The sequence below is a fragment of the Corynebacterium sp. LK2510 genome, assembly GCF_040946405.1.
Classification (GTDB): Bacteria; Actinomycetota; Actinomycetes; order Mycobacteriales; family Mycobacteriaceae; genus Corynebacterium.
Genome location: NZ_JAYWLR010000008.1, coordinates 1 through 55726, shown reverse-complemented (window position 1 = coordinate 55726; position 55726 = coordinate 1). Strand labels below are relative to the sequence as shown.

57 protein-coding genes (1 of these 57 cut by a window edge) are annotated in these 55726 nt (G+C 67.1%); 20 read left to right on the top strand and 37 right to left on the bottom strand.

The genetic code is table 11. The annotated features are described in order from the left end of the window. On the top strand, positions 1–699 hold the end of the coding sequence (locus VVR41_RS06100) for a TPM domain-containing protein (protein ID WP_368524015.1). 1320 nt of this gene lie to the left of the window's left edge; the window shows 699 of its 2019 coding nt (coding positions 1321–2019); its start codon lies off the left edge, out of view; it ends in the stop codon at positions 697–699. On the opposite strand, the gene VVR41_RS06095 is transcribed toward VVR41_RS06100, so the two are convergent. From VVR41_RS06095 to VVR41_RS06085, 3 genes are read right to left on the bottom strand one after another with little or no spacing between them, the layout of a single operon-like run. Further along, complete coding sequence (locus VVR41_RS06095) at positions 696–1115, bottom strand: hypothetical protein (protein WP_368524014.1); 420 nt, start codon at positions 1113–1115, stop codon at positions 696–698. The two genes, VVR41_RS06100 and VVR41_RS06095, sit on opposite strands and share 4 nt — an antisense overlap. Before the next feature lie 2 nt (positions 1116–1117). Beyond that, complete coding sequence (locus tag VVR41_RS06090; RefSeq protein WP_368524013.1) at positions 1118–1627, bottom strand: hypothetical protein; 510 nt, start codon at positions 1625–1627, stop codon at positions 1118–1120. Between the two features lie 12 nt (positions 1628–1639). Further along, the gene (locus VVR41_RS06085) at positions 1640–3019 is read right to left on the bottom strand and encodes a glycine--tRNA ligase (RefSeq protein ID WP_368524012.1); all 1380 of its coding nucleotides are present in this window, start codon (positions 3017–3019) and stop codon (positions 1640–1642) included. Positions 3020–3242: 223 nt separating this feature from the next. On the opposite strand from VVR41_RS06085, the gene VVR41_RS06080 reads away from it, so the two are divergent. Both VVR41_RS06080 and VVR41_RS06075 read left to right on the top strand, forming a co-directional pair. Beyond that, the gene (locus tag VVR41_RS06080; protein ID WP_368524011.1) at positions 3243–3677 is read left to right on the top strand and encodes an ArsR/SmtB family transcription factor; all 435 of its coding nucleotides are present in this window, start codon (positions 3243–3245) and stop codon (positions 3675–3677) included. Positions 3678–3743: 66 nt separating this feature from the next. Further along, on the top strand, positions 3744–4205 hold the full coding sequence (locus tag VVR41_RS06075) for a Fur family transcriptional regulator (protein ID WP_321101451.1): 462 nt from the start codon (positions 3744–3746) through the stop codon (positions 4203–4205). 24 nt (positions 4206–4229) lie between these two features. Here the strand turns inward: VVR41_RS06075 and VVR41_RS06070 are convergent, their stop codons facing one another. Genes VVR41_RS06070 through era form a run of 3 tightly spaced genes read right to left on the bottom strand, consistent with a single transcriptional unit; the run spans position 4230 to position 6617 of the window. Then, positions 4230–4961 carry an isoprenyl transferase gene (locus VVR41_RS06070; protein ID WP_368524010.1) on the bottom strand — a complete coding sequence of 244 codons (732 nt, stop codon included), beginning with the start codon at positions 4959–4961 and terminating at the stop codon, positions 4230–4232. Between the two features lie 7 nt (positions 4962–4968). Then, the gene (recO, locus tag VVR41_RS06065) at positions 4969–5688 is read right to left on the bottom strand and encodes a DNA repair protein RecO (protein ID WP_368524009.1); all 720 of its coding nucleotides are present in this window, start codon (positions 5686–5688) and stop codon (positions 4969–4971) included. 8 nt (positions 5689–5696) lie between these two features. Next, complete coding sequence (gene era, locus VVR41_RS06060) at positions 5697–6617, bottom strand: GTPase Era (protein ID WP_368524008.1); 921 nt, start codon at positions 6615–6617, stop codon at positions 5697–5699. 94 nt (positions 6618–6711) lie between these two features. Between era and VVR41_RS06055 the strand changes: the two genes are divergently transcribed. Then, the gene (locus VVR41_RS06055) at positions 6712–8154 is read left to right on the top strand and encodes a DUF222 domain-containing protein (protein WP_368524007.1); all 1443 of its coding nucleotides are present in this window, start codon (positions 6712–6714) and stop codon (positions 8152–8154) included. On the opposite strand, the gene pdxY is transcribed toward VVR41_RS06055, so the two are convergent. The 10 genes from pdxY to VVR41_RS06005 form a co-directional block, all read right to left on the bottom strand. After that, the gene (pdxY, locus tag VVR41_RS06050) at positions 8151–9002 is read right to left on the bottom strand and encodes a pyridoxal kinase PdxY (protein ID WP_368524006.1); all 852 of its coding nucleotides are present in this window, start codon (positions 9000–9002) and stop codon (positions 8151–8153) included. The two genes, VVR41_RS06055 and pdxY, sit on opposite strands and share 4 nt — an antisense overlap. 20 nt (positions 9003–9022) lie before the next feature. After that, positions 9023–10342, bottom strand: a complete 1320-nt coding sequence (locus VVR41_RS06045) for a hemolysin family protein (RefSeq protein ID WP_368524005.1) — start codon at positions 10340–10342, stop codon at positions 9023–9025. Then, entirely contained in the window at positions 10343–10909 is a 567-nt protein-coding gene (ybeY, locus tag VVR41_RS06040; RefSeq protein WP_321101697.1) for an rRNA maturation RNase YbeY, read from the bottom strand. After that, positions 10906–11916 (bottom strand): PhoH family protein, encoded by a 1011-nt coding sequence (locus VVR41_RS06035; protein ID WP_321101699.1) that lies wholly within the window; start codon positions 11914–11916, stop codon positions 10906–10908. The genes ybeY and VVR41_RS06035 overlap by 4 nt, the downstream gene beginning before the upstream one ends. Positions 11917–11927: 11 nt before the next feature. Continuing rightward, positions 11928–12632 (bottom strand): 16S rRNA (uracil(1498)-N(3))-methyltransferase, encoded by a 705-nt coding sequence (locus VVR41_RS06030; protein WP_368524004.1) that lies wholly within the window; start codon positions 12630–12632, stop codon positions 11928–11930. An 18-nt stretch (positions 12633–12650) separates the two neighbouring features. After that, positions 12651–13790 (bottom strand): molecular chaperone DnaJ, encoded by a 1140-nt coding sequence (gene dnaJ / locus VVR41_RS06025; RefSeq protein WP_368524003.1) that lies wholly within the window; start codon positions 13788–13790, stop codon positions 12651–12653. Positions 13791–13864: 74 nt separating this feature from the next. Further along, positions 13865–14893, bottom strand: coding sequence for a heat-inducible transcriptional repressor HrcA (gene hrcA, locus VVR41_RS06020; RefSeq protein ID WP_368524002.1), 1029 nt, complete (start codon positions 14891–14893; stop codon positions 13865–13867). 75 nt (positions 14894–14968) lie between these two features. Next, the gene (hemW, locus tag VVR41_RS06015; protein WP_368524001.1) at positions 14969–16093 is read right to left on the bottom strand and encodes a radical SAM family heme chaperone HemW; all 1125 of its coding nucleotides are present in this window, start codon (positions 16091–16093) and stop codon (positions 14969–14971) included. 35 nt (positions 16094–16128) lie between these two features. Next, positions 16129–16797 (bottom strand): hypothetical protein, encoded by a 669-nt coding sequence (locus tag VVR41_RS06010; protein ID WP_321101708.1) that lies wholly within the window; start codon positions 16795–16797, stop codon positions 16129–16131. 135 nt (positions 16798–16932) lie between these two features. Further along, positions 16933–18771, bottom strand: coding sequence for a long-chain fatty acid--CoA ligase (locus VVR41_RS06005; RefSeq protein ID WP_368524000.1), 1839 nt, complete (start codon positions 18769–18771; stop codon positions 16933–16935). A gap of 91 nt (positions 18772–18862) precedes the next feature. Between VVR41_RS06005 and malQ the strand changes: the two genes are divergently transcribed. Then, the gene (gene malQ, locus VVR41_RS06000; RefSeq protein WP_368523999.1) at positions 18863–21049 is read left to right on the top strand and encodes a 4-alpha-glucanotransferase; all 2187 of its coding nucleotides are present in this window, start codon (positions 18863–18865) and stop codon (positions 21047–21049) included. Positions 21050–21063: 14 nt separating this feature from the next. Here malQ and VVR41_RS05995 read toward each other — a convergent pair whose 3' ends face one another. From VVR41_RS05995 to VVR41_RS05985, 3 genes are read right to left on the bottom strand one after another with little or no spacing between them, the layout of a single operon-like run. After that, a complete protein-coding gene (locus VVR41_RS05995) occupies positions 21064–21204 on the bottom strand; it encodes a hypothetical protein (protein ID WP_321101714.1) in 141 nt (46 codons plus the stop codon). A 22-nt stretch (positions 21205–21226) separates the two neighbouring features. Further along, complete coding sequence (locus VVR41_RS05990) at positions 21227–21367, bottom strand: hypothetical protein (RefSeq protein ID WP_368523998.1); 141 nt, start codon at positions 21365–21367, stop codon at positions 21227–21229. Continuing rightward, complete coding sequence (locus tag VVR41_RS05985) at positions 21368–23344, bottom strand: M3 family metallopeptidase (RefSeq protein WP_368523997.1); 1977 nt, start codon at positions 23342–23344, stop codon at positions 21368–21370. A gap of 65 nt (positions 23345–23409) precedes the next feature. Between VVR41_RS05985 and VVR41_RS05980 the strand changes: the two genes are divergently transcribed. After that, positions 23410–24675 (top strand): carboxylesterase family protein, encoded by a 1266-nt coding sequence (locus VVR41_RS05980; RefSeq protein ID WP_368523996.1) that lies wholly within the window; start codon positions 23410–23412, stop codon positions 24673–24675. Here VVR41_RS05980 and idi read toward each other — a convergent pair whose 3' ends face one another. Together idi and VVR41_RS05970 are read right to left on the bottom strand one after the other, a co-directional pair. Continuing rightward, positions 24676–25233: an isopentenyl-diphosphate Delta-isomerase gene (gene idi / locus VVR41_RS05975; RefSeq protein WP_368523995.1), complete on the bottom strand. Its 558-nt coding sequence runs from the start codon at positions 25231–25233 to the stop codon at positions 24676–24678. Further along, positions 25233–25781, bottom strand: coding sequence for a hypothetical protein (locus VVR41_RS05970; RefSeq protein ID WP_321101725.1), 549 nt, complete (start codon positions 25779–25781; stop codon positions 25233–25235). Before VVR41_RS05970 ends, idi begins: the two co-directional genes overlap by 1 nt. 108 nt (positions 25782–25889) lie before the next feature. Here VVR41_RS05970 and VVR41_RS05965 point away from each other — a divergent pair, with 108 nt between their 5' ends. Together VVR41_RS05965 and VVR41_RS05960 are read left to right on the top strand one after the other, a co-directional pair. Beyond that, complete coding sequence (locus VVR41_RS05965; protein ID WP_368523994.1) at positions 25890–27764, top strand: ABC transporter ATP-binding protein; 1875 nt, start codon at positions 25890–25892, stop codon at positions 27762–27764. Positions 27765–27774: 10 nt separating this feature from the next. Next, positions 27775–28770: an acyl-CoA thioester hydrolase/BAAT C-terminal domain-containing protein gene (locus tag VVR41_RS05960; protein ID WP_368523993.1), complete on the top strand. Its 996-nt coding sequence runs from the start codon at positions 27775–27777 to the stop codon at positions 28768–28770. A 6-nt stretch (positions 28771–28776) separates the two neighbouring features. Here the strand turns inward: VVR41_RS05960 and VVR41_RS05955 are convergent, their stop codons facing one another. Then, a complete protein-coding gene (locus VVR41_RS05955) occupies positions 28777–29184 on the bottom strand; it encodes a hypothetical protein (protein ID WP_368523992.1) in 408 nt (135 codons plus the stop codon). A gap of 334 nt (positions 29185–29518) precedes the next feature. Between VVR41_RS05955 and VVR41_RS05950 the strand changes: the two genes are divergently transcribed. The 9 genes from VVR41_RS05950 (at position 29519) to VVR41_RS05910 (ending at position 40534) form a co-directional block, all read left to right on the top strand. Further along, positions 29519–30646: a MalY/PatB family protein gene (locus VVR41_RS05950; protein WP_368524039.1), complete on the top strand. Its 1128-nt coding sequence runs from the start codon at positions 29519–29521 to the stop codon at positions 30644–30646. A gap of 11 nt (positions 30647–30657) precedes the next feature. Continuing rightward, positions 30658–32367, top strand: coding sequence for a maltose alpha-D-glucosyltransferase (gene treS, locus VVR41_RS05945; RefSeq protein ID WP_368523991.1), 1710 nt, complete (start codon positions 30658–30660; stop codon positions 32365–32367). Further along, entirely contained in the window at positions 32368–33453 is a 1086-nt protein-coding gene (locus VVR41_RS05940; protein WP_368523990.1) for a trehalose synthase, read from the top strand. It begins immediately after the preceding gene. Between the two features lie 93 nt (positions 33454–33546). Next, positions 33547–34950, top strand: a complete 1404-nt coding sequence (gene brnQ / locus VVR41_RS05935) for a branched-chain amino acid transport system II carrier protein (protein WP_321101243.1) — start codon at positions 33547–33549, stop codon at positions 34948–34950. A 19-nt stretch (positions 34951–34969) separates the two neighbouring features. Then, the gene (locus VVR41_RS05930; RefSeq protein WP_368523989.1) at positions 34970–35959 is read left to right on the top strand and encodes an LLM class flavin-dependent oxidoreductase; all 990 of its coding nucleotides are present in this window, start codon (positions 34970–34972) and stop codon (positions 35957–35959) included. A gap of 28 nt (positions 35960–35987) precedes the next feature. Beyond that, entirely contained in the window at positions 35988–37475 is a 1488-nt protein-coding gene (locus VVR41_RS05925) for an ABC transporter substrate-binding protein (protein WP_368523988.1), read from the top strand. Continuing rightward, positions 37472–38413: an ABC transporter permease gene (locus tag VVR41_RS05920; RefSeq protein WP_409338282.1), complete on the top strand. Its 942-nt coding sequence runs from the start codon at positions 37472–37474 to the stop codon at positions 38411–38413. Before VVR41_RS05925 ends, VVR41_RS05920 begins: the two co-directional genes overlap by 4 nt. Then, positions 38410–39192: an ABC transporter permease gene (locus VVR41_RS05915; RefSeq protein ID WP_368523987.1), complete on the top strand. Its 783-nt coding sequence runs from the start codon at positions 38410–38412 to the stop codon at positions 39190–39192. Before VVR41_RS05920 ends, VVR41_RS05915 begins: the two co-directional genes overlap by 4 nt. Next, positions 39179–40534, top strand: a complete 1356-nt coding sequence (locus VVR41_RS05910; protein WP_368523986.1) for an ATP-binding cassette domain-containing protein — start codon at positions 39179–39181, stop codon at positions 40532–40534. Before VVR41_RS05915 ends, VVR41_RS05910 begins: the two co-directional genes overlap by 14 nt. Before the next feature lie 16 nt (positions 40535–40550). Here the strand turns inward: VVR41_RS05910 and VVR41_RS05905 are convergent, their stop codons facing one another. From VVR41_RS05905 to lepA, 3 genes are all read right to left on the bottom strand, one after another. Then, the gene (locus VVR41_RS05905) at positions 40551–40688 is read right to left on the bottom strand and encodes a hypothetical protein (protein WP_321101252.1); all 138 of its coding nucleotides are present in this window, start codon (positions 40686–40688) and stop codon (positions 40551–40553) included. A gap of 36 nt (positions 40689–40724) precedes the next feature. Then, positions 40725–41921, bottom strand: a complete 1197-nt coding sequence (locus tag VVR41_RS05900) for an alpha/beta fold hydrolase (RefSeq protein WP_368523985.1) — start codon at positions 41919–41921, stop codon at positions 40725–40727. A gap of 125 nt (positions 41922–42046) precedes the next feature. Beyond that, positions 42047–43909: a translation elongation factor 4 gene (gene lepA / locus VVR41_RS05895; protein ID WP_368523984.1), complete on the bottom strand. Its 1863-nt coding sequence runs from the start codon at positions 43907–43909 to the stop codon at positions 42047–42049. Positions 43910–44051: 142 nt separating this feature from the next. Between lepA and VVR41_RS05890 the strand changes: the two genes are divergently transcribed. Further along, positions 44052–44597, top strand: coding sequence for a type II toxin-antitoxin system PemK/MazF family toxin (locus VVR41_RS05890; protein WP_368523983.1), 546 nt, complete (start codon positions 44052–44054; stop codon positions 44595–44597). Between the two features lie 196 nt (positions 44598–44793). Then, complete coding sequence (gene rpsT / locus VVR41_RS05885) at positions 44794–45057, top strand: 30S ribosomal protein S20 (protein WP_321101258.1); 264 nt, start codon at positions 44794–44796, stop codon at positions 45055–45057. Between the two features lie 27 nt (positions 45058–45084). Here the strand turns inward: rpsT and VVR41_RS05880 are convergent, their stop codons facing one another. Together VVR41_RS05880 and VVR41_RS05875 are read right to left on the bottom strand one after the other, a co-directional pair. Further along, on the bottom strand, positions 45085–45936 hold the full coding sequence (locus tag VVR41_RS05880; protein ID WP_368523982.1) for a hypothetical protein: 852 nt from the start codon (positions 45934–45936) through the stop codon (positions 45085–45087). Continuing rightward, positions 45937–46302 carry a hypothetical protein gene (locus VVR41_RS05875; RefSeq protein ID WP_368523981.1) on the bottom strand — a complete coding sequence of 122 codons (366 nt, stop codon included), beginning with the start codon at positions 46300–46302 and terminating at the stop codon, positions 45937–45939. It lies immediately after the preceding gene. 39 nt (positions 46303–46341) lie between these two features. Between VVR41_RS05875 and VVR41_RS05870 the strand changes: the two genes are divergently transcribed. Then, positions 46342–46926, top strand: coding sequence for an LURP-one-related/scramblase family protein (locus tag VVR41_RS05870; RefSeq protein ID WP_368523980.1), 585 nt, complete (start codon positions 46342–46344; stop codon positions 46924–46926). 5 nt (positions 46927–46931) lie between these two features. On the opposite strand, the gene VVR41_RS05865 is transcribed toward VVR41_RS05870, so the two are convergent. The 10 genes from VVR41_RS05865 to VVR41_RS05820 all read right to left on the bottom strand — a co-directional run bounded on the left by VVR41_RS05865 (position 46932) and on the right by VVR41_RS05820 (position 55712). Next, the gene (locus tag VVR41_RS05865) at positions 46932–47336 is read right to left on the bottom strand and encodes an ankyrin repeat domain-containing protein (RefSeq protein WP_368523979.1); all 405 of its coding nucleotides are present in this window, start codon (positions 47334–47336) and stop codon (positions 46932–46934) included. Between the two features lie 30 nt (positions 47337–47366). Beyond that, positions 47367–48296 carry a DNA polymerase III subunit delta gene (gene holA / locus VVR41_RS05860; protein ID WP_409338281.1) on the bottom strand — a complete coding sequence of 310 codons (930 nt, stop codon included), beginning with the start codon at positions 48294–48296 and terminating at the stop codon, positions 47367–47369. 10 nt (positions 48297–48306) lie between these two features. Further along, positions 48307–49911: a ComEC/Rec2 family competence protein gene (locus VVR41_RS05855; protein WP_368523977.1), complete on the bottom strand. Its 1605-nt coding sequence runs from the start codon at positions 49909–49911 to the stop codon at positions 48307–48309. A gap of 3 nt (positions 49912–49914) precedes the next feature. Then, a complete protein-coding gene (locus tag VVR41_RS05850) occupies positions 49915–50577 on the bottom strand; it encodes a ComEA family DNA-binding protein (RefSeq protein ID WP_368523976.1) in 663 nt (220 codons plus the stop codon). Between the two features lie 79 nt (positions 50578–50656). Further along, positions 50657–51469: a DegV family protein gene (locus VVR41_RS05845; protein WP_321101274.1), complete on the bottom strand. Its 813-nt coding sequence runs from the start codon at positions 51467–51469 to the stop codon at positions 50657–50659. After that, the gene (locus tag VVR41_RS05840; RefSeq protein WP_368523975.1) at positions 51469–52119 is read right to left on the bottom strand and encodes a histidine phosphatase family protein; all 651 of its coding nucleotides are present in this window, start codon (positions 52117–52119) and stop codon (positions 51469–51471) included. The genes VVR41_RS05845 and VVR41_RS05840 overlap by 1 nt, the downstream gene beginning before the upstream one ends. Before the next feature lie 61 nt (positions 52120–52180). Beyond that, a complete protein-coding gene (gene rsfS, locus VVR41_RS05835) occupies positions 52181–52684 on the bottom strand; it encodes a ribosome silencing factor (RefSeq protein WP_368523974.1) in 504 nt (167 codons plus the stop codon). Positions 52685–52790: 106 nt separating this feature from the next. Next, positions 52791–53423 carry a nicotinate-nucleotide adenylyltransferase gene (gene nadD, locus VVR41_RS05830; RefSeq protein WP_368523973.1) on the bottom strand — a complete coding sequence of 211 codons (633 nt, stop codon included), beginning with the start codon at positions 53421–53423 and terminating at the stop codon, positions 52791–52793. A 37-nt stretch (positions 53424–53460) separates the two neighbouring features. Continuing rightward, on the bottom strand, positions 53461–54771 hold the full coding sequence (locus VVR41_RS05825) for a glutamate-5-semialdehyde dehydrogenase (RefSeq protein ID WP_368523972.1): 1311 nt from the start codon (positions 54769–54771) through the stop codon (positions 53461–53463). Positions 54772–54794: 23 nt separating this feature from the next. Continuing rightward, positions 54795–55712: a D-isomer specific 2-hydroxyacid dehydrogenase family protein gene (locus VVR41_RS05820; RefSeq protein WP_368523971.1), complete on the bottom strand. Its 918-nt coding sequence runs from the start codon at positions 55710–55712 to the stop codon at positions 54795–54797. Positions 55713–55726 lie beyond the last annotated feature (14 nt).

The window sequence follows — 55726 nt, the reverse complement described above, 5'->3', positions numbered from 1 at the left end:
GACAACATCCGCTCCGCCCAGGCCAACCTCCCTGCCCTGGTCCGAGAGATCGAGGATGAGCTGCGCGAGATCGAGCAGCTCAAGGCAGCGCGCACTCAGGGCGCGAACGTCGACGTCGCGGCGCTCGATGCTGTCTCTGCCGAGGCGCGCCGCCGTCTCGATGCCATGGGAGACCGCGCCGAGACCGACCCGCTGTCGCTCTACACCGAGCTGACGGATCTGGATTCGCGCATCGACGCCGAGATCGACCGCGCCCGCGGCGCCGCCACGGACCAGAACCGCCAGCTCCAGGTGCTTGACCAGCAGCTGCGCGCCTCCGCCGCCCAGATCCAAAGCGCCGAGGACCTGATTAACTCCCGCGGCCGCATCATCGGGTCACGTGCCCGCACACTGCTGGCCGACGCCAAACGCCAATTCAACGAGGCACGCAACCGCCGCACCAAGGACACCCGCAACGCGATCGCGTTCGCACGCGAGTCAGCGGAGACGGCCCGCCGCGCCGCCGGCGCTGCCAACGACGACATCAGCCGCTACCGACAGAGCCAGGCCCAGTCCACGGCCGGCAACATCGCCAACGCGGTGATCTGGGGCTCCATCCTCTCCGGGGGCTTCGGGGGAGGCGGCGGTGGCGGCTTCGGTGGCGGCGGTGGCGGCGGCTTCTCCGGCGGAGGCCCGTCTGCCCGCGGCGGGATGTTCTAGCGCCGGATGCGCCGGGTGCGCCGCGTCGGGGTGTCCACGTAGGTCAACCCCCAGGTGATAAAGGCGAGGTCGACGGGGTCGACGCCCTCGCTTACTGCGCTTACTGCGAGGTCGAGGCTGCCGTCGGCGCGGCCGCGGGTGCGCGCAATGACGCGCCCTGCGGCGTCAGTGATCTCGCGGCGCTTTCCGCCAGTGCAGCGCGCGCTGTAGGCGCGGCCGTCGCAATCGGCCAGGTAGCGGGCCACAGTCAAGCCCGCCTTGTGCAGGCGGTACGCGGCACCGTTGGGGGCGACGGCGCGCACGTCGGTGGGATCCTCGGACACCAGGCGCAGCCGCGTCTGCCCCACCACGAGCTCGCCGTTGGCGAAGGCGGCGGTGAAGGGGGCGTCGATAAGCGAGGTGCCCTGCCAGATCATGGCTACTGCATGAAGAAGACGACGACCACGAAGACGGAGAGGAACACGAGGAAGGCGATCAACGCGTTCGAGTTGAGCATCTTCTTCGCCTCGAGGACCTCGCGGGAGATCCAGGCGAGGGCGGCGATGTCGGTAACCGGCAGGGACGTCTCGCCCTCGAACTCGAGGATGGCGCGGCGCACGCCGTTGTGGTCCTGCGTGAACTGGGCAACCTTCTCACCGGCGGCATCGTCGATGATCCAGTTCTTCGCGCCTTCGTTGACCAGCTGGTAACCGCGGCCCTCGACGTTGACGTTGAGGGTCTTGGCGCGCTTCAGGGAATCCTGCGTGCGCACGATCTCCACACCATCGCGGGTCGCGACAGCGCCGGACTCCGGCGAGGTGACAAGTTCCCACACCTCGTCGCCAACGCGGGCGCGCTCGTGGGTAAAGGTCCCGATGATCTCGGGGCCTGCCTCCGCGAGTAGTGCGAGGTTGTTCTTGTCGCTACGGTCCCAGCTGACGTACTTCACGCAGATGCTCCTTTAGGCTCCGAGTAGACGAGCGGCGAGGTAGGCCTCCAGCTCGTCGATCTTGACGCGCTCCTGCTCCATCGTGTCGCGCTCGCGGACAGTCACCGCGTTGTCTTCGAGGGAGTCGAAGTCGTAGGTGACGCAGAACGGGGTACCGATCTCGTCCTGGCGGCGGTAGCGGCGGCCGATGGCACCGGAGGTGTCGTAGTCGATGTTCCAGTGCTTGCGCAGCGTGTCGGCGAGCTCCTCGGCCGGGCCGGAAAGCTCCGGCTTCTTCGACAGCGGCAGCACGGCCACCTTCACCGGGGCGAGGCGGCGATCCAGCTTCAGCACCACGCGGGTGTCGGTGCCGCCCTTGGTGTTGGGGGCTTCTTCCTCGTGGTAGGCGTCGATAAGAAATGCCATCAGCGCGCGGCCGAGGCCGGCGGCCGGCTCGATGCAGAACGGGATCCAACGCTCGTTGGCTTCCTGGTCGAAGTAGGACAGGTCCTCACCGGAGGCCTCCGCGTGGGTGCGCAGGTCGTAGTCGGTGCGGTTGGCAATGCCCTCGAGCTCGCCCCACTTGGAGCCCTGGAAGTTGTAGGCGTACTCGATGTCGACGGTGCGCTTGGAGTAGTGCGACAACTTCTCCTGCGGGTGCTCGTAGAGGCGCAGGTTCTCCGGGTCGATGCCCAGGTCGATGTACCACTGGTAGCGGTTGTCAATCCAGTACTGGTGCCAGGTCTCGTCCTCACCGGGCTTGACGAAGAACTCCATCTCCATCTGCTCAAACTCGCGGGTGCGGAAGATGAAGTTGCCCGGGGTGATCTCGTTGCGGAAGGACTTGCCCATGTTTGCGATGCCGAACGGGGGCTTCATGCGCGCCGAGGTCATCACGTTCTTGAAGTTGACGAAGATGCCCTGCGCGGTCTCCGGGCGCATGTAGTGCAGGCCCTCTTTGTCGTCGACCGGGCCGAGGTAGGTCTTCATCAGGCCCGAGAACTCACGCGGCTCGGTCCACTTGCCCGGCTGGCCGGTCTCCGGGTCGTTGATGTCAGCCAGGCCGTTGACCGGCGGGTGGCCATGCTTCTCCTCGTAGGCCTCAAGGAGGTGGTCAGCGCGGTAGCGCTTGTGGGTGTGCAGCGACTCCACCAGCGGGTCAGTGAAGACATCGACGTGGCCGGAGGCGACCCACACCTGGCGCGGCAGGATGATGGAGGTGTCCACGCCGACGGTGTCGCGGCGCGACTGCACCATGTGCTTCCACCACTGGCGCTTGATGTTCTCCTTCAGCTCCACCCCCAGCGGGCCGTAGTCCCACGCGGAGCGGGTTCCGCCGTAGATCTCTCCTGCGGGATACACCAATCCGCGACGCTTGCAGAGGTTAACGACGGTATCAATGGTGGAGGCCACAACTACTCCTGACTGAGTTACGACTGGGTTACAACAGCAAAAAACGTACCCGCCCAGTGTAGCCGGTCGCCCCTGACGCGTCCGATTACCTCCCAGCCGGTTGTTCAACTCATGTACAATTCTTACACTTGTCAATAATCTGTTGAAACGTCAGCACTTCTGGTTCGCCGCTATGGTGCGTACCACTCAGCTCGCCGACACGTCGTAGGAAGGAGATTCGAGCATGGAGTATCCCGACGTGGATGTGCACCGCGTTGCCCGTATCGCCAAAGCACTCGATTCGCCACTCCGCCTCCGCATCCTGCTTTTGCTCTGCTGCAGAACACACGTCGTCCACGAGCTGGTCTCCTCGCTCGAGAAGTCACAGCCGCTGATCAGTCAGCACCTCCGCGTGCTCAAGCAGGCGCGCCTCGTCTCCGCCTCCCGTCACGGCCGCGAGGTCGAATACTCCATCGCCAACTCCCAGGTCGAAGAAATCCTCACCAACCTGATGAGCCTTGCTGACGACGACTTCTCCGCCGAGCTCGGATACGAAGCTAGCCACGCACCATCCGGAGCCGGCCCTGGCATCACCGCCATCATCGAGCCCCCGCAGCGAAGCCGCCCCGCCCTCGATCCGGGCCTGACCCCCGTCACGCCCAAACCGCACCAGGACTAGGCATTCTCTAGACGCACCGACCGACAGCAAGCGCATCTGGGGTTCTCGCGCCTACACTGGTTAGCCATGTCCGAGAACAAACCCACCCGCCCGAAGCAGCCGAAGCTTGGAGTGCGCAACACACGCCAGCGGGAAGCGATCATCCGGGAGCTTCAGGACGTAGACAAATTCGTCTCGGCCCGGTACATCCACGAAAGGCTCGCAGCCGGACACGACAAGGTCGGCTTGACCACCGTGTACCGCACACTGCAAGCCTTAAACCAGGCAGGCGCCGTCGACGTCCTCCACAAGGCCGACGGTGAGACCCTGTACCGGCACTGCCTGTCCGAGGATCACCACCACCACCTCGTGTGCGCGCAGTGCGGCCGCAGCGAGGAAATTCCTGGCGGGCCCGTGGAAAAGTGGGCCCAGGTGGTGGCACAACGCTTCGGCTACGAGCTCGTCGGGCATGAGGCCGAGGTATATGGCGTGTGCCGGCCGTGCCAGGCGGCCAGGGAGTCGTCCGCGGGTTCTAGTTCTTCGGGTTAGAGTTCTTCGGGTTAGTTTTACGCGCTAGTTCTTCTCGATCGCGCCGCCGAAGCGGCGGTCGCGCTGCGCGTACTCGAGCACGGCATCGAACATGTCCTGCTTGGTGAAGTCTGGAAACAGCTTGTCTTGGTAGACCATCTCGGCGTAGGCGGACTGCCACAGCAGGAAGTTGGAGGTCCGTTTCTCCCCGCTCGGGCGCAGGAAGAGATCCACGTCCGGCATGTCGGCACGGTAGAGCCAGCGGCTGAACGTCTCCTCGGTGATATCGTTCGGGCGGATCTCACCTTTGCGGGCGGCGCTGACAATGTCGCGCACCCCGTCGACGATCTCGGCGCGGCCACCGTAGTTGATGCACATGGCCAGGGTCAGACCCGTGTTGTCCTGGGTGAGCTCCTCGGCCTTTTCCAGCTCGCGCAGCACGCTGCGCCACAGGCGGGGGCGCCGGCCCGCCCACACGATGCGGACGTTCTTCTCGTGCAGCTCCTCGCGCTGGCGGTGGAGCACGTCACGGGAGAAGCCCATGATGAAGCGGACTTCGTCCGCGTTGCGACGCCAGTTCTCCGTGGAGAAGGCGTAAGCCGAAAGCCACTCGACGGTGCCCATCTCGATGCACGCGTCGACGCAGTCCATCAGGACCGCCTCGCCCTTCTTGTGCCCCTCAGTGCGCTTGAGGCCCTGCTGCGCGGCCCAGCGGCCGTTGCCGTCCATCACGAGAGCGATGTGGCGAGGAATGAACTCCGGGCTGATCTCGATCATTTCTCTATTATGCCTGCTCCATAATCTTCAGACTGCGCACGGCCGACTCCACGTGCCACTGCAGGTGCGCGGTGGTAGCGCGGTGCACCCGTTCGGCGTGCTCGGCGGTGGTGGCGCGCCCGTTCTGGATCAGCCACATAGTGTGCAGGACCTCGGGGTCGACGTCCATCGCGCCCGGAGGGCGGCAGGTCGTACACACGGCCCCGCCTAACGACGGACTGAAGGCCGCATGCGGCCCGGGCGCGCCGCAGTTAGCGCACTCGAACAGCGACAGGCCCCACCCGGAATTCTCGGTGGCGCGCAGGATGAACGCGTCGAGGACGAGTGTGGGGTGGTCGTTGCCTTGGAGGCGGGTGAGCGCGTCGGAGGTGGCGTCGAAAAGCACTGCGTCGGCGAGGTCGGAGTAGCTGAGCTTTTCTGCTGTCTCCATGATCGCGCAGGCCGCGGTGTAGCGGTCGTAGTCGTCGATAATGCCCGCGCCGAAGTAGGCGACGGTGTCTGCTTGGGTGATGGTGGCCAGGTTGCGGCCCGGGTAGAGCTGGACGTCGATGTCCACGAACGGCTGGATTCGGGAGCCGAACCGCGACCGCGACTTGCGCACGCCCTTGGCCACCGCGCGCACGAGGCCGTGGGTACGGGTGAGCAGCACGACGACGCGGTCGGCCTCGCCGAAGTCGTAGGTGCGCACGACGAAGGCCCGGTCGCGGAAGCTGGGCTTTCTGGGCATGGCTCGGGCTAGAACCCGAGCCGGCCGAGGTGCTTCGGATCCTGCTGCCAGTTCTTCAGCACCTTGATGCGCAGGTCGAGGAAGACGTTCTGGCCGACGAGCTCGATGATCTGCTGGCGGGCGCGGTGGACAATGCCGCTGAGGCGGCGCCCGCCGGGGCCCTCGATGATGCGCTTCTGCCCGGGGCGCTCGAGGTACATCACAGCGTAGATCTTGACGCGGTCCGGGCGCTCGGGGTCGGGGTGCATCTCGTCGATTTGGACGGCGACGGAGTGCGGGAGTTCGTCGCGAAGCCCGCGAAGGGCTTCCTCGCGGATGAGCTCGGAGATGCGGGTTTCGATGTCCTCGTCGGTGGTGTGGCCCTCGGGGTAGAAGCGCGGGCCCTCGGGCAGGTGGTCGGTGAGCACCCGGGTGAGCACGTCGAGCTGGATCTGCTCGGTGGCGGAGACCGGCACGACCTCGCTGTCGCTGCCGAGCATCTCGTGCAGCTCGATCAGGCGCTCACCCACCTGGTCCTTGGATGCCTTGTCCAGCTTGGTCACGATGCCCACGATCGGGGTGTTCGGCTTCGACTCGCGGATCTTTTCCAGGATGTAGCGGTCGCCCGGGCCGATCTTTTCGTCAGCGGGCACCGTCAGGCCGATCAGGTCGACGTCTTGGAAGGTGTCTTTGACCACGTCGTTGAGGCGCTCGCCGAGCAGGGTGCGCGGGCGGTGCACGCCGGGGGTGTCGACGAGGACCAGCTGCGCGTTCTCCGTGTTGAGGATGCCGCGGATCGGGTGGCGCGTCGTTTCCGGCTGGTCGGCCATGATCGCGATCTTCTCCCCGACCAGCGCGTTCGTCAGTGTCGACTTGCCCGTGTTGGGCCGGCCAACGAAGCTGACGAATCCGCTGCGGAATCCGTCCGGAGTATCGGTGAAGCTGCTCATGACTAGGCAGTTTACTTGGTTCTTCGCCCTGGACACGCTTCGGGCTTGCATGCTCGAAAGTGTGTGCTATAGTGGGATCAGGAAAGGGGGAGAAATGCTCGCATCGCTTATCGACGACATTGAGACCGCACTCGATACCATCAACGCACAGCTCAACGACCCCTCAACTGTGTCTTTCAAGGAATTGCGACGCGATATGGAGCGCCTCGAACGCGTCGCTAACAAGAAAGCTTTCGCGGACGCAGCGTACGCATACATTTGCGAACGCGACGGTGCCGGCTCCGCTGTGGGAGCCAATTACGCCAACACCTATCTTGAGCGTGCCCTGGACATCTCCCCCGCCGAAGCGCAGTCGCGCCTCAGCCGGGGGCGCGATCTTTTCGGCCCCGCTTCCGAGCCCGAACCCGAGCCCTCGCTGGACTTCGACCCGGCCGAGCCAGGCGCAGATGAGTCCCCGCGCGAGGAAACCAAGCGCTCCTCCCAGTCAGTCAGCGCGGAGAAACAGACGATTATTGACCGCGCGCTGCGCAACCTCTCCAAGGAAGCACGCCACTGCCGCACCGCCATCCACCGCGAGGCGATGCGCGAGGCGCTGACCCGCTCCCCGCGTGACCTGCGCGCCTTTGTCACCCGCCTCGTTGACCAGGCCAACGCGAAGCACCGCCCGCGCCGCGACCCGAACGCCGGCTACGCCCAGCGCAACGTGCGCGCCGGCAAAGAGAAATCCGACGGCACGCGCGACGTCACCCTCACCATGACCGCCGGGCACTACGCCCTGTTCAAGGCGCTTCTCGACGCCAACTCGGGCCCCGGCTCCAATTGCCGCGACACAGCCTCCGCCAACGACAAGCGCCTCCCCGGCCAGCGGCGCTACGACCAGTTCTGGAACATCTTGCGCCAGTTCGAGGAGGGCCGGCAATCCGCCAACCGCGGCGCCGCCAGCGTCGTACTTTCCATTACTATGGACGACCTCATCGGCGCCGACTGGAACACGAAATTCTCTACCAACACCGGCGTCGAGCTCGACTGCTTCGAAATCCTGCGCCTCGGCCTCGGCGGCACGTCCGATTTCATCCTCCAGATCGACAGCGTGACAGGTGTCCCGCTCTCGCTCGGGCGGACCCGACTGGCCAGCGTGGAGCAGCGCATCGCACTTCTCGCCCTCCAGGGAGTGTGCGCCTGGGTCGGCTGCGACGCCCCCATGTCGGAAACCGAAGCCCACCACCTGCTGGCCTACATCCAGGGCGGGGCCACCGACATACACAACCTCGCCGGGCTGTGCCGCACCCACCACGCGTGCAACAACGACAACAGGGACGGCGCCGGAAACAAGGGATACCTCGACCGCGACCCCGCCACCGGCAGGTTGGGGGTTGTACCGGCCCACGGCGGCCCGATGGACACCAACGAAACGCTCGGCTTCCACTCCTCCGCGTGGGCGAAACTGCGCGCCCGGGGCCCAGGGCGCCCGGAGAATGCGGCAGCTGGCACCGACCCGCCACTGTTCCCGGCGACGAGACGCCGGCGAACCGCCTAAAGCTTCGTGACCTCGAACTGCATCTTCGGGTGCGCGTAGTGCTCCTGCGCCTCCACCAGCAACAGCTCCTGCGAGTCCGCCTCGTAGGTCATCTCCAGCATGCCGAACACCGACGACGCCGTGCGGGCCAGCGCCTCCGCGGCGTCGCCGGTGCGGATGTAGTGGCCCGTGAACAGCGCCGAGGTCACGTCCCCCGAACCGTTGCGCTTGAACGGCAATCGCGGAGTCTGGACAATCCAGGAACCCTTCTCGTCCGACATCAGCATCTCGATGAAGTTCTCCGTGTCGGCGTCCGGGCGCTCCACCGAGGTCACCAGCACCGTTGCCGGCCCCATCTCCTTGGCCTTCTCCACCGCGCTCAATGTCGACGCCAGATCAGTCGCCTCCACACCGGTGAGGTAGCCGAGCTCGAACTGGTTCGGGCTGATGATGTCCGCGACCGGCACCACGCGATCGCGCAGCAGAGGCGGGATGTTGTCCGAGACGAAGCAGCCTGACTTCTGGTTGCCCATGACCGGGTCGCACGCGTACACAGCTTCCGGGTTCTGGGCCTTCACGCGCGCAACGGCGTCGATGATCACGTCAGCGATGTCGTCGCCACCCTGGTATCCGGACAGGACAGCGTCCACGCGCCCCAGCGCCCCGCGAGCATCGAGACCGTCGATGATCGCGGCGACCTCGCTGGCAGGGATGAGCGGGCCCTTCCAGTCCCCATACCCGGTGTGGTTGGAGAAGTTCACGGTGTAGACCGGCCACACCTCATGCCCGATGCGCTGGAGGGGGAAGACGGCGGCGGAGTTACCCACGTGCCCGTAGGCAACCGCGGACTGAATGGAAAGGATGTTCATAACTTCCCATTGTGCACGCCCTAGTCCCGAGTTTGGTACTCATCCACCACGTCGGGCACCTCGACGAGCACCGAACGCACCTTCACGCGCCCGCGCCGGTCGCGCCCGCCCTCGGCGGTGAAGCGCAGACCGGACGCCTCGACAGTCGAACCGGGCAGGGGCACGCGCCCGAGCTTGTACGACAGAAGGCCGGCGAGCGTGTCGACGGAATCGATGACTTCGTCGTCGAAGGCCAGCTCGTAGCCGATGTCGTCGTAGAGGTAATCGACGAGGTCGTCCAACGGCAGTCGCCCGTGCGCGCGGTAGAGCCGCTCCCCGACCGCCTCGACGGGGGCTTCCTCGTCCTCGTCGTACTCGTCGGTGATCTCACCGACGATCTCCTCGAGGAGGTCCTCCATGGTGAGAAGCCCGGCGACGTTGCCGTATTCGTCGATAAGTATTGCTATGTGGGTGTTAATGCGCTGCATCTCCTGCAGCAGCACGTCGAGGGGCTTGGAGTCGGGGATGAACAGCGGCTCGCGCATCACCTCAACCACGCGGGTCGCCGGGTCGATCAGGTCCCCGGATTCATCGAACATGTCCTTCAGGTACACGATGCCGATGACATCGTCGACGTTTTCCCCGATCACGGGCACGCGGGAGTGCCCCGAACGCACCATAAGCCGGATAGTCTGGCTCGCGATCTTCTCCGCCTCGATCCAGATCATCTCGGGCCGCGGCACCATCACCTGGCGCGAGTACGTCTCGGCCAGGTCGAAGATGTTCTGGATCATGCGGTGCTCGGTCGTCTCCACCACGCCCTGTTCCTGGGCGATGTCGACCATCTCGCGCAACTCCACTTCGGTGGAGTACGGCCCGTCGCGGAAGTCGCGGCCCGGGTGGAAGATGTTGCCCACCCAGATCAGCACGCGGGCGACCGGGCCGAAGATTGTGTTGAACAGCACCAGCCACTGCGCCGCCCGCAGCGAGATCGTGTACGGGTTGCGCCGCCCCGCCGTGCGGGCGAACACACCGATCACGCTGAACTGCGCCGCCGTCACGCCGAGGATCGCGGCCGTGATCCCCCAGACCTCGGACGAGATCAGGTCGGTGAAGAACATCGAGGCGAACACCGCTGCGGTCACGTCCAGGATGGTCACCAGCATGACCAGCACATTGATGTGGCTGGCGCGGTGCTCGACAACGCGCAACAGGGCGTTGGCCCCGGAGACGTCGTCTTTGACCATCGTCTCCACGCGCGCCCGCGAGATCGGGCGCAGGGCAGACTCGATGGAACCCAACAGGCCGGAGAGCAGCAGCGCGACGAGGGCGACTGCGGCGTAAGGAATGGTCAGCTCCACTTAGCGCTGTTCCCTCATCTTTCGGTCCAGTTCCTCACGGTCCGCCGCCGAGGGGAAGGCGTGCGCGCCCGCCGGCTTGGGCTGGTAGGAGGCACCGCGCGCGGAGAGGTCGTCGTACCAGTCGGCGAGGATCTCGTTCTGCAGGGCGAACATCTCGCGCTCGTCCTCGGGCGCGATGTGGTCGTAGCCCAGCAGGTGCAGCACGCCGTGCACGGTAAGCAGTGCCAGCTCGTGGCCCAAGTCGTGGCCGGCCATCTCCGCCTGCTTCCGGTCATAGGCCGGGCAGAGGATGATGTCGCCCAGCACCGCGGCGCCCAGCGGGGACGCGTCGGGGCGCCCGCCGCCGGGGGTGAGCTCGTCCATGGGGAAGCTCATCACATCGGTCGGGCCCTCTAAGTCCATCCAGCGGACGTGGAGGTCGGACATCGTGGGTTCGTCGACAAGCGTGATGGTGGCCTCGGTGTCGGGGTGGACATCCATGGCGGTGAGTGCGAACGAGCAGACGTCGACAAGCATTTCCTCGTTGACGTCCGCCTCCCCGGACTCGTTCAGGACCTCGATGCTCATTCGTAGATGCCCTCCTCGCGCTGCTTCTGCTTGCGCTCGTAGCGCTTCGCGTTCTGCGCGTCGTGTGTGTCGTAGGCGGCGACGATCGCCGAAATGAGGTGGTGGCGCACGACGTCCTCGGCGCGCAGCTCCTCGAAGTGGATCCCGTCGATCTCGCCCAAGATGCGGCGCGCGACGCGCAGGCCGGACACCGTGCCGCTGGGCAGATCGACCTGGGAGATATCGCCTGTGACCACCATCTTCGAGCCGAAGCCCAAGCGGGTCAGGAACATCTTCATCTGGCTGCCGGTGGTGTTCTGGGCCTCGTCGAGGATCACGAAGGCGTCGTTAAGCGTGCGCCCACGCATGTACGCCAGCGGCGCGACCTCGATGATGCCGGCGTCCATGAGCTTCGGAATCATCTCGGGGTCGAGCATGTCGCGCAACGCGTCGTAGAGCGGGCGCAGGTAGGGGTCGATCTTGTCGTTCAGCGTGCCCGGCAGAAAGCCGAGCTTCTCCCCCGCCTCGACGGCCGGGCGGGTGAGAATAATGCGCTTGACCTCTTTGGACTGCAGCGCCTGGACCGCCTTCGCCACCGCGAGGTACGTCTTTCCTGAACCGGCCGGACCGATGCCGAAGGTGATCGTGTTCTCGTCGATCGCGTCGACGTAGCGGCGCTGGCCCGCCGTCTTCGGGCGGATCACCTTGCCGCGGCGCGCGACGATCTCGGCGCCGAGCATCTCCGCGACCGACTCCGGCGCCTCGTTCTCCATAATGCGGGTGGCGTGGACAACCGTGTCGGGGTTGATCGGCACCCCACGCCGCGCCATCGACTCCAGCTCGTCGAGCACGCGGGCAGCGTAGGCGACATCGACCGCCGCGCCACGGATGGTCACGGTCGTGCCACGCGCGTGCACCCCTGCAGCCAGCTGCTGGTTAATGACACGCAGGTTGTCGTCGTTGACGCCGAGCACGGACTGAGCGTAGGCAGGGTCCAGCTCTACCTTGCGGGTCAGCAGTTCTTCCATGTGGCCCAACCCTACCAGCGGGCGGTCAACGCCCCGATGGCGCTCAGCGCCGCGAGCCCCGCCGACGCCGTCCGCAACACCTCGGGGCCGAGGCGCACCGCCGTGCCACCGATCTCCGCGAGCTCATCGTCGCCGATGCCGCCCTCCGGGCCGATAACCAACGCGATGTCGTCGGCGAATTCCACCTCGCGCAGCGTCACCTGCGCCGACTCGTGCAACACGAGCACCTGCTTGCCGGCCAGGGCCGCGGCCAACTGGTTCGTGGTCACCGGCTCCGCCACAGTGGGCACCCAGGCGCGGCGCGACTGCTTCGCCGCCGAGACCGCGGCGTTGCGCCACTTCTCCACCTGCTTGGCCTGTTTGTCCTTCGGCCAGCGCGCCACCGTGCGGTGCGAGATCCACGGGACGATCTCGTCGGCGCCGCCCTGCACGGCCAAGTCGACGGCCAGCTCGGCGCGCTCCGACTTCGGGATCGCCTGGACGATGGTCACGCGCGGCGTGGGCTGGGGCACCGTGGTCACCGCGACCACGTCGCCGACCAGGGTGTCCTTGCCGTGGACGGCGGTGACCTCGACCTCGGCGGCGGTGCCGGAGCCGTCGGTAAGCATGACGCGCTCGCCCGGCGCGATGCGCTTGACCGTCACCGCGTGGCGGCCCTCCGGCCCGTCGAGGCGGCCCGAGGTTGGGTCAGAACACAGGAAATACGGCAGGCTCATGGTTGCTTATCACTTCGCTTATCGACGAAACCTGTCACGCACGCGGGAGAAGAACCCGTCGTCGCGGCCCGTGGACTCCGTCGCCACCTCGGGCGTGCCGGCGTGGGCCTCGCGCAGCTGCTCGAGGAGCTCGCGGTCGGCGCGGCCGAGCTCCGTCGGCACCGCCACCTGCACGTGGGCGACCATGTCGCCGGCGCCCTCGGCACGCAGGCGCGGCATGCCCTCGCCGGCGAGCACGATCTGCTCGTTCGGCTGGGTTCCGGCCGGGACCTCGATGGTGGTCACGCCGCCGGCGAGGTTGTCCACGTTGATGGTGGTGCCCAGCGCGGCGTCGTACATCGGCACCGCCAAGCGCAGGTGCAGGTCGTTTCCGTCGCGCACGAACACGCGGTGCGGCAGGGTCTGGACCTCCACATACAGGTCACCGGCGGGCCCGCCGCCGTGGCCGACCTCACCCTGGCCCGCCATGCGGATGCGCATGCCCGAGGCGATGCCGGCAGGAATGCTCACCGTCAGGTCGCGGCGCGCGCGCACGCGGCCGTCGCCGGCGCACTGGCGGCACGGGTCCTGGATGATCTCGCCGAAACCGTGGCACTTCGGGCAGTCGCGGCTGGTCATGACGTTGCCCAGGATGGACTGCTGCACCTCCTGGACCGAGCCCGACCCCTGGCAGTGGTCGCAGGTGACGGGCTTCGACTTCGATTCCGAACCGGTGCCCTGACAGACGTCGCACAGCACGGCGGTATCGACGGTGACTTCCTTCTTCACACCGCTGAACGCCTCTTCCAGCGTCACGGCGGTGCGCAGCAATGCGTCGTTGCCCGGCTGCACGCGCGAGCGCGGGCCCCGCCCGCCCCCGCCGGTGCCGCCGAAGAAAGCCTCGAAGAAGTCACCGAAGCCGCCGAAGCCACCCGGCCCGCCGGCGCCACCCATGCCGCCGTGCTCCATTGGGTCGCCACCGCGGTCGACGATGCGGCGCTTCGCCGGGTCGAGCAGCACCTCCTGCGCCAGCGAGATCTCAGCGAACTTCTCCGCCGCCTCGCTGGACGGGTTCACGTCCGGGTGGAACTTCCGGGCGAGCTTGCGGTACGCCTTCTTGATCTCCTGCTCGGTGGCCTCGCGGTCGACGCCGAGGATCCCGTAGTAGTCACGAGCCAATGTAGTAATCCGTACCTTTCATGACTGTTCACGCATGTTCACAACTGATCACAACTGATCACAACTGCCAAGTGTTATTCGCCCCGGAGCACGCGACTGATGTAGCGGGCGACCGTGGCAACCTTCTGAATGGTACCGGGGTAGTCCATGTGGGTCGGACCGACCACACCCAGACCGCCGAGCGCCGCGCCGCCGGAGCCGTACGCTGTTGTAACAATCGAGGCTGAAGAAAACTCCTCCTCCTCGTTCTCGCGCCCGATGCGCACCGAGACCTGCTCGAGTTCCTGGGCGCTGGCCAGCAGTTTGAGCACGACCACCTGCTCTTCGAGCGCGCCGATCACACTGTGCAGGTCGCCGACACCGTGGCTCAGGTTGGCCGCGCCCGCGATGATGAGCCGGTCCGAGGGGGTCTCCACGAGCGTGTCGATGAGCACCGCGGTGGCGTGCTCGACGGCCGCAACGATCTCGGGCGCGGCGTTGTCGGCGCGCACCTTGGCCGCGAGGCTGGCCAAAGACGAGGACGCGTCCGCCATGGTCTTGCCCACCAGCACCGCGTTCAGCGTGTCGCGCAGCTGCACCACGCCGTCGGCGCTGATGGGGCCGGCGAGCTCCACGTTGCGCTGGTCCACGCGCCCGGAGTCCGTGATGAGCACGAGCAGCAGCCGCGAGGGAGAAAGAGCGACAACCTCGCAATGCTTGACGCGGGTGACGTCGAGTGTGGGCAGCTGCACCACCGCAGCTTGGTTGGTGACCTTGGCTAGCAGCTGCACGGAGCGGCGCAGGACATCTTCGAGGTCGACGCCGTTTTCGAGGAAGTCGAGGATGGCGTGGCGCTCGCGCGAGGAGAGCGGCTTGACGTCGTGAAGCGCGTCCACGAAGGCCCGGTAGCCCAGCTCCGTCGGGACGCGCCCCGAGCTGGAGTGCGGCTGGGCGATGTAGCCCTCGCGCTCGAGCACGGCCATGTCGTTGCGGATCGTCGCCGAACTCACCGGGATCGCGTGGCGCTCCACCAGTGCCTTCGACCCCACCGGCTCCTGCATCGCGATGTAGTCGGCCACGATCGCCCGCAACACCGCTTGCCTGCGCTCATCGGCCGCGCTCATGGTGCGCCTCCTTCCGAAACTTTGTGGCGTCCGTGTGCTGGACCTGCCTACAACTGGCTGCAATCCTACCCAGCGCTACTCGGCGGCGAGGATGTCGGTGATGATGCCGTCCGCCAGCAACCGGCCGCGGTCAGTCACCGCCACCCGCTCCCCGACTGCCAATAGCCCCGCGGCCGCATGCTTATCGACGACCCCCCGAGCCGCCTCCCCGATCCACGAGCGCGGCACCCCCTCGCGAAGCCTCAGCCCCAGCATGATGCGCTCGAAGTGGCGCGCCTCGGCACTGATGTCCTCGCGCTCCGCGATCGGCAGCTCGCCGGCGCCGAGCATCTCGTTGTAGCGCTCCGGGCGCTTGACGTTGACCAGCCGCTGCCCGCCAACGTCGCCGTGCGCTCCCGGGCCGGCACCCCACCACTGCCCACCGCGCCAGTAGAGCAGGTTGTGGCGGCACTGCCCACCCGGCGCGGCCCAGTTGGACACCTCGTACCAGCCGAAACCTGCCTCGTCGAGGGTGTTCGCGATCAGCTCGTAGCGATCGGCGTAGACGTCCTCCTCCGGGGCGGGCAGCTCCCCGCGGCGGATCTTGCGGGCCATCGCCGTTCCGTCCTCCACGATGAGCGAGTAGGCGGAGACGTGGTCCACGCCCGCGCTGAGCACCGCGTCGAGGGTCGCGCGGACGTCGTCGTCATTCTCGGTGGGCGTGCCGTAAATCATGTCGAGGTTGACGTGGTCGAACCCGGCCGCCCGGGCCTCGCGGGCGGCGGCGACGGCGCGGCCCGGGGTGTGGCGGCGGTCCAGGACGCGCAGCACCGGGGTCGAGGCGGATTGCATGCCGAGGGAGACGCGGTTAAACCCGGCGTCGAGAAGCCCGGCGAAGTACTGCGGGCTCGTGCTCTCGGGGTTGGATTCCGTGGTGACCTCGGCGCCGGGGCGCAGGCCGAAGGTGGCGCGCACCATCTCGAGTACCCGGCCCAGGCCCTCGGCACCGAGTAGTGAGGGCGTGCCTCCACCGACAAAGACGGTGTCGGCGGGGCTGGCCCCGCTCGCCGCGGCCGCCAGCTCGAGCTCGCGCGCCAGCGAGCTCAAGTACGCCTCATATGACGACGTCGTCTCCGCGGGCGTGTAGGTGTTGAAGTCGCAGTACCCGCAGCGCGAGGCGCAGAACGGGACGTGCACGTACACGCCGAAAGTGTCAGACATGGCACTCAATAGTAGGCGTTGCCGCAGCGCGAACCCTAAGCTCCGCGGCGCGAACGCTTCGCGGCTACCTTGGCCACGATCGCGTCGATGCGGGCGCGCTCGACCAGAAACGCCGGCGGGTTCGACCCACGCATCGTGCGGGTGAATGCGGGGTGGTCGACGCAGACGGTCTCGATCCAGCCCTCCACCGCGGCCTCCACAAGCTCGCCGACGCGGGCGTAGAGGTGCGGCAGCGACACCGCGCCCAGCTCGCGGGCGACTAGGTCGGTCTGCTCGAGGGTGAACTCGACGATCTCGGTGAGGTGCTGCACGGCCAGGTCGGTGCGCCCGGTCAGTGCGTCGTGCATGGTGCGCACCGAAAACGGCGCCTGCAGCGGGTAAATGTCCTCGAGGCTGGCGGCGTCGAGGACATCGGGCTCCGGCACGCGCTCCTCCGGGCTGGCGGAGGCGGACAGGACCCCGGCGCGCATGCCGGTGGTCAGGGCCTGGCGCAACCCGATGAGCTCGCCGACGACGCGGCGGGCGTCCTGGCGGGCGTCGTCGACGATCTCGGAGAACTCGGCCAGGCAATCATCGGTGAGCTCGCCGTCGTAGTCGGCGATCGCTTCGGCGATGTGCTCCGTGTACTCCGCAACCTCGTCACCGATGTTGTAGATCTCCTGCGTCAACTCTCGGTGGCGCAACATCGCTGCGGTTTTGCGCACGGCACACCCCCTTTTCACACACTCTGTCCGGAGCCTGGCAATTCGTCCGGGAAACTGGAAAGGATGTTAGGCCACACTGGGCCGCAATCGGCGGCGGCGCGCCGTGATGGCCACGGCGATGGTCCCAGTGATCGCTTAACGACGATAGAGCGCGTCAATGTCCTCAGCGAAGCGGCGGAAAACAACATTGCGCTTGACCTTGAGAGTCGGGGTCATCTCGTCGTCCTGCTCGCTGAGGTCGCGATCTAGAATGCGGAACTTCTTGATCGCCTCGGCGTGGCTCACCGTCGCGTTCGCCACGTTCACCGCGTCCTGAACCTCAGCCTGCAGCAGCGGCGAGGTCACCAGCTCCTTGATTGTGGCGGACTCCGGGATGTTGTGGCGCGCCTTCCAGCGCCGCACCTCGTCGGCGTCAAGGGTGACCAGCAGGCCGACGAAGGGTTTGCCGTCGCCGACGACGAGCGCGTTAGAGATCAACGGGTCCTGGCGGATGATCTCCTCGAGCGGGCCCGGGGAGACATTCTTGCCGCCCGCGGTGACAATGAGGTCCTTCTTGCGCCCGGTGATGCGCACGTACCCGTCCGCGTCGATCTCGCCGAGGTCGCCGGTGTTGAACCAGCCGTCGGCCTTCGCCTCGGCGGTGGCGTCCTCGTTGCCCCAATAGGAGCGGAACACGCCGGGGCCGCGGAACTCGATTTCACCGTCGGCGCTGAGGCGCACCTCGTAGCCCTCGACGGGGCGGCCAACAGTGCCGATGCGCTGCTCGACGCTGTTGTTCACGCACGCCGCGGCGGTCGTCTCGGTCAGCCCGTAGCCCTCGTAGATGGGAATGCCCATGCCGCGGAAGAAGTGGCTGATCTCCGGGCTCATCGCCGAGCCGCCGGTGATGCCGTAGGCAACATCGCCGCCGATGCCGGATTTGATCTTGCTGTAGACCAACCGGTCGAAGACGCGGTGCGCGGCCTTGAGCGCGAACGAGGGCCCCTCCGGGGTGTCGAGGGCGCGCGAGTAAGCAATCGCGGCCTTCTCGGCTGCCAGGAAGATGCGCTTGCCAGCGCCCGACCCGTCCGCCGCCTTGTTGTACGCGGCGTTGCGCACCTTCTCGAACACGCGCGGCACGCCCAGGACCATGGTCGGACGGACACGCTGCAGCTCCACCGCGATCGAGGAGGTGTCGGACCAGTGGGTCTGCGTCGCACCGTGGATGGTCAACGCGGTCGCGACGGCGCGCTGGAGCACGTGCGCCAGCGGCAAGAACGTCACCACGCGGTTGCCGGGGCTGGCCACCTCACCGATCGGGTTGGCCACTAACGCGGTGGTCTGGTGGATCCAGTTGCCGTGGGTCAGCTCCACGCCCTTCGGCCGGCCGGTGGTGCCGGAGGTGTAGACGATCGAGGCGAGGTCGTCGTGGGTAAGTGCGGTAATGCGGGCGTCGATAAGCTCGCGGGCGACATCCGCGCCTGCCTCGACCAGCTGGTCCAGGCCCCCGGCGGTAATTTCGACGATCGTGTGCAGCTTGGAGCTCGAGCCCGCCAGGCGCGGCGTGCCGTCGGGCTGCACCTGGAAGGTCGCCATGTCGCGGGCGTTGTCCGCCGATTCCACGATGGCGATCTCGGCGCCGGTGTCCTCGAGGATCCACTGGATCTGGTGCGGCGAACTCGACGGGTAAATCGGCACGGTGACGGCACCCGCCGCCCAAATGGCGAAGTCGGCGAGCTGCCACTCGTAGCGGGTGTTGCTCAGCAGCACGACGCGATCGCCCACCTTCACACCGCTGGCCACGAGCCCGCGGGCCAGGGCGTGAACCTCGCGGAGGAACTCGCCGGCGGTGACGTCGACCCAGTAGTAGTTCTCCGGCCGCGAGAACAGCACGAGGTCGGGGTGGGTGGTGCATAGGTCGACCAATTCGGAGATGCAGGTCGTGCCCGGCTCGATCTCAAATCGCGCCGGAGTGGTGTAAGTTGCGCTAGTCATGTGCTGCAGGCTACCCGTGCTGCGGCCGCCGCCGCATGGCTTGCTGCGCCCGCTGCGCCGCCGGTGGGCATTTTTGGCACAATGGCGTGTTGTGACGAACGCGGAACTCCTTCGGACCCTGGCCACCTCATACGGATTCGGCCTGAACTACCGGGCCTCGAACGGGGTGCTCACCGAACCACCGCACACTTCCTTTATTGCGCTGCTGAAGGCACTCGGCCTGCCGCTGAGCGAGAACCCCAGCGACGAGGAGCTGCGCTTCTTCATCGACGAGCGCCGCCAGCACTGGGCCACCGCAGCCCTGCCGCCGTGCGTGGTCGCCACCGCGGGTGCCGAGAAGCACTTCAACGTCCACGTCCACGACGGCCACCCGGCTCACGTGTGGATCGAGCTCGAGGACGGCACGCCTCGCGACGCCTACCAGGACGAAAACTGGGCCGAGCCCGTCGCCGTCGACGGCGTGACCTGGGGCGAGGCCACCTTCCACGTGCCCGGCGACCTACCCACCGGATGGCACACCCTCCACCTCGAGTCCGACAATTTTAAGGCCTCGTGTGCGCTGATCGTCGTGCCCGAGACCCTGCGCACGAACCAGCGCTACACCGCCGAGCCCGCCTTCGGCGTCATGGCGCAGCTGTACTCCGTGCGCTCGGACGACTCCTGGGGCATCGGCGACTTTGCTGATCTGGCCCGCCTCGCCGAGGTCGTCGCCGCCGAGGGCGCGGACTACCTGCTGATCAACCCGGTGCATGCGGCCCAGCCCGTCCCGCCGATCGAGGATTCGCCCTACCTGCCCACCACCAGGCGCTTCGTCAACCCCATCTACATCGCCGTCGAGGCCGTGCCCGAGTTCGCGCGGCTCGACCGCCCCACCGCGGCCGAGGTCGCCGAGCTCACCGCCCCGCTGAAGGCGACCAACCGCAGCGCCGAGCCCATCGAGCGCAACCCGATCTATCAGGTCAAACTCGACGTGCTGCGCGAACTGTTCTACCTCGCGGAGGACGACGCCGACCGCCGCGGCGACTTCGAGGCCTTCCTCGCGGACGAAGGCGAGGGCCTGCGCGAGTTCGGCGAGTGGTGCGCCGAAGAAGCTGCCCGGGCCGAGTCGGGCGCAGACACCGAGGCCGGGGCCCACCATGTGACCACCCCCGGCGAAGACGACACCGCGGAGCTTGCCCGCTTCTACATGTGGCTGCAGTTCGTCGCCGACGAGCAGCGCCGCACCGCCCAGGAGCGCGCCGAGGCAGCAGGCATGCGCATCGGCATCGTCACCGACCTCGCCGTGGGCGTGCACCCCGGCGGCGCCGACGCGCACACCCTGAGCGATGTTTTGGTGGCAGGCGCCTCCGTCGGCGCCCCGCCGGACCAGTTTTCCCAGCAGGGCCAGGACTGGTCGCAGCCGCCGTGGAACCCGCAGGCGCTGGCCGAGTCGGGCTACGCGGCGTGGCGCGACCTGCTGCGCACCGTACTGCGCCACTCCGGCGGTATCCGCGTCGACCACATCCTCGGGCTGTTCCGCCTGTTCTGGATCCCGCGCATGGGCCGCCCCGCCGAGGGCGCATACATGACCTACGACCACGAGGCGATGGTGGGCATCCTCGCGCTCGAGGCAGAGCGCGCCGGCGCCGTGGTCGTGGGCGAGGACATGGGCACCTTCGAGCCGTGGGTTCAGGACGTGCTGCGCGACAAGGGCATGCTGGGCACCAGCGTGGTGTGGTTCGAGTCCACTCCCCCGGGAGGCACCCCGCTGCCACAGAACCAGTACCGCCACCTGGCGCTGTCCTCGGTGGGCACCCACGATCTTCCGCCAACCGCCGGCTACCTCAACGGCGCGCACAATGCGCTGCGCGTCGAGCTCGGCCTGGTCGAGGAAAGCCTCGAGCAGCTCAACGCCGCCGACGCCGCCTGGCACGCAGCCGTGCTGGACATGGCACGGGCGTCTGGTGCCTTCGACGGCACCTCGCTCGCGGACACCGACTTCGCGCGCGCGATGGTCATGGATGCCGACGAGCCGGTGGAGTTCACCGCGGACCAGGTCGCCGACCTGCTAGTGGGCCTCAATCGCTTCATCGCCGGCACCCCGTCAGCGCTGACCTGCGTCAACCTCGTCGACATGGTGGGCGACACCCGCATCCAAAACCAGCCGGGAACCAACTCGGAGCAATACTCCAACTGGTGCATCCCGCTTACCGACGCCACCGGCACCGCCGTCACAATCGACGACCTGCCCGGCAACGACTTGTTCGTGCGGGTCGCGCGCGCCTCGCGCAGGAACTGACGAAGCGGCTAGAGCTAGAGCATGCTGGCCAGCCCGGCCACGATGACCAGGGCGAGCATGGCGAACAGGGCCTGAGTGACGCGCGACTGCGGGTACTTGCGGCGCGACTTCGGCAGCTGCTGGTCTTGCCTGCGGAGCTCTTCGGGGTTGGCCATGGTTGCGCAGTCTACCCGAGCTCTACTCGCGCTCGCGGCGCCGGAACACCCGCGCGGCGGCGTCGATGACGCGCAGCAGCAGCAGGCCGGCCACACCCGCCAGCGGCAGCACGACGGCCAGGACGATCGGCAGCTGGATCCACGGGCTGAGAGCAAGCAGCATCTAGGCGCCGCTCCCGGCCAGGCCGCGGCGCACCAGCAGCGGGCGGGTGTCTTTGTCGCGGCCTCGGAAGGCGCGGTAGGCCTCCGCGTAGTCGCTCGCTGCTCCCCTGCTCAAGATGGCGTCGCGGAACGAGGCACCCGTGGCGCGGGTGATGCCTTTTTCCTCGATCAGCGCGTAGCCGTCGGCGTCAAGAGCCTCGGCCCACAGGTAGGAGTAGTACCCGGCGGAGTAGCCGCCGGCGAAGATGTGGTTGAACCAGGTGGAGCGGTAGCGCGGCTCCAGCTCGTCGACGGCGAGGCCGTACTCCTCCAAGGCGGCGCGCTCGAAAGCGGCGATGCCCTCGGCGGTCGGCTCGGGCAGCTGCGCCGGGTCGGTGACGCTGTGCCATGCCAGGTCGATGGCGCAGGCGGCGAGGTATTCGGTCGTCGTAAAGCCCTGCCCGAAGGTGCGCGAGGCGCGCACGGCGGCGAGCAACTCGTCGGGGATGACCTCGCCGGTCTCAACGTGGCGGGCGTAGTTGCGCACGATCTCGGGCGCGAACGCGTAGTTCTCGTTGATCTGGGAGGGGAACTCCACCCAGTCGCGCGGCACGTTGGTGCCGGACAGCGTCGGGTAGCGCACATCGGAGAACAAACCGTGCAGCGCGTGGCCGAACTCGTGGAACAGCGTGGTCACCTCGTCGATCGTCAACAGGGGCGAGCTGATAGACAACACGTTGACCACGACGGGCTGGGTGCCGGTCAGGTGCGCCTGATCGACGAACGAACTCATCCACGCCCCGCCTCGCTTGGAGGGGTGCGCCGCGTAGTCGGTCAAAAGCAGCCCGATGCCCGTGCCGTCGGCCTCGGCGACCTCCCACACGTCGACGTCGTCGCGGTAGCCGGCGAGGTCGTCGCGCTTGGTCACCGTGATGCCGTAGAGCAGGTTGGCTGCGTGGAAGACGCCGTCGCGCAGCACCTGGTTCAGCGGGAAGTACTGGCGCAGCTCGGACTCGTTGAACTTCAGCTCCTCCTCGCGCAGCTTCGCCTCCCACCAGGGCCAGTCCGCGCCGTCGACCTCGCCGCCGGCCAGTTCCCCGGCGAGCTTGCGCTCGGCTTCCGCGTTCGCCGCGGCCGCCGGGGCCAGATCAAGGATGAGCTGGCGGGCGGCCGCTGCGGTGCCGGCGGTCTCCTCTGAAATGACGAAGTCGGCGTGAGTGTCGAAACCGAGCAGCTGCGCAGCCTCCAGGCGCAGGCGCGCAGCTTCGACGACGAGGGCGGGGTTGGAGGTGCGGCCGCGGGCGCGGGAGGCGTCGAAAAGCGCGCGGCGCGCGGGCGGGCGGGCGAGCTGAGCTTGCAGCGCCTGGGTTGTGGGCAGCTCGATGGGGACCTCGTATGCGTCGCCGCTGGCGTAGGCCTCGATCTGCTCGTCGCTGAGTCCCTCGAGCTCGGCGCGGTCGAAGCGGACCGCGAGCGCGCGGGTGTCGGCCTGCAGGTTGCGGCCGAACTGCTCGCTGATCTCGCTGAGCCGCCGGTTGATCTCTTGCAGGCGCGCCTTTCCGGCGGCATCGAGCTCCGCACCGCGACGGACGAAGCGGCGCAGCAACAGCTCATGTAGCCGCGCGGACTCCTCGTCGCCGGGCACCTCGACCGCGCGCAGGCGGCGGTACAGCTCGGCGTTCTGGTAGATCGAGTCCATGTGCGCCGACAACTTCGGCACGATTGCGTCGGCGACCTCGTCGAACTCGGGTGTGGAGTCGGTGCCCTTGAGGTTGAAGAACCACGCGGTCACCCGATCCAGGTCGGCCCCGGAGCGCTCCAGGGCCTCCACCGTGTTCTCCCACGTCGGGGTGTCCTCCGAGAGGATGCGCGTGATCTCCGCGGCGTGGTTGTCCAGCGCGCGCTCGAGGGCGGGCGCGACGTGTTCGAGCTGGATCGCCGCGAAATCCGGCAGGTTGTACGGCTTTGTCGACGGCGTCAGCAGGGGGTTGGCACTCATGGTTGCCTATAGTACGACGCGTACCCCGCACCGAGCGGGCCCGCCGCCGACTAGGGTTTCCGGGTATGAACCACCCGGAAACCACCGAGGTCACCTGCCCCGCAGGCACGGTCGTCGGGTGCGCGACCGAGACCACGCGCAGCTTCCACTCCATCCCCTACTCGCGTATCTCGGCGCTGTTTAACGACGCCGTGCCCGCACCCGCAGCCTCGCTTATCGACGCCACCCTCCCCCGCCCCGACTCCACAGCCCTGTCCATCACCACCCCGGCGCACGCCCGGCCCGGCGCGGATCTGCCCGTGATGGTGTTTATCCACGGGGGTCGCTTCGAGGAAGGCAGCCACGCTGATAGCACAACCGGCGCGGAGGGCTTCGCGCGCCAGGGCGTGATCCAGGTGCGCATCGGTTACCGCCTGCGCCTGGCCGGCCTGCTGCAGTTTCCCGACGACGTCGCATCGCACTTCCGTGCTGCCCACGACTGCCAGCTGGCGCTCGAGTGGGTGCAGCGCAACATTGAGTCTTTCGGGGGCGACCCCACCAACGTCACCCTGGTGGGTCAATCCGCCGGCGCCGCGCTCGTGCTGTGGCTTGCCCGGCGCGATCACTTCCGCGGCGGCTTCCGGCGTGCTCTGGTGATGTCGCCGGCGTTTCCGCGGGTGACGTCGTCGAGGCGCCGCACTGTTTTGCGCGCGGCACTGGGCAAGCCGCTGACCCGCGCGGCGCTTAACAATGCGGCTGCCACCCGGGTCGAGCGCGCCTACCGGCGGTTGCGCACGGCCTACTTCACCGACATGGCACTCGGCCCGGGCCCGCTCGACGCCGCCGAGCTCGCCGAGGTGGACCTGGTTGTCACCTCCACCCGCGAGGAGATGCATCGCTCCGGCAGTCGTATCGACTCCATCGGGCTCGGCGCCGCGTTCGTGCGCACGGTGGGCGCGGCCATGGGGCTGAAGAGGCAGCGCGCCAGCGCGTACCTGAAGGCCGCGCGCCGCGTGGCCCCGGGCCATCTCGCCGGGCAGTTGATCGGCGACAGCCTAATCCGCCGCTGGGTGGATCAGGTGGCCGAGGGTGCGCCGGGGCGCGTCTGGCAGGCCGAGTTCGCCTCCGCCTCCTCTTCCAGTCCTGTTCACCACTGCGACGACCTTGTGCACCTGTTCACAGAGGGCACGGCGCTCAACGCCTGGGTGGTGGATTTCTGCCACGGCCGATTGCCCACGTGGCCTGAGTACCGCAATGATGACCGCTCGGTGGCGCGCATCGCGGCCGACGGGACCGGCTGCGAGATCGTGAAGGATCCGCTGGGATACGTGCGCGAGGCGTTCGGCGCCTAACTACAGCCCCAGCGCGGTGCGCAGGCTTGCGTGGTCGAGCTCGAGCACGAGCCACGGCGAGAACGCGTAGGGCGCGGCCTGCGCGGCGGCCGCGAGGCGCGCCGGGTCGGTCCACTCCCATGTATCTACTTCGGCTGGGCTCGGGGCAAGGACGGCGTCTGCGGCGCTGACGGATAGGCGCGCAACGAAGACGGGGCAGACCTCGTTCTCTACGATGCCGCTGGTGTCTACGGTGCGGTAGCGAAAGTCCGGGACCGCGCACTCGAGCGAGGCGATCAGCTCCGGGTCGAGTCCGATTTCCTGGGCGGCGCGGCGGTACAGCGCCGCCTCGAGTCCCTCGCTGGGGCCCGGGTGCCCGCAAAACGAGTTGGTCCACGCTCCCGGCCACGTCGTTTTGTCCAAGGCGCGCCGCGTCATGAGCAGCTGCCCGTCCGCGCTGAGCAGCCAGCAGGAAAACGCCAGGTGAAGCGGGGTCTCTGTGGTGTGCACCTCGTCCTTGAATGCGGTGCCGATGGGCTCGGCGGCGCTGTTTAACAGGACTACTTCTTCGCGCTCCACTAGTTGTTCAGGTTCCCCTCGAAGGTGACGTTGCCGATGGTGAACTGCGCGTCCCACAGGTTCGACGTCGACACGTCGAAGGGGTACTTCAGGTTCACGGTCGCACCCACGCCCAGGGGCAGATCCAGCCCAACCTGCGTTACACCTGCCTGCTCGCCGCCAAGCGGGGCAGCTGTCTGCCGGTTGTTGCCGCCCGAGGTGTACCTCAAGCTCGGCTGACCGAGAGCGTCAGCAGGCATCGGTACGTCTGAGTCATTCGTCACTGCCACCACGACAACGGTCCCACCGTTAGGCGCCGGCGTCGTTCCTTGCCACACGTAGGACACGTCCATGCCGGGGTCCTTGACCTTCTGACCGGTAATCTCGCTGGTTTGCATGTCGCTGACGTCGTTGACCGCGAACTCTTCTTCCGGCACTGGCGTCGGAGTGGAGACCTCGATGTCCGTGGCCGCCTGGCCCGTGGCATCGGAATCCTCAGACACGCACGCTGCCAAGGCAAGCACGAGGGCGAGCACCGCGGCGGCGGCTTGTGCAGAACGTGAACTCATTAATGGCACTCCCAAATACTGTCGCGGTGGCGTTTATTCGCGCGCGGCTGCGCTGCATTGTGGCTCTACTGTACAACTCGCGCCACGCCCCAAGTAGCATCAGGCGGTATGCAGCATCTGATGCGCGTCCTGCGCAGCGCTTCGGCACTATGGCCGTTCTACCTCGCGGTTGTCGCTATTTCGACCGTCGTTGCGGCGCTCGGGTTAGCCACTCCGTTCATCATCCGGGAGGCGACCGACCTCATCGTCGACACGCTCGGCAGCGACGCCCCAGCGCCCACCCGCACGATCGTCTGGCTCGCCATCGCGCTCTTCGCCGCGGAGGCCTCCGCGGCACTGCTGCGCAACGTCGCTGGCTACCTCGGCGACATCATGGTCGCCCGGATGCGCCGGATCATGTCGACGCGCTACTTTGCCAAGCTCCTCTCCCTGCCGCAGCGCTACTTCGACAATCAAGTCACCGGCACGATCATCGCGCGCCTCGATCGCTCGATCGCGAACGTCACCACGTTCATCCAGTCCTTCAGCAACAATTTCCTGCCGATGCTGCTCCAGGTCGCGGCCATTTTGGCCATCACGGCCTTCTACTACTGGCCGCTGACGGTTCTGCTCGCGCTGCTCTTCCCGCTCTACACCTGGCTCACCGCTCTGACGTCAAAGCGCTGGCAGGTCTTCGAGGCGGAGAAGAACTCCAACATCGACGAGGGCAACGGGCGCTTCGCCGAGGTCGTCGGACAGGTCAAGGTGACCAAGTCCTTCGTCGCCGAGGTTCGCGAGCTAGCCAAGTTCTCCCACCACTACGACGAGACCGTGCGGCTGACCCGCCCGCAGTCGCGGTGGTGGCACTCCATGGACTGCCTGCGCGGCATCGCTATGACCCTGGCGTTTTTGGGCATCTATCTCATCCTGTTTGTGCGCACCCTCAACGGAAACTTCACCATCGGCGAGATGGTCATGCTCCTGCAGATGGTCACCATGGTCCGCCAACCCGTATTCATGATGAGCTGGATCGTCGATGCCGCCCAGCGCGCCGTCGCCGGATCGCGCGACTACTTCAAGGTCATGGACGAGGAATCGGAGCCGACCGCCAACCGGCAGATCCTGGCCGCGGCCACCTCCGAGGGCGCTCCAGATCTCACCCCGCAGCGCCATGAGTCGCTGCCCGTGCGCGAGCCCGTCGTCGCGTTCAAGAACGTGACGTTTTCCTACAACGAGGGCGAGCCTGTCATCCGCGACGTGACGTTCACCGCCCGCGAGGGTGAGAAGATCGCGCTCGTCGGTGAGTCAGGTGGCGGCAAGTCGACGATCGTCAACCTGCTGCTCGGCCTCTACCCCATTGAGCAGGGCCAGCTTTCGGTGTGCGGCCGCGACATCGCGGAGATCGGTGTGGAGGAACTGCGGGTGTCGACAGGCGTCGTGTTCCAAGAACCCGCGCTGTTTTCGGGTTCAGTGTTCGAAAACATCGCCTACGGCAAGCCGGATGCGACCCTGGAGGAGGTCGTCGAGGTGGCGAAGCGGGCCAACGCGCATGATTTCATTCTCGCGTTCACAGACGGCTACGACACCATCATCGGCGAGCGCGGCCTGCGCCTGTCCGGCGGCCAGAAGCAGCGCGTCGCCGTGGCCCGCGCGATGCTCAAGGACGCGCCGATCCTCATCCTCGACGAGGCGACTTCGGCCCTGGACACGAAGAGCGAACGCGCTGTCCAGGCGGGCCTCGACGAGCTGATGAAGAACCGTACAACGCTCATGATCGCCCACCGCTTATCGACGATCGCCGGGGTCGACACCATCATTACCCTGCGCAATGGTGCGATCGACGAGATCGGCTCGCCCGCTGAGCTCGCCGCCTCCGGCGGAATCTACTCCGAGCTGTTGCAGCTGACGGCGTCTTCGAGCGCATCCGATCGGGCACGGCTGAAGGAGTTCGGGTTCAAGGTAGATGGAGACGACCAGGAAGACGACATCGACGAGGACGATTAGACTTGGACACATGAAGACGTCGCGCTGGTGGTTGAAAGCACTCGCAGCGGTCGTTGCGTTTGTCCTCGTTGCGATCCTCGTCGTTGTGGGCGTGCGGTTGTTCACGCACCGGTACTACGCCATTCCGCAGGCAGAGCCCTCCGCCGAGGCCCTGCTGTCCCGGCCCGGGGTCAGCCGCGTTGAGGGCGACTACCTGCGCGGCTACAGCCTTGCCGCCCGGGGTGACGCGCGGCCGGGCACCGTGGTTGTCTTCGGCGGGTCCGAGGGCTCGGCAAACCCGCGGCAAGCGTTTGAACTGCAGGAGGCGGGCTATAACGTCCTCGCGCTGTACTTCTTCGGGCAGGACGGGCAACAGGATCTTCTGTCGGAGGTGCCCCTCGATTTCTTCTCCGAAGTGCTCGACCGCCTCGACCGTGAGCAAGCCTCCGGTCCGCTGACGGTGATCGGCTCCTCCAAGGGCGCGGAGCTGGCGGCCAATCTCGCAATCCGCTACCCCGAAATCGACAACGTCGTGCTCTACGCGCCTGCCCATTACACCTACGCCGGCTTGGACTTCTCCCGCGACGCGAGCAGCTTCACTTGGCACGGGGAGCCGGTGCCCTTCGCGTCGCTGCGCGTCAGCCACGACAACTTGATGCGCGATCTCGGACGGATGATCATCGGCTTGCCTATGTCCTTCCGGAGCTCGTACGAAGCCGCCGCGGCGGCCGCCGAGCAGGACGCGCAGATCGACATTGCCGCCTTCGACGGCAACGGTCTCGCCTTCGCCGGAGGTCAGGACCGCATGTGGCAAAGCGAGGTCGCGGCACGCACCCTGGCGGACGCCAACCCCGGCGTCGAAGCCGTCGTGTTCGAGGATGCCGGCCACCTGTTTAACGAGGACATCGAGAGGTCCGTGGGCCGTTCGTGGGAGTACATGATGGGCGGCACCGTCGAGGGCAACCGGGCGGCGAAGCTCGAATCCGACGGGATCCTCTACGACCGGCTGGCGCGCTGGCACGGATAGCTGGGTCTATCTCCGCTTCGCCCGGCGGGGTTTGAGTGCACTCGGCTCGAACAGCAGCATCGTACGGAGTAGGGCGCCGAGGCCCTTACCATCGCGCTTCGGTTCCTTGCCGCGGGCGACCCTCTTGAGCTGCTGTTCGTACCACGAGATCACCAGGATGGACTGGTAGGCCTTGTCCACCTTCTCAATCCCGGTGGAGATGCGCGGCACGTCCAGACGTCCCTGCCCGCCTACCAACACCGTGCGCGGCCACTGAGGGTCAATGGCTAGGAGCCGGGCCACGCCGACGAGGTCCGCGATGCCCTCCGCACGCGCGGCCTCCATGTCCTCGCGGGAACGGAAGCCTCCGGTGAGTCCGATGGCCGCCGTGGGGACGAAGCGGGCCTGTACCTCGGCGATCTCGTCGGTGCTCAAGTTGCGGGGGTGTGGCGAAGAAGGGCTCCATGTCGCCGCCCAGCGAGATGGCGCTCGGCGCGACCGGCAGCGGGTTGACCGCGCGCGGGGACTGCTTGCCAGGGTGGTTGAGCTGCATCCACAGGTGCGTGCCGTTGCGCGTGCCTTCCTGCGCCCAGCGGGTGAGCACACCGAGGTCGCGCTCGTCCTCGATGACCACCTGCCCCGGCTCGCCGCGGTGGCGCGAATCGGCCCAGCGGCTGTACAGATTCACCAGGTCCTCGGACGGTGCAGGGTCGACGGTTCATTCAACATGCCAACCCAAGGTAGACCTTCGGTAGTAGCGTGGGAGCACATGGAGTTCCCCAACCTCGAGACCCTGAAAGCCCGCGCTACCCGCAAATGGACGCAATATCCGGACGATGTGTTGCCCTTGTGGGTCGCAGAGAGCGACTTCCCCACCGCAACACCTGTGAAGGACGCGATCCAGCGCGCGGTGGACAAGGAATCCTTCGGCTACACCCCCAACCCGGGTTCACACGGACTCGCCGAGGCAGTGGCGGACTTCCACGAAGCGCACTACAGCTGGCGCCCCGACCCGGCCAGGATTGTGACAGTCCCCGACGTCGTACGTGGCATCTACTTGGCCATCGCCTACTTCACCGAGGGCGATGTCATCGTGCCCGTGCCGGCCTACCCGCCGTTTCTCACGGTCGCGGAGACCGCCGGGCGCAAGCGCGTTAACGTCGGCAGCACAAACGGGCTCGACCTTGACGAAATCGAGGCGGCCTTCGCCAACGGCGCTGGCTCGATCATTCTGACCAACCCGTTCAACCCGGGCGGCTGGGTGTTGACCAGCGAGCAGCTCGACCAGATCTGCGCCATCGCCCGCAAGCATGGCGGCCGCGTGCTTGTCGACGAAATCCACGCCCCGCTCGTCTACGAAGGCCAGCACGTCTGCGCAGCACAAAACAACCCAGACGTGTGTATTACGGTCACGGCCGCTTCGAAGGCGTGGAACGTCGCCGGGCTGAAGTGCGCCCAGATGATCTTCAGCAACGACGAAGACCTCGCCACCTACAACGCGCTGTCGATCGTGGCCAAGGAAGGCACCGGCACCCTGGGCATCGTGGCCGCGGAAGCGTGCTACCGCGAGGGCGAAGAGTTCCTCAACGAAGAGGTCGAGCAGCTCAAAGCCAACCGCGACTGGCTGGTGGAGAACCTGCCCAAGCTCATCCCCGGCATCACATTCGAGGTCCCAGCGGCGACGTACCTGATGTTCCTCGATTTCTCCGAAACGGCGCTGACCACCGAGAAACCCGCGACCTACCTGCGCGAACACGCCAAGGTGGCGCTGAACGAGGGCGTGGACTTCGGCCCCGGCGGCGAGCACAAAGCGCGGCTGAACTTTGCTACGAGCCCGGAGATTCTGCACGAAGCGGTCCAGCGCATCGCCACGGCGGTTGCGGAAGTTTCCCGTTAACATCGGGGGGCATGGACCACACGCCCCAGGCCACTGATTTCAAGCTCCCGGCCCCCGTCGAAGAACCGTGGCAGCGCCCCGACCCTGAGTGGTACAAGGACGCGGTGTTCTACGAAGTGCTCGTGCGGGCCTTCTTTGATCCTGATGGCACGGGCTCGGGGACGCTGAAAGGTCTCGAGGAGAAGCTCGATTACCTGCAGTGGTTGGGCGTGGATTGCTTGTGGTTGCCCCCGTTCTACGATTCCCCGCTCAAAGACGGCGGCTACGACATCCGGGACTTCCGCAAGGTGCTACCCGAGTTCGGCACCGTCGAGGACTTCGTCAACCTCATCGATGCCGCCCACCGCCGCGGAATCCGCATCATCACGGACTTCCCCATCAACCACACCTCGGACCAGCACGCGTGGTTCCAGGAATCGCGCACCAACCCGGACGGGCCCTACGGCGACTTCTACGTCTGGACGGACGACCCGAGCACCTATGACCAAGCCCGGATCATCTTCATCGACACCGAGGACTCCAACTGGACCTATGACCCGGTGCGCAAGCAGTACTTCTGGCACCGCTTCTTCTCCCACCAGCCGGACCTGAACTACGACAACCCGGTGGTGCAGGAGGAGATCCTCGATGTGATCCGCTTCTGGCTCGACCTGGGCATGGACGGCATCCGCCTCGACGCGATCCCGTACCTGTTCGAGCGCGAGAACACCAACTGCGAGAACCTGCCTGAGACCCACCAGTTCATCAAACGCGTCCGCACGCTTTTCGACGACGAATACCCAAGCCGCTTCCTCCTCGCCGAGGCCAACCAGATGCCAGATGAGGTCGTCGCCTACTTCGGCGAAGGCGAGGGCGACGAGTGCCAGATGGCGTTTCACTTCCCCGTCATGCCGCGCATCTTCATGGCGATGCACCAGGAAAACGCGCAGCCGATCATCGACATTCTTAACGAGACCCCGGAGAAGCCGGAATCGGCACAGTGGGGCATCTTCCTGCGCAACCATGACGAGCTCACCCTCGAGATGGTCACGGAAGAAGAACGCGATTACATGTACAAAAACTACGCGTTCGATCCGCGGATGCGCGCCAACGTGGGCATTAGGCGTCGTCTAGCGCCGCTGCTGGGCGGGCACCGCGACCGCCTCGAGCTGGCGCACGCGCTGCTCCTGTCGCTGCCCGGCTCGCCCTTCCTCTACTACGGCGACGAGATCGGGATGGGCGACAACATCTGGTTGCCGGACCGCGACGGCGTGCGCACCCCGATGCAGTGGTCGAACGACAGCAACGGCGGGTTCTCCAAGGCGGACCCGGAGCGTTTGTATCTGCCGCCAATCCGAAACGACCAGTACGGCTACCACATCGTCAATGTGGAGTCGCAGATGAAAAAGGACAACTCGCTGCTGCACTGGGTGCGCGAGCGGGTGCACATCCGCAAGCAGTACAAGGCGTTCGGGCGCGGGTCCTACATCCCGGTCGAGCACGGCAACCCGCAGGTGCTCGCCTTTATCCGCGAGTACGAGGGCGAGCGCGTCCTGTGTATTCACAACATGAGCTCGCGCCCACAGCCGGTCGAGATGAACCTGTCGGCGTACAACGGCATCGTGCCCCGGGAGGTCTCCGGCGGCGTGGAGTTCCCCGCCATCGGTGAGCTGCCGTGGCTGGTCACGCTTGCCCCGCACGGCTTCTTCTGGTTCGACATCTCCCAGTACCCGGAGTCCTAAATGATTGACCTGCGCAGCCAGCGGTTCTACCGCGCGAAGGCGGAGCCGATCGACGCGGTCGAGGTCACCGCGAGCGCGCCCGCGGGTGACTTTAAGTGGCAGCTTCTCAGCGTCCGCCACGGCGGCGTCACCGACACTTACCAAGTGCTTGTCGACGCCACCTCCGCCGACGCCCTAGACACCGCCGCCGGCGCGAGCGCCTACCTGGACAACGTCTCCCACTTCGGCACGGTCCACGGCACCATCGCCGGTGCGACGGCCGAACCGATGGGCGCGGAGCAGTCCAACACCTCCCTGGTGGTCGACGGCGAGTGGGTGCTCAAGGTGTTTCGCCGCCTCGAAGACGGCGTCAACCCGGACGTGGAGCTGCTTACCGGCATCGCGGATTGCCCCAACGTGGCCGGTGTGCGCGGCCACGTCACCCGTGGCGCGGCGACCATCGCGATGCAGCAGCAGCTCATCCGCGACGGCGTCGACGGCTTCGACCTGGCCACCTCTGATGCTGGCATCGAGAACCCGGGTGAGCTGGGTGAAGCGATCCGCACCGTCCACGAGGCGCTCGCGGAGGCGTTCGGCACCGAGACCGTCCCCGGCGCCGAGCTGGCGCGCACACTCAATGAGCACCTCGACCATCTCGTGGCCGGCACCCCGGTCTTGCACGAGGTCGAGCCCAGCTTGCGCGAGCTCTACGCACAGATCCCCCACGGCGAGGTCGAGATCCAGCGCATCCACGGCGACCTCCACTTGGGTCAGACCCTGAAGACGCCGCAGCGCTGGTTCCTCATCGATTTCGAGGGTGAGCCGACCCGCCCACTTGTCGAGCGCCGCCGCCCGGACCACACGCTTCGCGACGTCGCCGGGATGGTCCGCTCCTTCGGATACGCCGCAGCCGTGGCGGGCCGGGACGACGACTGGGAGCAGGGGTACGTGCGCGACCTGCTCGCCGGCTACGGGGTGGAGCGTGACCCGATCCTCGCTGCGTACATAGCGGACAAGGCGGCCTACGAGGTGGCGTATGAGGCGAACAACCGTCCTGATTGGGTGGGTATTCCGCTTGCGGCCATTCGTCGATTAGCGGACGCATAATTTCACTGTGTGGGACGCCACGTTCCAAAATTTTCTATTTCTATACGTTGGCAGTCTACTCTAAGTGAGTCACACGTATTGAAGGAGGATTCCATGGGTTCCACAGTCGCCACTAAGGATTCGCGCGAGGGCGCGAGTGGCTCATCAACAACGGCAATCGTCGTCACCGCGCTAGCACTTTTCTCCATGTTCTTCGGTGCGGGAAATCTGATCTTCCCGCCCATGCTGGCCGTTGAGGCCGGAGACAATTTCTGGCCCGCAATCCTCGGCTTCCTCGCCACCGGCGCGCTGCTTCCGGTGCTCGCGGTTATCGCCATTGCCCTGTCGGGTGCGAACGTGCGCGACCTCGCGCAGCGCGCCGGCACCGTGTTCGGCCTGATCTTCCCGCTGCTGGCCTACCTGTCCATCGGTGCTTTCTACGCCCTGCCGCGCACCGGCGCGGTCTCGTTTGAGACAGCAGTGACCCCGCTGTTCGGCTGGGAGGGCCTGCTGGCCTCGGCGATCTTCAACATCGTGTTCTTCGGCATCGCCCTAGCGCTGTCCTGGAACCCGAACACGATCACGGAGACGCTGGGCAAGTTCCTCACCCCGGCGCTGGTCATCCTCCTGCTCGTCATGATCGCGCTCTCCCTGTTCAAGTGGCAGGCGGACCCGAGTACCCCGTCGGAGGCGTACACCGACGGCCCGTTCACCTCGGGCCTGCTCCAGGGCTACCTGACCATGGACTCCATCGCCGCGCTGGCGTTTTCCATCGTCGTCATCTCCACCCTGCGCTACCGCGGATTCTCCGAGGGTAAGCCGCTGGTTCGCGGCACCATCCTCTCCGGCATCGGCGCCGGCGTCATGCTCGCCCTGATCTACCTGGGCCTCGGCGCCATCGGTCGCGTGATCCCGAACCCGGGCCAGTACGAAAACGGTGCCGGCCTGCTTGCCGACGCCTCCAACCTGACGATGGGCTCTGTCGGCCAGCTGATCTTCTCCGCCATCGTCCTGCTGGCCTGCATGACCACCGCCGTCGGCCTCATCACCGCCACCGCCGAGTACTTCTCCGAGCAGTTCCCCGGCTCCTACAAGCTCTGGGCCGTCGTCTTCACAGTCACCTCCATCGTCATCGCGACCCAGGGCCTGAGCTTCGTTATGGCGATTGCCGCTCCGGTCATCGGCTTCCTCTACCCGCCGGCCATCGCGCTGATCTTTGTCACCCTGATCGAGCCGGCCTTCCGCTCCCGCACCCGCTTCACGTGGGCATTCTTCCTTCCGATCTGGGTTGCCACCATCTGGTCCGCCATCGAGACGTTCATCTCCCTGGGCTGGGCCGCTGACATGCTGACCCCGCTGGTGGCGTGGGCACCGCTTCAGGAGGACGGCCTCGGCTGGATCGTCCCGGTCATCGCCGCGTTCATCGTGGGCCTGGGCATCGACCTGGCTCGCCCCCGCACCCCGATGGCGATCGGTACCAACGAAACCGTCAACGGAGAGGCCGTCACCGCCTCCTAGCAAGGCGTAGCGTGGTGGCATGACAACCACCCCGCTTTCCCTGCTCGACTTCTGCACCGTTTACCCCGGCGAAACCCCTGCCGAGTCCATGGAACGCTCCGTGGCACTCGCCCAGAAGGCGGAATCGCTGGGGTTTTCGCGTGTCTGGTACACCGAACACCACAACATGACGACGATCGTCTCGTCCGCACCGGCCGTTTTGATCTCCCACATTGGGGCGCGCACCAACACGATCCGCCTCGGCGCCGGCGGAGTGATGCTGCCGAACCACTCGCCCTACGTCATCGCCGAGCAGTTCGGAACGCTCGCCGAGCTCTACCCTGGTCGCATCGACTTGGGCCTCGGCCGCGCCCCCGGCACCGACCAGCAGACCCTCGGCCGCGCGCTGCGGCGCGACCCGAGCTCCGCCGAGCGCTTCCCCGCGGACGTCGCTGAGCTTCAGGCGTGGCTATCTGAGAGCTCCCCGATCCCCGGCGTCACCGCCTTTCCCGGTGCCGGCACCAACGTGCCCCTCTACATCCTGGGCTCTTCCCTGTTCGGCGCCTCGCTTGCCGCCAAGCTCGGCCTGCCGTACTCGTTCGCCTCCCACTTCGCCCCGCAGCACCTTGAGGAGGCAACCTCCTACTACCGGGATAACTACGTGCCCTCGGAGGCACACCCGGAGCCTTACGTGCTCGCGGCGGTCAACGTCACCGCCGCCGAGACGACCGAGGACGCCGAGCGCCAGACCGCGCTCGTGCACCGCAACCGCGTGCGGGCGTTTATTGGACGCCGCGGGCACGTGCTTGACGACGCCCAACTTGACACCGTCGTCTCCTCTCCCCAGGGCCGCGAGATCACCGGCATGCTGCGCTACACCGCCTCCGGCACCGGCGAGCAGGTCGCCCGCTACCTCACCTGGTTCACCGAGCACTCCTCTGCTGACGAGCTGATGATCTCGCTGCAGGCGCCCAGCCACGACGAGGCTGTGGCGGGAATGGGCATCCTGGCGGACAACTGGCTGAAGTAGGTCGGTGCCTTGTGTAACCTATGCACCCATGACTTCCCGCAGGACCGCCGGCGTCGTCGCGGCAGCGGTAGCGCTGTCCGCGATCACCGCTTGCTCACCGGCGCTTGACGCAACCGGCGGAGCCGACGGGCGCGACAGCGTCGTGGTCGCCGCCTCCGCCGCGCCCGCGGGCCTCGACTTCACCACCGTCGGGGGTGCCGCCGCGCCCCAGGCGATGATGGGCAACATCTACGAAACACTGGTGCGCATAGACGACTCCGGGCAACCGCAGCCTTTCCTCGCCACCAGCTGGGACGTCAGCGAAGACGGCACCGTCTACACCTTCCATCTGCGCGAGGGCGTGACCTTTTCCAACGGCAAACCGTTTAACGCCGAGGACGCGAAGTTTTCCATCGAATACGTCCGCGATTCCTGGACGAACGCGCTGAAGGCGCAGATGGATCCCGTGCGCGACGTTGCCGTGCTGGATGAGCACACGGTGCAGGTGACGCTTGCGGGGCCGTCGACAAGCTGGCTGTGGTCAATGGGCACATTCACCGGCGCGATGATGACCCCCGAGAGTATCGACCGCCTCGCCACCGACCCGCTCGGCACGGGCCCGTACACGCTGCGCGCGTTCCGCCCGGGGGACGCGGTCGAGTTCGCCTCGCGCGGCGACTATTGGGGCGCGCCCGTCGAGCACGACGCCGCGATCCGCTACTTCGCGGACTCGGTCTCCGCCGTCAACGCCCTGCGCGTCGGCGACGTCGACGTGGTGTGGTTCATGCAAGCACCCGAGCTTATCGGCGCCCTCCCGGACGCTATCGAGGTCCTCGTCGGCACCACCAACGGCGAGCTCGTGTTCAGCATGAACAACAACGCCGCGCCTTTCGACGACCCTGATGTGCGCAAGGCCGCCGCCTACGCGATCGACCGCGCGGCACTGAGCGAGGTTGTCTTCAACGGCCTGGCCACCGACACCGGCGGCGCCCCCGTGCCGCCCACCGACCCCTGGTTCACCGGCCGCGACTACTACCCCTTCGACCCGGAGCGGGCCCGCGAGCTTCTCGACGGCCGCCGCCCCAGCGTCACCATCACCGTGCCCAACCTGCCGTACGCGCAGACCGCCAGCGAGCTGATCTTCTCCCAGCTGCGCGACGTCGGCTTCGACGTGCGCCTCGACACCGTCGAGTTCCCGGCGGTGTGGCTCAACCAGGTGCTCACAGGCCACGACTACCAGGCCTCGCTGGTGGCCCACATCGAGCCGCGCGACATCCCGATGATCTTCGGCGATCCCGACTACTACCTCGGCTACGACTCGCCGCGAACGCGCGCGCTTCTCGACGCCGCCGAGGTCGGCAACCAGGAAGAAAACATGGCGGCGGCCATCGACCAAATCATGGCCGACGCCGCAGCGCTCACGCTCGTCAACGTGCCAAACCTCGTGCTGACCGCGCCCGGTGTCGGCGGGGTCAACCCGAACATGGTCACCGACGCGCTGCGTCTTGCCGATGTGACGAAAGGAGCCACGCCGTGACCGCGCCGAAAGGTGTCGCCGCCGCTCTCGCGCGCATCCTCGCCCGCTCCGCCGCCTTGATGTTTACCGCCAGCGTGATCATCTTCCTTCTGCTGCGCGCGGTGCCGGGCGACCCGGCGCGCATCGCGCTGGGTGTGTCCGCGACCGAGGAAGCGGTCGCACAGTTGTCCGCGAAACTCGGCACTGACCGCCCGCTGCTGACCCAGTACCTCGACTGGATCGGTGGGTTGCTCACCGGTGACTTCGGGGTATCGATGGCCAGCGGCACGGATATTACCCCGCAGGTCATCGAGCGCGCCGGGGTCTCGTTCACCCTCACCGGCACGGCGATGCTGCTCTCGCTGGCCATTGCCGTACCCGTCGGCGTGTACCTCGCCGCGCGGGGTGGTCGGCCCGACGGCGCCGCCCTCGGCGTGCTGGCCCAGCTCGGCATTGTGGTGCCCAGCTTCCTCGTCGGCATCCTCGGCGTCGCGGTGTTCTCGGTCCGCCTCGGGTGGCTACCGGCCAACGGCTGGGGCACCCCGGCGCACCTGGTGCTCCCAGTCACCGCGCTGACCCTGGTGCAGGCGGCGATCCTGTCGCGCTACGTACGCGGGGCGGTGCGCGAGGAGATGGGCAAGGACTATGTGCGCACGGCGCGAGCACGGGGGGCGTCGATAAGCGAGGTGCTTCTTGGCCGCGTGCTGAAAAACGCGGCGTTGCCGGTGCTGACCGTCGCCGGCGTCCAGCTGTCCACCCTCATTGTCGGAGCCGTCGTCATCGAGCGGGTGTTCACCCTGCCCGGGCTGGGCACCATGTTGCTGACTGCGGTGGGTACCCGCGACCTGACCACCGTGCAGACCGTGATGATGCTGCTTGTCGCGTTCACCCTGGCGGTCAATGCCCTCGTAGATGTGTTGTATGCCGTGATCGATCCGCGCGTGAGGAGGAAAGCGTGAACACCCAGCAGAAAGTAGGCGCGAGCATCGTCGCAGTCATCGCCGTGTGCGCGCTCATCTCCTTCGTGTGGACCCCCTTCGACCCCGTGCAAGCCAACCCCGCGCTGCGCCTAGAGACCTCGAGTCCAACCCACTGGATGGGCACCGACCAATTCGGCCGCGATGTCGCCTCCCGCATCATGGCGGGCGCGCGCGTGACCCTCGCGGTCTCGCTTGGGGCGGTGGCGCTGTCCGCACTCGTCGGCGTGCCGCTGGGTATCTGGGCGGGGATGCGACGCGGGTTCGTCGAAGGCGCGGTCATGCGGTTAAGCGACCTCGCGCTGGCGTTTCCGGCGCTCCTTCTAGCCATTGTGTTCACCGCCGTGTTCGGCGCCAGCATGTGGGTCGTGGTGCTCGCGATCGGCCTGGCCGGCATCCCCGGCTTCGCCCGCGTGGCGCGCGTGGGCACGCTGCAGGTGATGAGCCAGGACTACATCCTCGCCGCACGCGTGGCGAAAGTGCCTGGACTCACCGTCGCCAGGCGCCACGTGTGGCCGAACATCGCCCCCCTCATCATCGTGCAGATCTCGGTCGCGCTCGCCCTGGCTATCCTCGCCGAGGCCGGCCTGTCCTTCCTCGGCCTCGGCACACCGGCGCCCTACGCGTCGTGGGGGCGCATGCTGCAGTCCAGCCAGCCGTTCCTCGCCACCGCGCCCCACCTAGCGCTGTGGCCGGGCCTGGCCATCGCGGTCACGGTCCTCGGCTTCAACTTGATCGGGGGCGCGCGTGATCAGCGTTAAGAACCTCTCTATCCCCGGCATCCTCCATGACGTCAGCTTCGACGTCGCCCGCGGCGAGCGTGTCGGGCTGATCGGCGAATCCGGCTCGGGCAAGACCATGACCGCGCTAGCAATCATGGGCCTGCTGCCCGACCTGCCCGCCACGGGATCGGTGCGCGTTGGTTCGACCGAGATGATCGGCACCCCCGACCGTGTCCGACGCACCGTGCGCGGCAGCAAAGTCGCAATGGTCTTTCAAGAGCCGATGACCGCTCTCGACCCGCTGATGAAGGTCGGCCGCCAGGTCTCGCGCGACCGCGACCGGGCACGCGCGCTCCTCGCGGAGGTCGGCGTCGACCGGCCCGACGCCTACCCGCACGAGCTCTCCGGTGGTCAGCGCCAGCGCGTCCTCATCGCCGCAGCTCTCGCCGAGAACCCCGACATTTTGGTGTGCGACGAGCCCACCACCGCCCTCGATGTCGCCGTCCAGGCGCAAATCCTCGACCTGCTCGACCAGGTCATCGCCCGGCGCGGCATGGGGCTGGTGTTCATCTCCCACGACCTCGCCGTGATCCGGCGCATGGCCGAGCGCGTCATTGTGCTCAAGGACGGTCGCATCGTGCCGGTCGACTCCGACTACGCCCGCGCCCTCGCCGCCGCGTCCGCACCCGGCGCGCCCGCCGCCGCGCGCTCTGTCGGTGAGCCCGTGGTGGCGCTGACGGATGTCTCGCTGACCAGGGGCGCGACCCAGGCGCTGCGGGACGTGAGCCTGAACGTCCGCTGCGGCGAGCGCCTCGGCATCGTCGGCGGCTCCGGCTCCGGCAAGACCTCGCTGCTGCGCGTCATCGCCGGGCTCTCTGCCCCCGACTCCGGCACCGTGGACATCGCCGGCGACATCCAGATGGTCTTCCAGGACCCCTATTCTTCCCTCGACCCGCGCATGGCTGTGGGCGAGTCGATCGCGGAGACGGGCGCCGATTCTGCGCGCGTGGAGGAAGTGTTATCCCAGGTGGGGCTGGCCGGAATGGGATCCCGCCTGCCGCGGGAGTTCTCGGGCGGGCAGCGCCAGCGCATCTCCATCGCGCGCGCCGCCGCGCCGCGCGCACCCATCCTGCTTGCCGACGAACCCGTCTCCGCCCTCGACATCACCCTCCGCGCCCGAGTGCTGAAGCTTGTCGACGACGTCGTCGCCGACAACACCCTCATCTTCGTCTCCCACGACCTCGCGGTCGTGCGCGAGCTGTGCCCCACCGTCGCCGTCATGCACGCCGGGCGCATCGTCGAACACGGCGCGACGGCCGAGGTGTGGGCGAACCCGCGCCACGAATACACCCGCGCGCTGCTGGAGGCGTCGAGCCTCTAGGAGGCTCTAGGAGGCTCTAGCGCGTGACGTAGAACATCAGCGACGGATCCAGCAGGTGCTCCTGGCTGAGCTCGAATCCGCTGGCCATCTTCTCAAAGGCGTCGACCTCACTGTGGGTCAACTGCGTCTGCTCCCGGGGAAAAGGTGCCTGCATGCCGCCTATCCTATCCCCGAAACGCCGAAAGTGGGACTATCCGATCCCCGCCATTGCTGTGAGCACCCCGATGACCTCCGCGCCGTGGCGGCGCAGCCCGTCGTGCTGCCACGCGCTGGTCTCGTGCACGCGCGCGCCGAGGATGCCAGCGGTCTCCAGCGAGAGTTCGCGCGGGACGAAGATGTCGTCGGTGTAGACCACGGCGTAGGCGTTGCCGACGCGACCCAGGCCGGCGTAGAGGTTCGCCCAATCGTCCTTCGCGGCCAGCGCCTCAGCGGCCTGTTTGAAAGGGCGCAGTGCCGGGTCCTCGTCGAACTGGAAGGGGAAGATGTGCTCGCCGGTGAGGTAGAACTCCTCGTCGTCCGGGGAGGCGCCCGGCGCGAAACCAGCGAGGGTTTCGGACACGCGCTCCGCCGACCAGTTCGTCGCTCCCGGCACCGTGCCCGCGTAGATCGGCTCGTGGATCGCAGCGTACAGCGGGGCGGTCTCGAAACTGACCTGCGCGCCCACCTCCGCCAGGAAGTCGGTGCGCAGCCGGCCGTTGGAGTGGAAGGGCTGCTCGAGCAGCGCCGCAAGGGAATCGAATCCGCCCTCGCGACCCAGGTTGACCCCAATGGTGCGGAACCTCCGCGAGCTCAGGCGCTCCCCGGTGGGCAGAACCTCCTCCGAGGTGTCCAGGTGGCGGCAGATGTCGCGGATCCGCTGCTCGGAGAACGGCACCTCGGCGTAGAACCGCAGGTGGCGCGCCTTCAGTTTTGCGAATGTCGCCGCGTAGACCTCGTCAATGCCGCGGGTTGAGGTGGGCAGGCCCCCGGTGAAAAACGCATTACGGACGGCCCCGGGGTGGCGCGCGAGGTAGTGCGCCAGGCAGAACCCGCCGAAGGACTGCCCGAGCACGTCCCACTGTGCGATGCCGAGCTCGGCACGGACGGCCTCCGCGTCGGCGACGATGGCGTCGGCGCGAAGCTGGGTGAGGAAGGTGGCGTCGATAAGCTCCGGCGTGGCCCGGTCCACGCGCGTGGAGTTGCCGGTGCCGCGCTGGTCGAGCAGCACGACCCGGTAGTGCTTTAGCGCCTCACCGATCCACTCGAAGCGCTCGCGCGGGCTCGGAAAACCCGGCCCACCCTGGAGGAAGATCAGCGCGGGTGCGGTGTCGTCGCCCAGCACGCGGGCGAAGATTCTCACCCCTTCGCGCTTGAGCTCGATGGTGCGGCCGGATCCGAGAAGTCCCATGCCGCCGATGCTAGCGGGGCTGTGTCGGGGCCAGTGACAAAAGTGGCACCCGGCGCACGAGATTTGTCACTATCCCCAGGTCAGTTTTTCTGGCCAGCAACTTTTGTCACTGGACCACACCCCGACTACTCCTCGTCGGTCGACAGCGCGGCGACGAACGCCTCCTGCGGCACGGTAACCGAACCGATGGACTTCATGCGCTTCTTACCGGCCTTCTGCTTCTCCAGCAGCTTGCGCTTGCGGGAGATGTCACCGCCGTAGCACTTGGACAACACGTCCTTGCGCAGGGCGCGGATGTTCTCGCGGGCGATGATCTTCGAACCAATCGCTGCCTGGACGGGCACCTCGAACTGCTGGCGCGGGATGAGCTCCTTGAGCTTTTTGGTCATCTTGTTGCCGTACCAGTTCGCGGAGTCCTTGTGGACGATGGCGGAGAAGGCGTCGACAGGCTCGCCCTGGAGCAGGATGTCCACCTTGACCAGGTCACCCTCCTGCTCGCCGGCCTCCTCGTAGTTGAGCGAGGCGTAACCCTTGGTGCGGGATTTCAGCATGTCGAAGAAGTCGAAGATGATCTCGCCAAGCGGCATGATGTAGCGCAGCTCGACCCGGTCCTCGGAGAGGTACTCCATGTTCTTCATCGAGCCGCGCTTGGACTGGCACAGCTCCATCGTGGTACCGACGAATTCCTGCGGCACGATGATGGTCATGTTCACAATCGGCTCGTAGACCGCCTGCAGCTTGCCGCCCGGCCAGTCGGAGGGGTTGTGCACGACCTGCTCGCTGCCGTCTTCGGCGATGACGCGGTAGGTGACCGACGGCGCGGTGGAGATCAGGTCCAGGTCGAACTCGCGCTCGAGACGGTCGCGGGTGATCTCCATGTGGAGCAGGCCCAGGAAGCCGCAGCGGAAACCGAAGCCCAGGGCGACGGAGGTTTCGGGCTCCCAGGTCAGGGAGGCGTCGTTAAGCTGCAGCTTCTCCAGTGACTCGCGAAGTGCCGGGAAGTCCTCCTGGCTGACCGGGAACAGGCCCGAGTACACCATCGGCTTGACGTCCTCGAAGCCGTCAAGCGGCACGTCTGCGCCTTTCGACGCCCACGTGACCGTGTCGCCAACACGCGTCTCGCGCACATCTTTCACACCGGTGATGAGGTAGCCCACCTCGCCCGGGCCGAGACCCTTGGTCTTCTTCATCGTGGGCGAGACCACGCCGATCTCAAGGATCTCGTGCTTGACGCCGGTGTTCATCATCTGCACCTGCTGGCCCGGCTTGAGCGTGCCGTCCATCATGCGCACGTAGGTGACCACGCCGCGGTAGGTGTCGTAGACGGAATCGAAAATCAGCGCGCGGGCGGGCGCGTTCGGGTCGGAACCGGTCTCAGATTTCGGCGGCGGGACGAGCTCAACGAGCTTGTCCAGCAGCTCCGCTACGCCCTCGCCGGTCTTGCCGGACACGCGCAGCACGTCCTCGGGCTCGCATCCAATGATGTGGGCGATCTCGAGGGAGTACTTCTCCGGATCAGCGGCAGGCAGGTCGATCTTGTTCAGGACCGGAATGATCTCCAGGTCCTTGTCAATCGCCATGTAGAGGTTCGCCAGGGTCTGGGCCTCGATGCCCTGGGCTGCGTCGACAAGCAAGATCGCGCCCTCACACGCCTCGAGCGCGCGGGAGACCTCGTAGGAGAAGTCGACGTGGCCCGGGGTGTCGATCATCTGCAGCACGGTCGGCTTGCCGACGAACTCGCCGGAGCGCGGCGTCCACGGCAGGCGCACGTTCTGCGCCTTGATCGTGATGCCGCGCTCGCGCTCGATGTCCATGTTGTCGAGGTACTGATCGCGCATATCGCGCGCGTTCACCACGTTGGACAGCTGGAGAATGCGGTCGGCGAGGGTCGATTTGCCGTGGTCGATGTGGGCGATAATGCAGAAGTTGCGAATATCGGACGGATCCGTGAACGTCTGCTCCGCGAAATTCGTCGTTTGCGCAGCCATAGTTGCACCCACTCTACCGCCTTAAATGGGCAAACAAAACAGCCCACCCAGGCGCGCGACGCAGCCGCGCACATGGTTGTGCGAACCGTGCCGCGCTCGTAATGTGAATTCAAGCCTTCCGCCCACGAAAAAGGATCCGCCCATGTTCCTCCGCCGCGCGAACCGAACAGCGAACCGAACAGCGACACGGACTACAAGGCGGGCTGCGAAGCGGTCGTCGACAAGCGCGCTTGACGAGGGCCTCGCACTGCTCAACGAGCGCCTGGGCAGCTCCCCGCGCGACCGCCGGCGCACCGTGGCGGCGCATCTCCTGGTCAAACCCACCGCGAAGATGGCCCGCGGCATCTACTACGCCCCCGACATGGATGGCCAGGCCGAGCCCGGCGAGGTCGTCTGGGTAACGGTGCCGTCGTCGCCACCGCGGGAGCGCTCCATCGTGGTCATCGGCCGCGAGCACCGCGACGTGATCGGCTTGCTCATCTCCCCGGAAACAGACCACGCCCGCGACGACGACTGGCTGGGCATCGGCTCCGGCGAGTGGGAGGACAACGGCGAGGAGTGCTGGGTGCGCCTGGACAAGACGCTGCTGGTGCCGGAAACCGACGTCCACCGCCGGGGCATCTACCTTCCGCCGCGGCGCTTCGACCGTATCGCCAACCGCCTGCGCGACCGCTTCGACTGGTCATAGGCGCCGCAACGGTTTGGAGCCGGAGCCTGCGCCTTGCTATCCTGCTCTAGTTGTCCGTATCCGGGATTCATACGGGTGCGTCGAGCTACGCGAGCAGGACCTTGGGCCCGCGTTCTTTTCAAAGCCCGGCGCGCAATGCCCTTCCCGGGTCGACTGCATTGACACAGATTCGACCTAAACCAAGAGGTGTACCTAGATGGCAAACATCAAGCAGCAGAAGAAGCGCGTTCTCACCAACGAGAAGCGCCGCCTGCGCAACAAGTCCGTGCGCTCCGCAACCCGCACCGAGATCCGCAAGTTCCGCGAGGCTGTCGAGTCCGGCGACAAGGCTGCCGCTGAGGCTCAGCTGCGCGTTGCTTCCCGCAAGCTGGACAAGGCTGTGACCAAGGGCGTCTACCACCGCAACTCTGCGGCGAACAAGAAGTCCAACATGGCTCGCGCCCTCAACAAGATGGCCTAAGCGCCACCTTGTCACCCGGCTTCCCGTTTACGGGGAGCCGGGTTTTTCTTTGCCGCTGCCCACACTCTCCCACTGCCTACGCCGCTTGGCCGACTTGGAGTGGTTGCGCACCGCGACCATGGCGACGACAACAGCGATGAGAATCGGCACCCACAGCCGCTGGTAATCCATCACAATTTTCACCCACTCCGGCAGCTCCGGCAGCGTGGGCATGCTTATCGACGGCACCGGCAAGCGAATCTCCGGAATGTCCGGCACCGGCAGGTAGATGCCCGGCCAGGTGATCTCCCAGTCGGGGACGAACTGCAGCAGCCACTCGAGCACCCGCGCGAGAAAACGCGCGATCACTGGACCAAGAATGAGGGCGGCAAGCGCCCACCCGCTCTTGCCGATACCCGCCGCCAGCGGATACAGCACGCGCTTGATCGGGCTGCGTTCCATCTCTGCGCGCCGGTGTGCTCCCCTGCTGCCGGCCGAAGGGTCGCACTCGACGACCTCTTTGCCTTGGCGGAATTCGACATTGATGGGCTCACCCAGGATGGACGTGTCGATCTTCAGGTGCGGTTTCGAGAAATCCGCCACCATGTCGTTGTCACTGAACTCCAGCGGGTTTTTCCGCAGCTGAAGCGGGATTCGGCCGCTACGCACGCGCCTAAAGCGGCCCATGACCTCCCCGTCGACAGACACCTGCAGGCGCAGAGCCGGATTGTGCATACGCGCCGTGATGCGCTCGGAGAGCGACGAGTCGGCGGTCACGGGGCGGATCTCGTCGTCTTCCGACCCCGGCCAGGCGACCTCGCGCGCGGCGAACTCCGGGTCGTAGCCGAATTCGGCGACGATGCGGCCGTACTCTGGGTGATCGAGGACCCACGCTTCCATCTAGCTCACCCGCCGCAGCCGCGCCAGCGCCCCGCCTGCCGCGGCCAGTACGGCCACAACAAGCGCGTAGATCCAGGCGCCGTCGTTGTAGAACATCCAGCTCGAGACAAGAAAGAACGTGCCGGCAAGCAGTGGGAATGATCCTGTGGGGCGGAAGGTGACGGCGTCGATAAGCCCAAGTGCGAAGGACACCGCGGGCAGGTAGACGAGCAGCACAGCGGTCACGGTCGAACCCGGAAGCGTCAGCGCGAGCAGCACGGGCACGACCGCGATGGCAACAAGCGCCAGCCACGGCACCGCCTTCTGGCGGCCGGCGCGGCCCTGCTCTTCCTGTGCTTCTGTTTCTTCGGGTTCTTCCGTCCTCACGCGGGAGAGGATAACACCCATCGGCGCTAGGGTGGCCCCATGGCTCCCACCCTGTTTTCCCACGATGACGTTGTCATATCCACGGCCCGCGTGCTCCTGCGCAACCGGTTCACCCTGTCGGCGCCCGACGGCACCCCGCTCGGCGTCGCCACGCAGAGACGGTTCTCGCTCGCCGAGATGTTCACCAGCTCCCGCAGCATCGACGTCGAGGAGACAGCAACCGACGGAACCCCGCTGCGCGCGGTGCTGACACTCACTGACCCGTTCAACCTCCTGCGCGACTCGTACGAGGTGTTCCTCCCCGGCGGCGCGGTCCCGCTGGCGCGGGTGACCAACCGGTTCTCGCTGGCACGCGAACGCTTCACCATCACGATGGACGGCCTCCCCGACATCGAGGCCCGCGGCAGCGTCTGGCGGTGGAACTTCGAGCTGGCCTCGCGCGGTGCGACGATTGCCACGATCGACACCCGGTGGTCGGGCTTGGGCCGGTTCATGATGGGCAAACGCACCTACGTCCTGCACATGACCCCCGGGCTGAGCGAGCACCAGCGCGCGGCCATCGTCGGCACCACCCTGTGCATGGAGATGGCACGGGCGAAGCGCAACGCCCGGGCCAGCAGCTAGGCGGCTTACTGTCCCATCAGCTGCGCCAGGTCCTCCCGGCCGAACATCTGGGCGGTCGCCACCGCGTCCGGATGGCCCGCCCGCGGGTCGGCGCCCGCGTCGAGGAGGACCTCGACGATCGCGTCCTCCTTCTTGAAGATCACGCCGGACAGCGGCGACTGGCCGCGCGCATTGAGCTTGTCGACGTCCGCCCCGCGCCCAATCAGACCCCGCACGAGCTCCTCGTGCCCCGAGTACGCCGCGAGCATGAGGAAAGTGTTGCCGTCCTGGTTGGCCATGTCCACGTCGACGCCGTGGTCGACGTAGTCGAGCAACGCGACATCGCCGTTGCGGGCGAAGTTAAACAGCTTGGCGGCAAATTCCTGCACGTCCTCGGGAACATGGTCGCGGGTGGCATTGTCCTCGTTCACACCAGCCAATCTAACATCGTCCTGCTCTGCCTATCGGGCTAGCTCCGCAATCCGGCGCACCGCGTTCTCAAGGGCGAACCGCTCGTCGCCGCCCTGGCCTTTCACCGCGGCGTCGAGCTCCGCGATGATGATGACGGCCTCGCTGACCGACTCGCCCGACCAGTTGCGCGCGATCTGCATCGCTTTTTTCGCCGCGAACGGGTGCATCCCGAGCGTGCGGGCGAGCTGGTTCGGGTTGCCACGGGTGTTATAGACCTTGGCGATGTCACCCACCTTCACCGCCAGCGCCGCCGCCACCGCCACCGGGCTCAAACCCAGCTGCAGCGCGCGGCGGGTCGATGCCAGGGCCTTGTCCACGCGCCCCGTGACCGCCTGCTCAGCGATGTCAAAGCCCGAAACCTCCGCAACACCCGAGTAGTAGGCGCGCACGCCCGCGACCGTGAGCTCGCCCTCCGTGTCGGCGACAAGCTGGTCGACAGCAGAGGCGAGCTCGCGCAGGTCGGAGCCCACCGACTCCAGCAGCGCCGCGACCACGTCCGGGGTGGGGCGCTGTCCGTGGCGGCGAAACTCCTGGCTGACCCACGTATGGCGCTCGTTGTCGCGCAGCGGGTTGACCTCGTGCACCTGGGCGACCTTGGCAAACTTCGGCACCATCGCCTTCTGCCGGCCACCGCCGGTGTGCTCGATGATCAAGGTCAGCCCCGACGGCGGGTCAACCGCCACCCGCAACAGCGCCTCGACCGGCTCCTTGCCTGCCTGCTCTGTGGCCGTGACGATCACGATCTGTTCCTCGGCGAACAAGGAGGGGCTCGTCGCCATGGCGAGTTCTCCCTCTGTCACCTCGCTGGCGGGCAGCCTAGTCAGGTCCGCGGCCGGGCTGGCGTTTTCGAGGATGGCGGCGGTGGCGCGCTCGGCGAGGAACTCGTCTTCGCCGAGGACCAGGTGGACGTCGGAGTGCATGCCGCCCATCCTATCCGCCCCCTGTGGCACCCCGGTTGGGGTACACCACGGGGATCCCGCCGGCGGTCACTACCGGCCGTGGCGGCGCCCGACCGCTTTCCAGCACGACGACGACCTCGGTTCCCTCCGGGACCGGTTCGACGTCGTCCTCGGTGGACACCACGTGGGTGCGCGCTGTGGCTGGGTCGATCGCCGGGTGGCGCGGGGTGGGCTGCGCTGCCAGGGACGCGACCGCCACCACCGCAGCCGCGGCGAGCGCCGTGAACCGGGGGCGGCCGGCCACCAGGCCCGCGATGATCCAGCCGTAGACAACGAGGACCGTCAGCGGGCGCGCCTGAATGGTCGCGCCCGGCAGGCGCGCGCCGTGCTCGGCCACCGCGCTGACCCACCACGCCAGGGGCTCCACCACCCACAACAGCGGGGCCTCCGCTCCTCCGGGCAGGAGTGCGAGCACGGTGGCCACCAAACCCAGCACGGTGATCGGGCCGACGCACGGTGCCACCAGCACGTTGGCGGCTACTGCCACGAGGGAGACCCGGCCTGTCATCAGTGCGATCAGCGGCATGGTCACCACGTCCGCCGCCACCGCCACGGCGAGCGCGCGGGTGAGGATCTCGGGCCAGCGCAGCACCGCCAGCGCGCGGTACAGCAGCGGGCTGAGCACGACGATCCCCGCGGTCGCGGCAACCGACAGGGCGAAGCCGTAGCTGACCGCCAGGTTGGTGTCGACGATGACGAGTGCGACCACCGCGAGGCACAGCGCGTGGACCGGCTCGGAGATCCGCGACGACAGCACGGCCACTAGCGACACCAGGCCGGTGACGCTCGCGCGCAGCACGCTGGGCTCGGCCCCGACGAGGCAGGCGTAGGTCATCAGCGCGACACCCGCGCACACGATCCGTGCACGAAGCCCGCAACCCAGCGCGCTGGCGACAAGCACGGCGGCCGTGGTCACGATGGCGACGTTGCTGCCCGAGACCGCGCTCAGGTGCGACAGCCCGGTGTCCACGTACGCCTGCTGCTGCGCCGGAGTCTGAAGCGAGGTGTCGCCGAGGACCAGCCCGGGCACCAGCCCGCGCGGGCCCTCCCCGAGGTGCGCGGCTGCCGCAGAGGTCAGCGTCTCGCGCACGTGCCCCGCAACGGCAGCCATACCCCGCGGCGGCTCCACCACCTGGACCTGCCCGCTCAGCGTGATCCGGGTGGTGCCCGGCCGTCCCACCTCGCCCACCGTGCCGATGGCGTCTACGACCGCACCGGGGACCGCCCCGTCGGGCAGGCCGCGGGTGAACACGGGGATCGGCCCGGGGTGGCCGGGCACTGAGACGCGGACGAGGAATCCGCCGTCGGCAAGTGGCACCGGCGCGCTGGACACGGTCCCGCGCACCGACCCTGGTGGGTCGAAGCGTTCAGCCAACATCAAGCGCACTGTGGCCACCGCCCACGACGCCGCGCCCAACCCGGCAACCAAGATGGCCTGCCCGTACTGCCGCAGCGCCGCACACGCTAATCCCGCGGTGACCACCAGCGCTGCGGCGGGCACCACCCCAACAACAAGGACGGTGAGCGCCGCCGCCCACACCGCAAGCGCAGGAGGAACGAGGCGCAGTTCCTGCACTACTTACACCGTGACCAGGTCTTTGAGTGCTGCGAACTTCGCCGGACCAATGCCTTTGACCTCTTCGAGCTGGTCCACCGTAGCGAACGGGCCGTTGGCCTCGCGGTGGGCGACAATCGCCGCCGCGGTGGCCTGCCCCACCCCAGGCAAGGAAGTGAGCTGCTCCGCAGTCGCGGAGTTCAGCGAGACCAACCCGCTGGACGGGCCACCTACGGCATCAGGCGCCAGCGGGGCGGCGCCGAGGGCCTGGACGTGGATCTGTTGGCCGTCGACAAGCACCTGCGCCTGGTTGACGCTGACAAGGTCGGCGTCCGGGAGCGGGTGGGCTTGCGCGAGCGCCTCGGCGACGCGGGCACCGTCCGGCAGGGTGACCAGACCGGGCTGCTCCACCGCGCCGACGACCGAGACGACCACCTCCGCGGGGGCAACGGAGGTGGACGCCTCCGCAACCGCTCCCCACTGCGCCGGCGGCAGCTCGGCCGGTTGCGGGCGCAGCACGAACCAGCCGCCGAGAAGAGCAGCGACAGCCAGCACCGCCGCGACCGCGGTCCGGGGTTCGACCCGCACGCGCGGGGGCGGATAGTCGACGTGCATGACGTCTTCCTCCCCCGTCGGACGGGTAAGTTCCTTCAGCCGGCCAGATGCCGCGGTTGCCAGTGAGCCCATAGCCCGCACGCTACGGCGCACCACCCACCGCAGAAAAGAACCCCGGCCCCTCCTGTGGAGAACCGGGGTGATACGTCACCTACGCGTCGACGTTATCCACAACTTCGGAGGAGAACACAACCGACAGGCCCACGGCTCCGGGGCCGGTGTGCACCGCGAGGACGTCGACAAGCGGCTCAACCATGAGCTTCGAGCCCTCGGGCAACACCTCACGCAGGGTGCTTTCCAGCGCCTCCGCCACATCCGGCGCGTCGGCGTGCTGGATGGCGGCGAAGACCGGCTTGCCTTCGGCGCGCTCGAGCACGAGCTCGGTGAGCTTGGACAGCGCCTTCGTCTGTGTGCGCGTCTTGCCTGCTAGCTCCAGCTTGCCCTCGTGCAGGCGCAAGATGGGCTTGGTTGCCAGCAACGCGGCGGACAAGACCGCAGTGCCGGTGGACAACCGCCCGCTCTTGCGCAGCCCGTCGAGCTGATGCAGGTACAGCCACGTCTCGGAGCGCGCAAGCGTGAGCTGAGCCAGCTTCTCGCACTCGTCCAGGCTCGCCCCCTCACGCGCGAGCGATCCGGCGGCCATCGCGGCGGCGCCGAGCGCCATGCCCGCGGTGTCCGTGTCCACGACGCGCACCGTGCCGGGAAACACCGCTGACGCCGACACTGCGGCCGACCAGGTGGACGAGAGGTTCTTGGACAAATGCAGGGCGACCACGCCTTCGTCGCCGCCGCGCTCGAGCTGACGGGCGTAAACAGCCGCCAGTTCAATCGCGGACAGCCCGCTTGTCGACGCCCCCTCGCCCTCGCCTTCCATCACATGCAGCGCGGCCACTGTGATGTCGAGCTGTTCGGCGATCTCCTCGGGCAGGCCGGCGGCGGAGTCAACGACGATGCGAACTGCCATCAGTCACCGTTTCCTTGGTTCCACGCTTCGAGGTACCACTGCACTTTGCCGGGCTGCGCCTTACCGTCGTGTGGGTAGGCGGGCATGGCCACCAGCTGGGAGGTGTTCGTGTTGTTTAAGCCCTTGAGCAGCGGGTACTGGGACTCGGCTAGGTCGAGCAGGTTCGACGTCAGCGCCGAGATGGTGCCGCCGTGGGCGACGAGGAGCACGGCGTTGTCCTCCCAATCGTCGTAAGTCTCCATGAGCTCATCGACGACCGGGCGAGCTCGGCGCGCCACGTCGAGGCGGCTCTCCCCCTCCGGCGGAGCCCACCCTGCATTGTTGCGCCAGTGGGCGCGGATGCCGTCGCGCCACGAGTCGACCTCGTGGTGGGTCTTGCCCTGCCACTGGCCGAGGTGCGTCTCGCGCAGCCGCTCGTCCAGGGAAATGTCCAGGCCGAGGACATCGGCGACGATCTCGGCGGTAACGCGTGCGCGGACGAGGTCGGAGGAAACGATCTTTGTCACGCCGGCGTCACGCAACCGTTCGGCCGCCGCGCGCGCCTGCTGCTTGCCCAGGTCGGACAGGTCCGTGTCCAGCTGGCCCTGCATCCTGCGGGTGGCGTTGTACTGCGTCTGCCCGTGGCGCAGCATGATCAGTCGTCGCTTCATTGTTCCGTTACCTACCTCGCGTCGTGGCCAAAACTCCTGCTGCGTTCGAACTCCTGCGGTGTTAGAACCGGTATCCGGGCTCGTCGAACTCGTCGCCGGCTGCCGGGCCGTCGCCGGCAAGCGGCAGGTCCTCGATGTCCTGGACCGAACGCACCGCAGCGCCATCGGCGGCGTCGGCAGCGAAGTTGTCGGGGCGCTCGTAGGGCTCAAGACCCTCGACCTCGATGACCGGGCAGTCGGCGTAGAGGCGGTCCAGGCCGTAAAAGTCACGCTCAGCGTCGCGCTGCACGTGGACGATCACGGTGCCGTAATCCAGCAGGACCCACCGCAGCTCGCGGTTGCCCTCGCGGCGCTTCGGCTCGAGCCCGGCCGCGGTCATGGCGTCCTCGATTTCTTCCGTGATCGCGCCGACCTGGCGCTCGTTGTCGGCGGAGACGACGACGAAGATGTCCGTAATGCCCAAGACATCCGAGACGTCAATGACGCCGATGTTGCGGCCGAGCTTCTCGTCTGCGGCGCGCGCGGCCACGATGGCCTGTTCGCGGGACGTTTGCAATGCAGTCAAATGAATTGGTTCCTTATGTCGAATAAACCGGCTTATGGACGAATCGATTGGCGATCGAACTCCGAGTACGTGCACATTCTCCCACGCCGGCGGCGATAAGTGCCACTTACGCGCCCGTGTACAGCCGGTTCTTCGCGATGTACTGGACCACGCCGTCGGGTACGAGGTACCACACAGGACGGCCCTCGGCTGCGCGGGCGCGGCAATCGGTCGATGAGATCGCCAGCGCCGGGATTTCGATCAGGTGCACCCGCTCCTGGTGCTCGAGGGGCAGCATGTCCTCCCGCAGCTCGTAGCCCGGCCGGGTCACGCCCACGAACTGAGCCTGCTCAAACATCTTGTCCCAGTTGTGCCACGACATGATCGATCCGAGCGCGTCGGCGCCGGTGATGAAGTACAGCTCCGCATCCGGGTACAGCGCCTTGAGGTCGGTCAGGGTGTCGATCGTGTAGGTGGGCCCGTCGCGGTCGATGTCGACGCGCGAGACGTGGAAGCGCGGGTTCGACGCCGTGGCGATCACCGTCATGAGGTAGCGGTGCTCTGACGCCGTGACCTGGGTGCCGTCTTTTTGCCACGGCTGGCCCGTCGGCACGAAGATCACCTCGTCGAGCGCGAAGTGGTTCGCCACCTCGCTCGCGGCCACGAGGTGGCCGTGGTGGACGGGGTCGAAGGTCCCGCCCATCACTCCGATGCGTCGCTTCGGCACCGACCCCGCCGAGGTGATCTCTCGCGTATTCATATCGACCCAGCCTAGCGGGCAGGCCCGGCGCAACCCGCTACGGGCGGGTCTGGCCGTTGCCCTGCAGAATCCACTTGGTGCTGGTCAGCTCCGGCAGCGCCATGGGCCCGCGGGCGTGCAGCTTCTGGGTGGAGATGCCGATCTCCGCGCCGAAGCCGTACTGCTCGCCGTCCGTGAACGCGGTCGAGGTGTTCAACGCCACCGCCGCCGAGTCCACCGCGTTGGCAAACCGCATGAGCGTCGCCGTATCACGCGAGGCGATCGCGTCAGTGTGCCCCGTCGACCAGCGCGCGATGTGCTCGATGGCACCCTCCACCCCGTCGACAACGGCGAAGGCAATGTCGAAGGAGAGGTACTCCTCGGCCCAGTCCGCCTCCGTCGCTGCCACCACGTCGGCCGCGCCGAACGCGCGAAGCTTATCGACGTCGCCGTGCACCGTCACCCCGGCCTCCTGCAGGGCCTGAAGCACACGAAGCTTATCGACGTCCGGCAGGGCGGCGTCGACAAGCACCGTCTCCGTCGCGTTGCACACCGAGACCCGGCGCGTCTTGCCGTTGAGGAGCATCTCGATCGCGGAGTCGACATCCGCGGCCGCATCGATGTAGAAGTGGCAGTTGCCCGTGCCGGTCTCGATCGTCGGCACCGTCGCGCCGAGCACAACGGCCTCGATGAGGCGTGCTCCCCCGCGGGGAATGACGACGTCGACAAGCCCGCGGGCGGTGATGAGATCCTGGACCGAGTCGTGGGTCTCGCACGGCAAAAGCTGGACGATTTCGCGCGGCAACCCGTGCGCGGCGGCGACGTCCTGCAGCACCCCAACGAGCGCCTCGTTGGAGCGGCGCGCCGACTTCGACCCGCGCAGCAGCGCGACGTTGCCAGATTTTAGCGCCAGCCCGAACGCGTCCACGGTGACGTTGGGGCGCGCCTCGTAGACCATGCCCATCACGCCCAGCGGCACGCGCACCTGCCGCATCTGGATACCGTTGCCCATCGTGTGCCCGCGCAGCACCTCGCCCACCGGGTCCGACAACCCGGCTACCTGGCGTAGGCCGCCTGCGATGCCTTCGATACGCCCGTGGTCGAGCGCGAGCCTGTCAACGAGCGAGTCGTCCATCCCCGCCGCACGGCCCGCCTCGATGTCGTCGGCGTTGGCGGCGAGGATCTCCTCAGCGCGTTCAACGAGCGCGTCTGCCGCCGCGTGCAGCAGCTCGTTCTTCGCCGGAGTCGACAGCGTGGCCACCTGCGGGGCGACCTGCTTCGCCGCACGGGCCTTGGCCAGCACATCCTCGCGCTCGCGGGCGCGCTCGGGGGAAAGGGCAGTGCCCTTGGCAGTGTCCATAGCAGTCATGCCCACCTAGTTTAGACGTCGGCTCAGTAGCCGTGGTCCACATCCACCTCGGTGCGCATCGTCTCGCCTGAGCTGTAGAGGCGCCAGTTCTCGTCGGCAAGCGCGCCGATTCGCGCCTGGGTGTAGCGCGGAATGTTCGCGGTGTGGGGCGTAATCACGCAGTTCGGCATGTCCCATAGCGGGTGGTCGGCGGGCAAAGGTTCGGGCTCGGTGACATCGAGGCCCGCGCCCGCGATCGTGCCGTCGTGCAGCGCGTCCGCGAGCGCATCATGGTCGATCAGCGGGCCGCGCCCCACATTGACCACCACGGCGTGCGAAGGCATGAGTTCGAGCACCTCGGCGTCGACCATGTGCCTGGTCTCCTCGGTCAGCGGTGCGAGCAGGACGAAGTAGTCCGCGCTCGACCACACCTCCCGCGATGCGGGATCCGACATCGCGACGGTACGCGCCGCTCCCTCGACCGGGGTGCCGGACCGGTTGACTGCGATGACGTCGACGCCGAATGGCTCAAGGAACTTAATGAGTGTGCGCCCGATCCCGCCCGCGCCGATGATGGCGACCGTGGCCTTGTCGAACAGGTAATTGGTGGAGGCGAACAGCTCGCGCTGGTTCCACTCGCGCTCGACAGCCTTGTGCTGGTGCAGCACGGCGAGCAAGAGCGCGAGCGCGGACTCGGCAACGGTGTCGTCGAAAAGCCCGGCGGCGTTGGCCCACCGCACGTCATGGGCCGCGAGGATGCCCTCCTGCGCGAGCTCCTCCACGCCGGCGTAGCAAACCTGCACCACCTTCACGCTGGCCGGCAACCGCTCTGGGAAGTGGCGGGGAGTGCCCCGAAACATCACCAGGTCAGGCTCGTCGTCCATCCCGACGTGCATGTGGCCGGCGGCTTCTAAGTCCGATACCGCCTGCGGCCACGGCTTGGGTACGAATGCGAATTTCATACCCGCCAATCTAG

Excerpts from the sequence above, each read along its gene's own strand:
- VVR41_RS06030 (WP_368524004.1), bottom strand. The coding sequence starts at position 12,632 with ATGAGCCTGCCGTATTTCCTGTGTTCTGACCCAACCTCGGGCCGCCTC.
- brnQ (WP_321101243.1), top strand. The coding sequence starts at position 33,547 with ATGGGTTCCACAGTCGCCACTAAGGATTCGCGCGAGGGCGCGAGTGGC.
- era (WP_368524008.1), bottom strand. The coding sequence starts at position 6,617 with ATGAGCAGCTTCACCGATACTCCGGACGGATTCCGCAGCGGATTCGTC.
- VVR41_RS05825 (WP_368523972.1), bottom strand. The coding sequence starts at position 54,771 with ATGACTGCTATGGACACTGCCAAGGGCACTGCCCTTTCCCCCGAGCGC.
- VVR41_RS06070 (WP_368524010.1), bottom strand. The coding sequence starts at position 4,961 with ATGATCGAGATCAGCCCGGAGTTCATTCCTCGCCACATCGCTCTCGTG.
- VVR41_RS05970 (WP_321101725.1), bottom strand. The coding sequence starts at position 25,781 with ATGAGTTCACGTTCTGCACAAGCCGCCGCCGCGGTGCTCGCCCTCGTG.
- VVR41_RS06055 (WP_368524007.1), top strand. The coding sequence starts at position 6,712 with ATGCTCGCATCGCTTATCGACGACATTGAGACCGCACTCGATACCATC.
- VVR41_RS05990 (WP_368523998.1), bottom strand. The coding sequence starts at position 21,367 with ATGCTGCTTGCTCTCAGCCCGTGGATCCAGCTGCCGATCGTCCTGGCC.
- hrcA (WP_368524002.1), bottom strand. The coding sequence starts at position 14,893 with ATGAGCGCGGCCGATGAGCGCAGGCAAGCGGTGTTGCGGGCGATCGTG.
- ybeY (WP_321101697.1), bottom strand. The coding sequence starts at position 10,909 with ATGAGCATCGAGGTCCTGAACGAGTCCGGGGAGGCGGACGTCAACGAG.
- recO (WP_368524009.1), bottom strand. The coding sequence starts at position 5,688 with ATGCCCAGAAAGCCCAGCTTCCGCGACCGGGCCTTCGTCGTGCGCACC.
- VVR41_RS05870 (WP_368523980.1), top strand. The coding sequence starts at position 46,342 with ATGGCTCCCACCCTGTTTTCCCACGATGACGTTGTCATATCCACGGCC.
- VVR41_RS06035 (WP_321101699.1), bottom strand. The coding sequence starts at position 11,916 with ATGGAAGAACTGCTGACCCGCAAGGTAGAGCTGGACCCTGCCTACGCT.
- lepA (WP_368523984.1), bottom strand. The coding sequence starts at position 43,909 with ATGGCTGCGCAAACGACGAATTTCGCGGAGCAGACGTTCACGGATCCG.
- hemW (WP_368524001.1), bottom strand. The coding sequence starts at position 16,093 with ATGTCTGACACTTTCGGCGTGTACGTGCACGTCCCGTTCTGCGCCTCG.
- VVR41_RS05930 (WP_368523989.1), top strand. The coding sequence starts at position 34,970 with ATGACAACCACCCCGCTTTCCCTGCTCGACTTCTGCACCGTTTACCCC.
- VVR41_RS06005 (WP_368524000.1), bottom strand. The coding sequence starts at position 18,771 with ATGACTAGCGCAACTTACACCACTCCGGCGCGATTTGAGATCGAGCCG.
- VVR41_RS05995 (WP_321101714.1), bottom strand. The coding sequence starts at position 21,204 with ATGGCCAACCCCGAAGAGCTCCGCAGGCAAGACCAGCAGCTGCCGAAG.
- VVR41_RS05960 (WP_368523993.1), top strand. The coding sequence starts at position 27,775 with ATGAAGACGTCGCGCTGGTGGTTGAAAGCACTCGCAGCGGTCGTTGCG.
- VVR41_RS05845 (WP_321101274.1), bottom strand. The coding sequence starts at position 51,469 with ATGGCAGTTCGCATCGTCGTTGACTCCGCCGCCGGCCTGCCCGAGGAG.
- VVR41_RS06095 (WP_368524014.1), bottom strand. The coding sequence starts at position 1,115 with ATGATCTGGCAGGGCACCTCGCTTATCGACGCCCCCTTCACCGCCGCC.
- pdxY (WP_368524006.1), bottom strand. The coding sequence starts at position 9,002 with ATGAACATCCTTTCCATTCAGTCCGCGGTTGCCTACGGGCACGTGGGT.
- VVR41_RS05850 (WP_368523976.1), bottom strand. The coding sequence starts at position 50,577 with ATGGGCTCACTGGCAACCGCGGCATCTGGCCGGCTGAAGGAACTTACC.
- VVR41_RS05890 (WP_368523983.1), top strand. The coding sequence starts at position 44,052 with ATGTTCCTCCGCCGCGCGAACCGAACAGCGAACCGAACAGCGACACGG.
- VVR41_RS05950 (WP_368524039.1), top strand. The coding sequence starts at position 29,519 with ATGGAGTTCCCCAACCTCGAGACCCTGAAAGCCCGCGCTACCCGCAAA.
- VVR41_RS05925 (WP_368523988.1), top strand. The coding sequence starts at position 35,988 with ATGACTTCCCGCAGGACCGCCGGCGTCGTCGCGGCAGCGGTAGCGCTG.
- holA (WP_409338281.1), bottom strand. The coding sequence starts at position 48,296 with ATGCACTCCGACGTCCACCTGGTCCTCGGCGAAGACGAGTTCCTCGCC.
- VVR41_RS05905 (WP_321101252.1), bottom strand. The coding sequence starts at position 40,688 with ATGCAGGCACCTTTTCCCCGGGAGCAGACGCAGTTGACCCACAGTGAG.
- treS (WP_368523991.1), top strand. The coding sequence starts at position 30,658 with ATGGACCACACGCCCCAGGCCACTGATTTCAAGCTCCCGGCCCCCGTC.
- VVR41_RS06075 (WP_321101451.1), top strand. The coding sequence starts at position 3,744 with ATGTCCGAGAACAAACCCACCCGCCCGAAGCAGCCGAAGCTTGGAGTG.
- VVR41_RS05880 (WP_368523982.1), bottom strand. The coding sequence starts at position 45,936 with ATGGAAGCGTGGGTCCTCGATCACCCAGAGTACGGCCGCATCGTCGCC.
- VVR41_RS05980 (WP_368523996.1), top strand. The coding sequence starts at position 23,410 with ATGAACCACCCGGAAACCACCGAGGTCACCTGCCCCGCAGGCACGGTC.
- VVR41_RS05985 (WP_368523997.1), bottom strand. The coding sequence starts at position 23,344 with ATGAGTGCCAACCCCCTGCTGACGCCGTCGACAAAGCCGTACAACCTG.
- nadD (WP_368523973.1), bottom strand. The coding sequence starts at position 53,423 with ATGAATACGCGAGAGATCACCTCGGCGGGGTCGGTGCCGAAGCGACGC.
- VVR41_RS05840 (WP_368523975.1), bottom strand. The coding sequence starts at position 52,119 with ATGAAGCGACGACTGATCATGCTGCGCCACGGGCAGACGCAGTACAAC.
- VVR41_RS05900 (WP_368523985.1), bottom strand. The coding sequence starts at position 41,921 with ATGGGACTTCTCGGATCCGGCCGCACCATCGAGCTCAAGCGCGAAGGG.
- VVR41_RS05820 (WP_368523971.1), bottom strand. The coding sequence starts at position 55,712 with ATGAAATTCGCATTCGTACCCAAGCCGTGGCCGCAGGCGGTATCGGAC.
- rpsT (WP_321101258.1), top strand. The coding sequence starts at position 44,794 with ATGGCAAACATCAAGCAGCAGAAGAAGCGCGTTCTCACCAACGAGAAG.
- VVR41_RS06080 (WP_368524011.1), top strand. The coding sequence starts at position 3,243 with ATGGAGTATCCCGACGTGGATGTGCACCGCGTTGCCCGTATCGCCAAA.
- VVR41_RS05940 (WP_368523990.1), top strand. The coding sequence starts at position 32,368 with ATGATTGACCTGCGCAGCCAGCGGTTCTACCGCGCGAAGGCGGAGCCG.
- VVR41_RS05965 (WP_368523994.1), top strand. The coding sequence starts at position 25,890 with ATGCAGCATCTGATGCGCGTCCTGCGCAGCGCTTCGGCACTATGGCCG.